The organism is Phycisphaerales bacterium, from assembly GCA_020852515.1.
Lineage (GTDB): Bacteria > Planctomycetota > Phycisphaerae > Phycisphaerales > UBA5793 > UBA5793.
The window spans coordinates 1-57,671 of record JADZAS010000009.1; the positions used below are offsets into that span (position 1 = coordinate 1).

Here is a 57,671-nt window from a genome sequence, read left to right on the forward strand (position 1 = left end):
GACAACCCGTTGAGGGCCGGCTCCGCGGCCCACAGAAAAGCCCGGGCAAGGCACCCGGGCGATGTGCTGCGCTAGATGGTCTGGCGGTTTCGTGTCGCATCTGGCGGTTTCGGTCGCGCCGCTACGCAACGGAAACCGGCGGCAACACGAACGAGAAAGTCGTGCCTCGGCCAAGCGAGGATGTGACGGCCAACTGCGAGCCGGCTGCGCGGATGATGCCGTGTACGAGCGAGAGACCAAGGCCAGTGGAGATGCCGCGCGTCTTGGTGGTAAAGAAGGGGTCGAGGCAGCGCTTCAACACTTCCGGCGGCATTCCGGGTCCGTTGTCGCTGACGCCGATGCGCACGCCCTCACCGGACTCCTCGGCTTGAGCCCACAGGCGCACCAGCCCGTCGTCGCGCCCGCGCAGCACTTCGCCGGCGTTCTGAATGAGGTTGAACGCGACCTGCGCGAGCCGGTGCGGTGCAATTCGAACGGCTGGCAGGTTTGCCGGAATCTCGGTCTTGAGGTTGACGCCGCGCGGCAGTGAATTCCGCAGGATCGGCTCGATCTCGTCGAGCCATGCAGGCAACTTCACGAGTTCATCGCCGCTGCTGCGCGAAGGATCCAGCGAGACCAGGCGCAATCCGCTGGCCAGCCGCCGCAGGTATTGCACGCACATTGTCAGGTGGCGCACGCCTTCCTCGAGGTCCGGCGGCAGTTGGGCGGCCTTGATGGAGTTCGTCCACACGCTCAAGGGCAGGAGCAGGTTGCCCATGTCGTGGCCCAGCCCGGCGCAGAGGGTGCCTATCGACGCCATGCGCTCGGAGAGCCGCAACTCGCGCTGACTCCGCTCGAGTTCGCGCGTGCGCTCGGCGAGGCGTTCGGCGTGGATGCGCGCTTCCTCGGACTTGCGATGCAGTTCGACGAAGACGGACACCTTGGCCCGCAGCACCTCGGGAATAACCGGGGCGAAGATGTAATCGACAGCGCCGAGCGAATAGCCCCGCAGTGCGTCGATCTCGTTCATGTTGACGGCCGAGACGAAGATGATCGGCGTGGTCGCTGAGCGCACGCGCGAGCGGATCATGCGGGCGGTTTCGAAGCCGTCCATGTCGGGCATGTTGACGTCAAGAATGATGGTGGCAAAATCGCGCGAGAGCAGCTGGCGCAGCGCTTCCCGCCCCGACGAAGCCGCGATGACGTTCTCTCCGAGCGCCGCCAGCGCCGCCTCGAGCGCCAGCAGTTTGCTGGCGTTGTCATCCACGACGAGGATGTCAACCGCCTGCCGTGGAGGCGCTGCCTCCGGACCCGGCGGCGCGGCCGATCCCCACTTGCCGTTGCTTTCAGACACTGGATGCCTCCGTTTGCACTTCGGCGGCCTCGTCGCGCGGCAGCCAGGCGCAGAGGACCGAGAGCAACTGATCCGGCGCCACCGGCTTGGGCACGTAGTCCGACGCGCCCGCTTCAATGCACTTCTCGCGATCGCCTTTCATGGCGCGGGCGGTGAGCGCGATGATCGGCAGCACCTTGAACTTGTCCAGCGCGCGGATCTCGTGCATCGCCTGGAACCCGTCCATACCGGGCATCATGATATCCATGAGCACGATATCGATGTCCGGCTCCGCCTTGAGCATGTTGATCGCCGCCTGCCCGTTGTCGGCAAAGGCCACATCCATCTTATACCGCTCGAGAAGACTGGTCAGCGCAAAGATATTTCGCAGGTCGTCGTCAACCACCAGCACGCGCTTGCCCTCAAGCCGGGCGAGATCTTCGGCGCCGGCTTTGGCCTGCGCCTTGCGGACCGACGGGCTGATGAGAATCGGCGGATTGAGAATGTCGCCGATTTCTTCGCGCAGGCGCTCGGGGCGGTCCACGATGCGGAAAGTGGCAGAGGTTTCCTTGAGGCGCTCGCGGAACTCGGCGGTGAGCGGCCGATCGGCGACGTAGACGAGGATGAGTCCGTGGTCGCCGTCCGTTTCGCTCTGGAGGCGCGCCAGGAATTCATCGGCCGCCATGTCAGAGAGCTGCGGCGGGACGACGATGCAGTGCGCGCCGTCGCGGTTGATGCCGGCCAGTGCTTCGGCGCCGCTGGGATAGGTGGCGACGACGGCGTCCTTCACCTCAACCAGCGCCGCCAGCCTGCTGCACATTTCGGCGTCGGCGGCGACGACAATGCGCCGCTGCCCGCCGCCGGACTTGATCTGCCGAAGCAGGTGCCGCAGCGCCGGCGGATCGACGGGTTTGAGCCAATACGAGGTGGCGCCGAGTTCGAGGATGCGATCGTGCCCTTCAGTGACGCCGGAGATGACGTGCACGGGCGTGTCCTGCGTCTCCGCGTTGGATTTGAGCGCCGCGAGCACTTCCGTGCCGCTGATGTCGGGCAGGCGCAGATCAAGAGTGATCGCCGCCGGGCGGAAGCGGCGGGCCAGCGCCAGCGCCGCGTCGCCGCGCGATGCGACCACTGCCTTGAGCCCGGCGTCGTGCGCCATGTCAACAAGGATGCGCGCAAAGCCCGACTCGTTCTCGACGATGAGCAAAACCCGGTCCCGGGGCTCGATGGACTCAAGGTCATCGACGAGGTCCAGCGCAGCGCGGGGCGACGAGGCGTACGCGCCGGCAGCCTTCTCCGCCTCGGGCAGCAGGCGGGTCGGCAGCGATCGGTCGCGATCGCTCAGCGACGGATGCTGGTCGGGGATGTAGAGCGTGAAGTTCGATCCCGAGCCAGGCTCGCTCTGCAGCGTGAGTTCGCCGCCCAGCAGGCGGGCGATCTCGCGGCTGATCGACAGGCCGAGCCCCGTGCCGCCGTACTTGCGCGCCGTTGAACCGTCGGCCTGCTGGAAGGCCTCGAAAATCGATCGCTGTTTGTCCGGCGGGATGCCGATGCCGGTGTCCTCCACAGAGATGGCGATGACCGCATCCGCGGCGTCGAGCGTCGGGTGGTCCATGCTCCAGCCGGATTCGACCCTGCTGATCCGCAGCGACACCCGGCCGTGCTCGGTGAACTTGAACGCGTTCGAGAGCAGGTTCTTGATGACCTGACGGAGGCGCTTGGAGTCGGTGGCGAGGATCGGCGGCAGATCGTCGTCGATCTCGATCTCGAAGACCAGGCCCTTGCCGTCGGCCACGTGCCGGAACGTACGATCGACGAACTCGCGCAGGTCGGCGAAGAGCACCTCGTCGATTTCGATCGTAACCGTTCCCGATTCGATCTTGGACAGATCGAGGATGTCGTTGATCAGGCCCATCAGGTCGGTGCCCGCGGTGTGGATGGTGCGGGCGAACTTCACCTGCTTGACGCTGAGGTTGCCTTCGGGGTTTTCCGAAAGCTGGTGGGCCAGGATGAGAAGCGAATTGAGCGGCGTGCGCAACTCGTGCGACATGTTCGCAAGGAACTCGGACTTGTACTTCGACGTGAGCGCCAGCTGAGTCGCCTTCTCTTCGAGCGCCACCTTGGCCTGTTCGACTTCGCGGTTCTTGCGCTCGACTTCCGACTTCTGGTCGGCGAGCAGGCGGGCCTTTTCTTCAAGCTGCGCGTTGGTCTGCTGCAGTTCCTCCTGCCGGCTCTGCAGTTCGCTGGCCAGCGACTGGGACTGCTTGAGCAGTTCCTCGGTGCGCATGTTCGCTTCGATGGTGTTGATGACGATGCCGATCGACTCGGTCAACTGATCGAGGAACATCTCGTGCATGGCGTTGAAGTCGCGCAGCGACGCGAGTTCGATGACCGCCTTGACGTGACCCTCGAAGAGGACGGGAAGAACGATGACGCTCGCCGGCCGCGCCGAGCCCAGCGCAGAGCCGATGCGCAGGTAGGTGTCGGGCGTCTCGGTGAGCAGAATGCGCCTCCCCTCGAGCGCGCATTGCCCCACGAGCCCTTCGCCCAGCGCAATCTCCGGTTCTTCGCTGTCTTCGGCGCACGCGTAGCCGGCGAGCATCCTCAATCGAGGCTCTTCCTGCCCCGTGTCAATCAGGTAGAAGGCGCCCTGGTGCGCGCCCACCAGCGGGGCCAGTTCCGACAGGATCAGGCGCGACACCGGGATGAGGTCGCGCTGACCCTGCAGCATGCGCGTGAAGCGGGCCAGGTTCGTCTTGAGCCAGTCCTGGTCGGAGTTCTTCTGCGTGGTCTCACGCAGATTGTCGATCATTTCATTGATGTTGTCCTTGAGGGCCGCCACCTCGCCGCGGGCTTCGACGCGGATCGACCGCGTGAGGTCGCCCTTGGTCACCGCGGTGGCCACTTCGGCAATAGCGCGAACCTGCGTCGTCAGGTTTTCGGCCAACTGGTTCACGTTGTCGGTCAGCGCCTTCCAGAAGCCCGCAGCGCCCGGCACGCTCGCCTGGCCGCCGAGTTTGCCTTCCACACCCACTTCGCGGGCCACGCTGGTGACCTGGTCGGCAAAGGTGGCCAGCGTGTCGATCATGCCGTTGATCGTGTCGGCCAATGCGGCGATCTCGCCCTTGGCCTCGAGCTGCAACTTCTGCCGCAGGTTGCCGTTGGCCACGCCGGTGACGACGCGCGCGATGCCGCGCACCTGGGCGGTGAGGTTCGACGCCATGAGGTTGACGTTGTCGGTGAGGTCCTTCCACGTGCCGGCGACGCCCTTCACCTGGGCCTGTCCGCCGAGCTTACCTTCGGTGCCCACTTCACGGGCCACGCGGCTCACTTCATTGGCGAACGCGTTCAACTGGTCCACCATCGTGTTGATGGTGTCTTTGAGTTCGAGGATCTCGCCCTTGACATCGACGGTGATCTTCTTGGTGAGGTTGCCGTTGGCCACGGCGGTAGTCACGGCGGCGATGTTGCGCACCTGGCTGGTCAGGTTCGACGCCATGAGATTCACGTTGTCGGTGAGGTCCTTCCACGTGCCGGCGACGCCGAATACGTTGGCCTGACCGCCAAGGCGGCCTTCGGTGCCCACTTCGCGGGCCACGCGGGTCACTTCCGACGCGAACGACCTCAACTGCTCGACCATCGTGTTGATGGTTTCCTTGAGTTCGAGCATTTCGCCGCGCACGTCCACGGTGATCTTCTTTGAAAGGTCGCCCTTGGCGACAGCGGTGGTCACTTCGGCGATGTTGCGCACCTGGCTGGTCAGGTTGGACGCCATGGAATTGACGTTGTCGGTGAGGTCCTTCCACGTGCCGCTCACGCCCTTGACGTCGGCCTGGCCGCCGAGCTTGCCTTCGGTGCCCACCTCGCGGGCCACGCGGGTCACTTCCGAGGCGAACGAACTCAACTGGTCCACCATGGTGTTGATGGTGTTCTTGAGGTCGAGGATCTCGCCCTTGACGTCCACCGTGATCTTCTTGGAGAGATCGCCCCTGGCCACGGCGGTGGTCACATCGGCAATGTTGCGCACCTGGGCGGTGAGGTTGCCGGCCATCAGGTTGACGTTGTCGGTGAGGTCCTTCCACGTGCCGGCAACGCCCTTCACGTCGGCCTGTCCGCCGAGTTTCCCTTCCGTGCCCACTTCGCGGGCCACGCGGGTCACTTCCGACGCGAACGACCCCAGCTGATCCACCATCGTGTTAATGGTGTTTTTCAGTTCGAGGATCTCGCCCTGCACGTCCACGGTGATCTTGCGCGACAGGTCGCCGTTGGCGATGGCGGTAGATACTTCGGCGATGTTGCGCACCTGGGCCGTGAGGTTGCCGGCCATCAGGTTCACGTTGTCGGTGAGGTCCTTCCACGTGCCGGCGACGCCCTTTACATCGGCCTGTCCGCCGAGTTTGCCTTCGGTGCCCACTTCGCGAGCCACGCGGGTTACTTCCGATGCGAACGAACTCAACTGGTCCACCATGGTGTTAATGGTGTTTTTCAGATTGAGAATCTCTCCCTGCACATCGACGGTGATCTTGCGCGACAGGTCGCCGTTGGCCACGGCGGCGACCACCTGGTCGATGTTGCGCACCTGGGCGGTGAGGTTGCCTGCCATGAGGTTGACGTTGTCGGTCAGATCTTTCCACGTGCCCGCGACGCCCTTCACCTGGGCCTGTCCGCCGAGTTTCCCTTCGGTGCCCACTTCGCGGGCCACGCGGGTCACTTCCGACGCGAACGAGCTCAACTGGTCCACCATGGTGTTGATGGTGTTCTTGAGGTCGAGGATCTCGCCCTTCACATCGACGGTGATCTTGCGCGACAGATCGCCCTTGGCCACGGCGGTGGTGACGTCGGCGATGTTGCGCACCTGGTCGGTGAGATTGCCGGCCATGAGGTTGACGTTGTCGGTCAGGTCCTTCCACGTGCCGGCGACGCCCTTCACGTCGGCCTGTCCGCCGAGTTTGCCCTCGGTGCCCACTTCGCGGGCCACGCGCGTCACTTCCGACGCGAACGAACTCAACTGATCCACCATCGTGTTAATGGTGTTCTTGAGGTCGAGGATCTCGCCCTTCACATCCACCGTGATCTTCTTGGAGAGGTCACCCTTGGCCACGGCGGTGGTCACCTCGGCGATGTTGCGCACCTGAGCCGTGAGGTTGCCGGCCATGAGGTTGACGTTGTCGGTGAGGTCTTTCCAGGTGCCGGCGACGCCGGGGATGTCCGCCTGCCCGCCGAGTTTGCCGTCGGTTCCCACTTCGCGGGCCACGCGAATGACTTCCGACGCAAACGCGTTCAGCTGGTCCACCATGCTGTCTACGGTGCGCGCAGCGCGGAGGAACTGGCCCTGCAAGGGTCGGCCCTCCACGTCCAGCGCCACGGACTGCGTCAGATCGCCGTTGGCCACGGCCCCGATGACGCGCGACATTTCCATCGTCGGGCGCACGAGGTCGTCGATGAGCGCATTGACGGAGTGTTCGAGGGTGGCCCACGAACCCGACACGGCGCCGAGCGATACGCGATGGCTCACCTTTCCTTCGATGCCGACCACGAGGCTGATGCGCTCAAGTTCGGCAGTGAGGCGAGCGTTCTGCTCGATCACGTCGTTGAGCGTGTCGGCGATCTTGCCGGCCGTGCCGTGCCAGTGCACGGGCAGACGGACGGAGAAGTCGCCTTTCTTGAGCGAGACGAGGCATTCGAGCAGGGCTTCGGTGTCGATCGTGTCGCTGGTCGCTTTGGAAGGCATGGGTGACCTCGTCATGGTGGTCCCGAGATATCGCCGGCCGGGGCGTCGTCGCCACATTGCGATGCGCCGGCAGGCGGCGTGAGCAGGTGAATGAACAGGTCTGCGGGCTCTTCGCCGAATCGAGTGTGCCGCTGACAGATCGCCTCGACTTCCGGCGAGAGTGCAAAGGCGCCGTCGGCGACGGAGCGAATGCCGTCAACCAGCGCCTCTTCCCCGTCGCTCTTGGAGATGTAGCCCCAGGCGCCGGCGCGGATGCTCCGCTCGAACAGTTCCGGGCTCACGTGCCCGCTGAAGACGATGATGCGCGCCGCGCAGCCGGCGCGGCTCAGCGCCGCAGCCGCCTCGAGCGGATCGCCGCCGGGCAAATCGAGATCGAGCAGAATGATGTCAGGATGCGCGCGCAGCGCCGTCGAGATGAGATCGTCGGTGGTGTCGATATTGCCGATCCACTCAAACCCGCCTGAGGACCGAAGTTTGGCGATGATTGCTTCGGCCACGAGGGCATTGTCATCGACGCACAAAACTCGCACGGGTAAGGTTGCACTCATCGCGCAGCAGTCTACACCATTTCCCCGGAGCATGAGTAAGCGAAAACCTTAAGCGAACGCCGCCTCGCCGGCCGAAACCTTCCGAATCGCGGCCAGCACGGCATCGGGCGAGCCAAGTTTGTCCACCAGACCCCACGCTCCGCTTTCCATCGCCGCCTGGGCCGTTTGCGCGTCGTGGTATGCCGAGTGGATGATCACCCGGCAGCCGGGTTTGCGCCGGCTCAGTTCCGCCACAGCATCGAGCGGATCGCGGCCAGGCATCGACAGATCAACGAGCATGACCGACACTCCTTCAGGCGCCCGGGCGAGCAGTTCATCGGCGCTGTCGAGCGACTCGACCACAGCCATGTCGGGCTGCTGGTTGATCAGCATCTCCCACGTGGAGCGCAGGCGAGGCTCATCATCCACCAGCACCACGCGCACACGCTCCTCCATGCCACAACCTCCGCTCGCGCCCCGCCACCGGCGCCCTGGATAGCCAGATCATACTCGGCTTTCGGGCGCGGGGTGGGCGTTGACGCGCGGTCGGCGAAGGTCAGGCCGGCCGGGGCCCACTGCCCATGCTGCTGATTGCAGCCCCTCGACGGCTGAAGCCGCCTTCACCAGGACATAGCACGGTCCAGTCGGACGACGTTACTGGGCAGGCACGACTCCAGGTCCAGAAGTTGCAGATATGTTCCGCAGACTTCGCGCGTCCCCAGTCCGTCAAGCACGCGTCCGCCATTGGGGCCCGAATTCGTCTGATAGACGACCCTCGCGCCCGAGAAACCGAGGCCGAGCCATGTTCCGGCGCAGGGCAGGTTGCCGGGAACGTAGAAAAAGCCGCGATCGCTCGCATGAAGCAGCGCGACCCGGCCGTTTGGAGTGGCCCGCTCCCAGCGCACGGTGATGCGGAACTGTCCTACTGAGCACTCGGCCTCGACGGAAAGCACCGGTCCGCAGCGGCCGTGGCGGTCATAGATACACGCATTACCGAGGCGTGCGACGACCGGCACACCCGAACCACCGATGACGAGAGTGTCCGGGGTCAGTACGACCGGTCGACCAAAGTCATTGCCGTACGGAGTGTCAATGTCGCGCATCCGGTCTTCGAACAGCCACTCATCGTTGGTCAGACGATAGCGGAAAGCGCGACCGGCGCCGGCATGGCTGTCGTCCGGTTCTCCCACCACAATGAGGTCGCCGTCCAGGGCGACGTCTGCCGCGAACTCGTTTCCGGATGCAGGGTCGGGGGATTCGATTTTGGCGTGTTCGGTCCAAGTCTCTCCGACACGTTTGAACACGTACGCCGCACCTGCTGCCGAGTTGTGTTTCGCAGCGTCGAGTATTGCCCACTCGCCGCCGATTCTTGCGTGCCGGCCCGCGAGGTCAGAGAACGCTCCGTCGGATGCAGCCAGCAGCGCCTCGTAAACCCACTGCCCATTGTCGAGACGGTACACGAACGCGGCTCCCGTATTGATGTCGTTGGCGTCGTAGCCGAACGCTCCGATGAGCAGGCGATCGCCGGACTTGCTCAATGATGAGCCGAACGCGTCGACTATTTGAGGATTGGGCAGGAGGATCGTCTGCACATGCTCCCACTGTGCCCCATTGAAGTGATAGGTCTGAACCGCGCCTTCGCCGCGCTCAATCGGATTCGCTCCCGAGAATCCGAGGTAGGCGTCGTCGCCATCCAGTAGCACCTGCATCGAGAGCCCCTCATTGGGTCGCGGCGTGGGATTGGCGAGAATACCTTGGAACTGCCATCGCGAGCCGTTGAGCGCATAGACGGCCGCGGCGCCGGCGCCGTCAGCGCCGAGATCGGCTCCCTGGATCGCAATCAGCACTCGATTCCCGCTCACGCTTACGGACCGGCCAAACTGGTCCTGCTCTCGCGGCATCGGATTCATGATGATCGAATGTTCGCTCCATTGGGCACCGTCGCGATGGTACATGTAGACGACGCCCGTGTTGACAGCATTGCCGTCTGTGAAGGGAGCGCCGACCGCCATCCATGATCCATCGACTGCGATTGATTCGCCGAAGCCGTCACTTTGAACCGACTGGGAGCCGTAGACCACCCCGAAATTCTCCAGACATTGTGCTTGGACGGCTGTCTGAGCGCCAATGGCCAGCACAACAGCTGCCGGTGCCGCGAGCCTGTTCAGTCGATGCGTCATGACTTGTCCTCCTTCAGTCAACGAAATGTCGTGATGAGCGGCTGGCTCAGTGCGCAGCCGGTGGGTTCGATCATCTGAATGATGAATATCCGCCCGCGCGCCGCCGGGGGCACCATCAGTTGCAGTGTCACCACGCCGTCCTGGTCGGCGACGGTCGAGCCGGCAGTGCTGGATTGGCGCATTTCGACGATGGCGGTAGGGCAGCCGGCTGGATGGCTGTAGCCCAGTTGCGTGCCGTACAGCAGCCGCACCTGCGCGCCGGGCGTGGCGCCGGTGGCAACGATGGTATTCATCTGGCCTGCAATGCCCGGCGTCGGCGGACTGAGATGCAGCGGCGTCGGCACGAGTACGACTGCTCGTTCGGTCTCGTCGCGCTTCGCGGCTCCCGCGATGTACCCGGAGTCATTGATGGCGCGAGCCGAAGTGATTTCCCACCCGCTGCTGGGAGTGATGAAGTCGTTGAGGTCATAAGGCTGGCGGTCAATCCAGATGCACGGCCGCAAGCCGTTGCCCGGGGGATCGGCGTTGCCGACGATCACGCCGTTGTTGTTGATGTCCAGTGCGTAACTCCGCTTGCCGCCCAACGAAGGCAGCGGCGACATCGTTCCGCCTGTGAAGTCACCTTCGAACAGAAACGCTTCATTATCGCTTGAGCCGACCACCTGGTCGTGGTCGTTCATGGCCTCTGCGAAACTGTCTCGCGCGCCCGGGAGCATGCCCAGCGACGCCATGAGACCGTTCTCCCAGATGATCGCGTGGTGCCAGCCGTTGGCGTCGGTCGCCCAGCCGCAGACGCGGCCGAAGGAATCGACGTCGGCAGCGCCGCTCTCGAAGCCGCCCGGCAGCGTGCCGATGTCAATCATCTGTTGGTCGCGCAGTACAAATCCATGTTCAAGCCTGTCTGAGGTTTCCGCCCAGCCCACAACGACGTCGTTGCGATTGACTCCCAGCGCCTGAGATCGCGCGCCTCCAAGTGTGCCGATGCTGTACACCTGTTGATTGACCCAGACGGCGGCCAGTGGCGTGGAGGAGTTGAAATTGGACCAGCCGACAATGGTCCCGTGATCATTCATGGCGGCGGCGGCGGCGTCTTCGCGCGAATCGATCCGCGGCAGTTCGCTCAACACGCCGAGATTCCAGAGGACGGGCGCGTTCACGCCGGTGCCGGACTCGCCGACCGCCTGTCCGAAAGAGTTGATGTCGTAGGTAACCGTGAAGTCGCGGCGGCTTGGATACAGCGTGCCGACATCGATGACGCGGTATGACGACTGCGCTGCCGCAAGAGCCGTCGTTCCGAGGACGCAGCACGTGGCCGCCAGCATTCGAAACCGAACTTTCATGTCGTTCTCTCCTTCGCGATTGGGAGACATCTGGCCTACTCCGGCCCGAAGGTGAAGAAGGTGAGGTTGCTCACTTCGCAGTTTGCCGGGTCCACGAGTTGCAGCAGCACGGGAATGTCGAAGGCCTGGGTTGGCACGTAAATGCCGATGCGCGCCACTCCGTCGGCGTCGGTCATCGCACTGCCGATGATGCGGGGCCCGGCCAGTTCAATGACGCTCCCGCTGCAACCCGGCAGACCCGTTGCGCCGAGCGAGCGGCTCAGGAGCAGGTGCACGGTGCTCATCGGCGCCGCGCCGACGACGTGGAAGCGATTGCTGCGGCCCACCAGGCCCGGGTTGGGCTCACTGACCAGCAACCGATCCATGAACGAAGGCGCCCAGGCGGCGCCGCACATCACATTTAGACGCTGCACCGGGGTAGTCAGCGGGTCGAGAAAGACGCCCGCAACCAGGTCGTACACGTAGATCGGTTCATTGCGATCCGACACAAAGTAGGCGCGCCCGTCTCCAGCCGCGAGACCATCCAGATCCAAAATGTGCTGTTGCGGGTAGATCGTGAGGAACTCCAGTTCCAGTTCAACGGGATCGATGCGGTACAGAGCACCACCCTCGGCGCCAGTGCCGTCGGCCAGCCCGAGCAGCGACTTCGTCAGGCCGTCGTAATCGATGCCCCCGAAGTGAAAGTCAGGGTTGAGCGGCATGACGAGCGCCGCTTCGCGCGTCGTCAGATCGATCTGATAGAGGGCTGACTGCGGCGCTTCAGCGATGCCGTACAGGATGCCGGCGTCGCTGTCCCACGCCAGGCCGAGCATGGATATCGGCTCCCCGTCAAACTCGATGACGCCGAGATACGAAGGACGCAGCGTTTCGGCGGAAACGGAAAACAACCCCTCGTCGCTGCAGTAGTAGATCAGGCCAAGATCGTTATCCGCCGTCATGCCCCAGGCGCCGCCCGCGCCATAGAGCCAGGGAGAGAGCACCTGGAACGACCGATCGTTTTCGACGTCGATGAGGTACTGCGGTCCGTCGAAGCGGTCCGTGGCGAACATCAATTGTGCACTTACCGGGCCGGCTGCGGTCAGCGCCAACATCGCGAGCACGTGTCGGGCCCATTGTTCAATCTTCGTCATGTGTTGGAGTCCCTTCGTTCAGTGTGCGCCGCGGTTCATTCGATGGTTCGAGTCACAACACCAGTGGTCTTGCCTTGCTGGGCGCCCTGGAAGAGCACGCGCGCACCGCTCGTGCCTGGCGGTACGTTGAGCGTCCACATGATGTCGCCCTGTTCGTCAGTCCGACCTCGCGCCGCGAGCCGCGGGCGATGCAACTGGAGTTCCACGCCCAGCGGCGGGATGTACGTCAAACCGAAGCCGCTGGTGCCGTAGGCCAGGAATACGGGGGCGACTGGTGTGCCTCCGGTGATTTGCACATCCACGGGTTGTCCGGAGATCAGCGATCCGACCTCGAGCGAGGGATCGGGAATGAGCACGTAGCCCTCCCTGCGGCCCTCGCGCCGGCCGAGGCCGACGATCCAGCCGCGATTGTTGATGTCATTGGCGGACTGGAGCACCCAGCCCGTCCCCAAGACGTATTGGTTGAGATCAATCACTTGTCCGTCGCGCCACATCACCGCGCGTTCGCCCAGCTCGTTGGAACTGGCGGTTCCGACGATGACGCCGACGTCGTTTATGGCTGCCGGACGGGTCCAGGCGTCGCCGCCAAGGCGGGGCAGTTCGGCGATCTCCCTTTGATCCCAGATGCACGGCGCCGTGGTGGAGTTGTCGGCGGAGTAGCCGACGATCACGCCGTGCTTGTTGATCGAGACGGCCATGGAAGTCAGGTGATCTTCGAGCACTCCCAGATCGGTCATCATGCCATCCGCCCAGATGTATGCGTGCTCGAAGCCGCCGGCGGTGTCGGCTTGTCCCACGACCTGTGAGTGCTCATTGATGTCGAGAGCGATGGAATCGGCGCCGCCGAGCGCGCCAAGGTCGGTGAAGATGCCGTCCTCCCAGAGGAAAGCGGTCGTGCGGCCGAAACTTCCCTCCGTCGCTTCTCCGACGATCTGGTCCAGATCATTGATCGCGGCCGCCTGCGACTTTGCGTAGCCGGGCAGTGTTCCAAGCGAGATCTGCTGTCCGTCCTCCCACATCGCTGCCAGAAACTCGGAATTTCGTCCGACGGCGTGCCCCAGGTGATTGATGTCTACCGCGCTGGCGTTCCCGAGAACGTGCAATTGGCCGTCTTCCCAGAGGACGGCCAGGTCGGGCCCGCCGCCGCCATAGCCCCGACTGTAGCCGACGACCTGCCCTGCGTTGTTCAATCCATAGGCGTCGCTGTCGAGATCCTGCATGCTGATGCTGTAGATCTGGTAGTGTTGTGCCATCGCCTGAACGTTGGTGACGGCCGCGGCAACGGCGCACGCGGCTACGCGGAGCATTCTGCGCCTGCACTTGACTCTCTGTTTCACTTCCGCACCGGCCTTTCTGCCCCTCGGCTTCACTCAAGGAGAGTCAATCCACTTGGACTGGATCGCTGACCGAGCACGTCAGGATATTGAGCAGTTGCATGTATCCGCCGCACACCCTCTGGCTAACCTGCGTGGTCACCGACCGATTGCCCTGTACACCCGCGTCCCCCATGTACGCCAGCTGGAGATTTCTCGGATCAAGGTCCAGCGACACACCCTCGCATGGGCCGCCCGGAGGCAGGCTTGACTGCCCGGTCTGCGGCGAGAAGAAGATCGCCACCATTCCGCCCGGAGTGGCGTTTGTCCAAGAGAGGCGAAGCGCGCCTGCATACGGGCATGGGGAAATGATTTCCAGCGTCGGGCGGCAGTCGGCTACATCAATGACGTGCACCTGCCCGCCGTACTGATCGCCGAAGATGTGGTCGCGCCAGTTCACCCAGGCATCGGTGTCGGTCAGCGCAATCGCGTCGGCAAACTGATCACCCACTTCGGATCGCGACGCGATCAGCCGCGGGCCCTGCACCCACGCACCATCCATCCGGCGGAAGAGGTACGCTGCGCCGCTGCCCGAGTTGACGGTTTCGCTGGGGGCGGCGATGAGCGCCGTATCGCCGCGCACGGCGATTCGCGCACCGAAGCGCCGGCTGGTTCCCTGCAGGTCGAAGATCGAGAAGGAACTGGACTCGGTTTCGTTCCAGACACCCAACTCGCGCCGGTAGACGTAGACGCGCCCGGGCCCACTCGATTGTCGGCCGCCGATCAGCGCTTCGTCGCCGTCGAGGCACACGCCGCGTCCGAACGCGCCGCTTGATTCAGGATCGCTCGGGAGCAGGTGGGCGGTCTCCACCCACTCGTCATTGACCTTTTCGAACACCCACGCTGCCCCGTAGCCACTTGCCGCTTCGGATGCACCGGCGAGTACGGTGCCGTTCTGCACTGACAAGGCCATGCCAAGACGGTCGTTCGTTCCGGTGGCGGCGCCGTTGACTTGGGCCACCTGCGTCCAGACGCCATCGATGCGCTCGAAGATGTAGACGAGGCCCTCGCTGTTCTGAGCCCCGGTGGCGCTGATGGCCGCCACGTCGCCATCGAGGGCCACGGCGTAGCCGAAGTACTCGCGCCCACCGGGCTCTTCGACTGAAAACGTATCGACGAGCGTCCAGGTCGAGTCGATGAGTTCGTAGACGTAGGCGGCTCCGCGATGGAGGTCCTGGCCTTCGTGCATGGGAGCGCCGATCAGCAGCGTGTTGCCCTGCATGGCGACGCTGTGGCCGAACTCATCGCCGCCGAAGCGATTGCGATCGGGGCAGTCGATCTTCTGCCGCTGGCGCCACTTGTCCTGCTCAAAGTGCATGATGAAGACCGAGCCGGTCTTGAACTGCGGGACGGCATACGGGGCCTGAAAGCCGCGATTGTCGTTGTAGTCCTGATTGGCCCCAATGGCGGCCCACGGCCCGTCCACGGCGATCGCATTGCCAAACGTCGCGACCGGATCGCCCACGGGGGCGAGGTACTGGTCGCCGGTGCACTGGGCGCGGGCTGATCCAGCGGCTAGGACGGTCCAACCGCATGTCAGCGTCAGCATCGCGATTTTTCTCATTCCAAACTCCTTCTTCGTCCATCGAGCCAGCCGCCGGGGCGAGCGGGCGATGGGCTCCATCCGACTAAACGATGCCAGGCGGTTGGATGGCTCACTTCAGCCGCTGGGTTGCGGCACGATCAGTTTTCCCGCTTCGGCGCCTGATGGGCTTCGAACATTGAACGGACCCGAGTGGCATCTTCGGGACGGCGGGCTTCATCGTAGAGTTGCTCCATCACGTTGATGAGTCGGAATCGGTACTCAGCTTCAGCGTCGGTCAGGCCACTCCAGTCAGACAGGTACGCCTCACCTTCTTGAATCGCGATCACCAACTGGCCAGAATCCGCAAGCGCGACAACCCGTTGCAGCTTCGCCTCAAGCGCTAGCACGTGATATGGGTCAAGGGCCCGTTCAATGTGCTCAAGGAGCGGGTTGAGCAAATCCAATTGCGCCTCGAATTTCTCCTGGGCTCCCATTACGCTCGCCAAACGGATGCGGGATCGCAGCGTCTTGACATGATCCTCACCGAGGACTTCAGTGCGTCGAGACACGACCTCCTCGAATTCCCTTTCCGCTTCCGTGTAGCGGTGTTGCTTCATGTGCACTTCGGCCAGGCCGGCTAGGGCGGAGAGCGTGTACGGAGCGTCTGCTCCAAAGCGTGCACTCACACCGGCGTAGGTCGATTCGGCGACCGCTGCACTCTCCTCCAATTGCCCCAATTCGAGCAGCAATTCGGCTTCGTTGATGCCTGACAGGAGTGCGAACGGACTCTCCTCTCCCTCAAGTCGCCGAAAGGTCGATTGGCTGGCCCGAATCATGTCAAGGGCCTCCGCGAGTCGTCCAAGTCGCCGATAGATCAAGGCAATGTTCTGCTGGCAGCCCGCAACATTGTGCCCGACTTCCCCCTGTGCGAGCTTCGCGAACTTCAGCGCTTGCTGAAACGAATCGAGTGCCGCTTCAGTCTGGCCGAGATCGATCTGAACGAGTCCCTTGCCGTTCCACCAATAGAATCTGAGTTGATCGCTTGGCAGTGTCGATACATCCGACTCAGTCTGATTCAGTAGTCCGAGCGCGTCTGATGTGCGGCCGAGTTCATACAGCATGATTGCTTTGTCAAGCATCGCCACGACCATGCCGCGTCGGTCGTTCGCACGGCGAAAACCCTCGATGGCGACGTCGATGCGTGAGAGCCCTTCGTCGAAGCGCCCTTGCGTCACATCGATCGCCGCGATATGCGAAACGGAGAGCATCGCTTCCGGCGAGCTACCATGTCCTGCTGTTTCATACAACTGGACGCTCCGTGACAAATGGGTCTTCGCCTCGTCCAGTTCTTGAAGAGCCTCTAAAACAAGGCCAATGAGAGAGTGCAGGCCTGCAGCAGTCAGTGGCTCCACTCCAAATTTGTCCTCCACGTCGTCGTACGAATCCCTGAGCAGATCAACGACTCTAAGCCCGGCACGATTACTGCGTGTCGGATCAGCTGAGTTCACCAGATCAAGCACGAACTCGTTGATAGACTTCGCCCGGTGCGTCTGTGCGGCACTCGCCTCACGCGCTGCCTGGAGCCGGGCCATCAGTGCACCCGTCACGCCCACTGCAGTCAGAACGATCAGCACCATCGCCAGAATCGCCGCGACGCCAACGCGATGGCGGCGGGCCAGCAGGCGCAACTGATACGCCGCGATCGCGGGCCGCGCCGTGACCGGCTCGTGCGACAGAAATCGCCGCAGGTCGGCCGCGAGCTCCGAGGCCGATGCGAATCGCTCTGCCGGGGCCTTGGCCAAAGCCTTGAGCAGCACCGCTTCGAGGTCGACGGGAAACCTGCCGTCAACCTCGCGCGGCCGCCTTGGCTGCTCGTTCTGAATGATCGCCGCGGCGCTGCTGATCGTCGCCTCGCGGACCTCGTACGGCAATGCGTCGCACAGCGCTTCGTAGAACACGACACCCAGAGAGTAGACGTCGCTGCGCGCATCCACCTCCGACCCGCTGGTGCACTGCTCCGGACTCATGTACTGCACCGTGCCGGCGCGCGTTGTTCCGATCGCTTCCGTATTGTCGAGCCGCTCGTGATCGAGCGTCCGAGCGATTCCGAAGTCGATGATGCGCACCTGCCCGGCGCCATCCACGAGAATGTTGGCCGGCTTGAGATCGCAATGCACCACGCCGTTCAGGTGGCCGTGGTGCACTGCCTCGCATACCGCGATCATCACTTCCAGCGCTGCGCGGCGGTCGAGTTCGCTCTCGCGCAGATACGTCGACAGGGTCCGCGCGTCGGGCACGTACTCCATCGCAAAGTACGGCAGGCTCGGACCGCCTGCAGTCTCCGCGTGCACGCCCGCTTCGATGATCTGCGCGATGCCGGGGTGACGCAGCCGGCCGAGGCACTCGACCTCGTAGCGGAAGCGCTCGACTGCGACGTGATCTTCCAGAGAGCAGCGCATCACCTTCAGTGCGACGGTTCGCGACGGAGACTCCTGCTGGGCCTTGTAGACCACTCCCATTCCGCCTTGGGCGATGATCTCGATGAGTTGATAGCGGCCGATGACCGACCCGAGGAGACTCTCGGGGTCGAGCAGGGTCAGCAGTGATGGATCAGAACTGAAGGCCGGACTTTCCAGAAACGAGCCGGCCTGATCGTCTGCCTGCAAGAGCGACTCGATGCGCTGCCGCAGCGTCGCGTCGCCGCCGCAGGCTCGCTCAAGATACTCCTCTCGCGCAGCGCTGCTCATCTCGCGCGCGGCTTCGAAGATCCCTCGCTCGCGGCGCACGGTATCCGCGTTCATGCGCTCCTCATTCCGACGCGCCGCCCGAGAAGGCGCCGTCAGCGGCGGTCCAGCTCCTCGTACAGCCAAGCCTTGGCGAACGCCCAGTCTCGCTTGGCCGTTGCCGCCGACACGCCCGCGCTCCGCGCCGCTTCCTGAATCGTAAGTCCGGCAAAGTAGCGCAGCATCACGATCTGGTACAGGCGGTCATCAACCTCTTTGAGCCGCGTCAGCGCCTCGTCGACCATCAACAGTTCAGTCGTGCCGTCTTCGGAGCACGCATGGTTGTCCTGCAGGTCAATACGAATTCGCCCGCCGCCATGGCGCACCGCTTGTCGCTTTCGGGCTCGATCGATGAGAATGTGCCGCATCGCCTGGGCCGCGGCTCGGAAGAAATGGCCCTCATCGGTCCAGGATCCGCCATCGCTGACGCCCAGTCGCAGGTAGGTTTCGTGCAAGAGGTCGGTGGCCTCGAGCGTCTCTCCCCGATTCTGCCGGGACAGCAGTTGCCGTGCGAGTTGTCGGAGGGGGTCGTACAGATGCGCCGCAAGGACTTGCCCGTCCGGGGCCGCACAAGCATCGGGCATGAGCTCGTCCTGTTCTGGTGTTCGTTCCAAGCCGCTCCCTCTGCCACAATGACGTGCACTCCACCCCTTTATGACACAAAAACGGTCGGCCGTGAGCCATCCGGCAGTAATCTGACGTATATTAGCAGAGACCGGCACGAATCTGGTGGTCCGAATCTCCCGCCACCGAAAAGTTAGGGCCGGTGAAGGAGACGCCATGCACCGAGCGATCCGTGTCCTGATTCTCGCTGTGCTCGGGGCTGCCGCATCGGTCGTTTCGGGCCAGACGGTCTACTTTGTCAATGCATCCGCCCCGCCGGGCGGCGACGGCCTGAGTTGGGCCACCGCCTTTCAACACCCTCAGCAGGGCTTGGATGCCTTTCCGGTGGGATCTGCCGAAATCTGGGTGGCCGCAGGCACCTATTACCCCACGACGCGCATCTCGCCTCCCGATCCACGCACCGCCACGTTCGTCATGCGCAACAGGCGCTCGCTCTACGGCGGATTCGCCGGGAACGAGACCAGCCGCGTCCAGCGCGACCCCGCCGCCAACCCGACGATCTTCAGCGGTGATATCGGCGAACTTGAAGATCCCTCCGATAACGCGTTCCACGTCGTCTATGCGGTTGGCGATGACCACACCACGATCCTCGACGGCGTGATCGTCCGCGATGGCGACGCCGGTGCAACCATCCAGGTCGGCGCCGGTCTCTGGGGCGACGGCACTTCGATGCAGATTCGCAACTGCATCTTCGAGGACAATCGGGCCCAGTACCAGGGCGCCGCGGTCTATTTCCGAGGATCGGGTAACCCCGTTGTCGCCGACACGTTGTTTCGAGACAACATCGCCGCCGACTGGGGCGGCGCGGTGAGCTGCAAGTCCGCCCGCGCGCTGTTTATTCGTTGCACGTTTCAGGACAACGTCGGCGGTCCCGGCGGCGGAGCGTTGCGCCTCGACGGCGGAAATTTCGAACTCGTCGACTGCGCGTTCATCGGCAACGAGGCTCTCGTGGGTGCGGGCCTCTCGACCGATCGCGTGCGGCACCTCGTCATGAGCGGGTGCACCTTTGAGCGCAATATTGGCTGGGCAGGTAACGCCGCCGCGAGTCTGCACCTTTTCCAGCAGAGCACCATCGAGTACTGTACGTTTGTCGAGAATGTGGCGCTTGCCGGCGACGGCGGGGCGCTGACGGTTGATGCTGAGGAGCCCGTCTGGATTCAGAACTGCACGTTTGAGCGAAACGAGGCGGCGCGCGATGGCGGGGCCATCTACGGCCGGCTTTCGGGTGGTGGCATCTTCGGCTGCCTCATCGTCGACAACACTGCGGGCGGCAGTGGCGGCGGCATCTACATCAACCCGTGGGCTGCATCGCCGATACTGGCGTGCACGTTCTACGGCAATTCCGCGGGCGCTCTCGGCGGCGGTTGTTTCAACGCCGGGCCTCGTTTCGACGCCCAGTCGCTCGACTGCATCTACTGGGCCAACACCGACTCGACTGGCAGCGGTGAAGACGCGCAGCTCGCCGGTGCGTACGGCCAGCCGTTCGCCAACTCCTGTACGATCCAAGGCTGGTCGGGCTCCTGGAGCGGGTCGTACAACAACGGCTTCGATCCGCTCTTCGTCGACGCGACGTCGGGCGATTTCGCCCTCAGCCCCGGTTCGCCCTGCATCGACTCCGGAGACAGCAACACGCTGCCGCCTGAGCCGCTGATTGACGCACGCCGCCAGCCACGATATGTCGATGACCCTGCGACCCCCGATACCGGCTTCGGGCCGCCTCCACTGATCGATCGCGGCGCGATTGAGTTTCAAGCGACAGCACGGCCGCTTGTCCTGTCCGTGTCGGGCAGTTGCCCGCAAGGCAGCGCGATGCTCATCACCTGCGCCGGCGCCACGCCGCATAGCCAAGTGGCAATCCTCTTTGCCGCGTCGGCGGGCGAGACATACATCCCGCAGGGCTATCCGTGCCAGGGCATCATGCTCGGACTCAGCGATCAGCGGCTTACCGTCGTGCTGGCCGAGCGCAGTGACGATCAGGGAAGCCTGGCCCGGCTCATCTTCGTACCGCGCGAAGCGTGCATTGGATCGCTCCAGGCGCTTGACTTGCGTTACTGCCGCACGAGCAACGTCGTGCCGCTGGATTGAGCGTTGGCAACCTGGCACCGGTTCGATGAAGTTGCAGCAGGCTCATCGCGGCGGCGCCTGCATCGACGCGATGATGGCGTGCATCTGCTTGGCGATGTTTTGCCAGCCTGATCGGTCGTTGGGCGCCGACGCAAAGGTCTGGGGCGGCCCGATCTTCAGCGTGATCTTGGCAGGCTTCGGGAATCGGTGGCCGGGCGGCAAGGCCGCAAACGCGCCGTCGATGCGGCAGGGCACGACGGGCACGGGCGTGCCGGCAACGAGCATGCCTAACCCCGCCCGAAACGGCCCCATCTCGCCGGTGCGGGTTCGCGTGCCTTCGGGAAAGAGAATGTAGCTGCAGCCGCCGCTGATCAGCCTGGCTCGCAGATCGCCGGCCGCGTGGCGGCCGCAGTGACGCCGCCACATCGGCAGCGCGTTGAGCATCATGGAACTGAAAGAGCGCCGCAGTGTGGTCTCAAAGAAGGTGTCGTGGGCGGCGATGGGAAACGTGCATTGGCGCAGTCGCATCGGCAGTGCCGCCGCCATCACCAGCGTATCCAGGTGACTGCTGTGATTGGCGATCAGGACAAATGGCGGACGTGCGGGCAAGGCGCACCGGTTCTCGACGCGGAGCCGGTGCCAGAACCGTGTGTACGTGCACGCACCAAGCCACCACGCGTGCCGCAGCATGCTGCTGGCGAGACCGCCTTCGCGTCTGACGCTTTCGAGCCGCGCGCTGAGCGGCAGGCCGAAATCCTGCGCGCGGTCGTAGCGCCACTCATCCACCGAAGTTCCCCGACATGATCCGCGTCGGCTGGTCAATCCCGATGCCACGGAAGTAGCCGATGTAATGAAACATCGCCGGCGCGACGAGAACGAGGCTGTCAAAGCGATCCAGCACTCCGCCGTGACCGGGGATCAGAACGCCCATGTCCTTGATTCCAAGATCGCGCTTCACGCTGGAGATCATCAGGTCGCCGAACTGCCCGACCGTGCTCAGCAGCAGTCCCATGACGACCAGGTGCAGCGGCGAATCGAGCACGGTTCCCGTGAACACGAATCGGCCGATGAACGCGTACAACGCCGTCGTGAGCACCATCGCCCCGATGCAGCCTTCGAAGGTCTTATTCGGGCTGGTCACCGGCGCCAGCGGCGTCCGTCCGAAGAGGCGACCGGTCGTGTAGGCGAAGATGTCGTTGGCTTCGACACAGAGTACGATGAGGATGATGAGCGGTCGGAACCGCGAATCGTTGGCGAAGTAGCCGAGATGCCCGAAGCAGACGCCGAAAAGCAGAAAAGCGAGCACGCCAAGCGCGACGCGCTGAATGTAGCCTCGAGGCTCATCGGGCACGAGGGCAATGACCGCAATGAGCACAATCGTGAGCGACGGCAGGGCCACGAAGAGATGGTACCAGTGATCGTAACTCGCAAACGTCACCGCCAGGATGCCGAGCACCACGGTGGCACTGATTGAGCGATGCCGAAACGCGCCCGTCGCCCGGGCAAACTCCCGGTAGCACAGCAGGCTGAGCAGGCACACGGCCAGGATCGTGCAGCCGGGGCCGAGCAGCAGCGGAATGAGAATCGCCGGGACGATGACCAGCCACGATCGGTACCGGCTGCGAATATCGCCGCGGATGGCCTCGCTCAGATTCGCGATGCGTCCCAGCGCGGCGACGCCCAGCGGCGTGAGCAAGAGCGCCACACCCAGCCCAAGCAGCACGTTCATCGTTACCGGGTCCGACAGCGCATCAGAGAGACTGAAGAACTTGTCCATCGCTGCACTCATGACGACTGGCGGTTCCGGAGGCGAGTCGAAATGATCAGCAGCCGGCGACAAGCGGTGATCAGGCCACCGACAATGACCGCCGCCAGCGCTGCACCCCAAACGCCCAGGCCGCTTGAGGCGTGGATAGGTTGCCAGTCCGCCGGCGCCAGACCGCAGTAGGCGCTGGCGAGGGTCAGCAGAAACATCCGCTGCGGCTTGGCCATCGGGCCGGCGAACACCTGCCCGGCGCCTGCGGCAGCGCCCATCGCTCGCAGGTAAGCCACAAAGAGAGCGATGGTCGCGGCAAGATAGCCCAGCGCCGGCACGCCGCCAATCGCGTAACCACCCGCGATGAGAATCGCTGAATCGGAGACGCGGTCGGGAACGTCGTTGTACAGCTCGCCGATGGGTGAAGCGCGTTGCCCGGCCATGGCCACCATCCCATCAAGCATGTTCGCCAGCAGGCGCAATTGGATCATTCCGGCAGCGCCGATCCAGCAGGCGCGGACCCACAGACCGTCAGCCTCGGCCGTCGCCGCCAGCAATGCCGCAGCGCCCACCGCAAAGCCCACGCTGGCCACCGAAATGACGTTCGGCGACACACGATATTCCGCGAGTCGAGCGGCCATGCGCTGGAACAGCTGGTACTCCCTGCTGTGCAGCGGCCTGCGATTTGCGCTTGGGGGTTCTTGCGACGACAACGCCGGAGTCTCCATGGCGGGCAGCGCTCGCCAAACGTGATCATACGGTAGACCGTGACACGCGATCGGAGGGGCAGGCCCACTACCATCGATGGGAGACGTATTCACAGGGAGGCCGAACGTGACGCAGCGGCCGGCGGCCATCATGGGCGGGCGCGCCGAAGTCGTGCAGGTCGCCGCCGAGACTTGTGACACTCCGGCGCGTGCGCCAGGCGAGTTCACCGTCGCAGTCTCGGATGGCGCGCCACTCTTTTATCGTTTCTGGCCATCGCGCGCGCCAAGTTGCAAATCACTGATCCTGGTGCATCGGGGCCACGAGCACTCCGGCCGGTTCCAGGAGTTCGTTGATGCGCTGAACCTGGGTGACATCAACGTCATTGCGTGGGATGCGCGAGGTCACGGCCGCTCGCCGGGACGGCGGGGGCGCGCGGCGAGTTTTGGCGCCGTGGTCAAGGACCTCGATTGCTTTACGCGCGCGGTCAGCGAGCGGCACGGATTGCCGCTCGAGCAGGCGGTCGTGCTCGGCCACAGCGTCGGGGGCGTCACCGTCGCCGCATGGGTGCACGACTATGCGCCGCCGGTCCGCGCGATGATTCTCGTCACGCCCGCGTTCCGGGTCCGGCTCTATGTTCCACTGGCCATTCCCGGGCTGCGCCTGCTGTCGTGCGTTCGACGCGAGTCATCCATCAAGAGTTACGTCAAGGCGAAGATGCTCACGCATGATCCGACCGCCGCGGCCGACTACGAGCGCGATCCGCTCATCTCGCGCGATATTGCGGTGAACGTCCTTCTCGGGCTGCACGACACGTCGACCCGACTGCTGGCTGACGCGGCCGCAATCCGCACCCCGTGCCTCGTTCTTACCGCCGGCAGCGATTGGGTGGTGAGTTCTCGCGCGCCACAGCGATTCTTCGGCCGGCTGGGTTCATCGGCAAAGCGCATGGAGCGCTACGAAGGAATGTTCCACTCCATTCTCCACGAGCGCGGCCGCGAGCGCCCGATCGCTGACATTCGAGAGTTCGTCCTTGATTCGTTTGAACGGAGCGGTGCCGCGGGGCAACTTCCGGATGTCGATCGGTCGCCTCCGCCTTGGTGGAAACGTCCGTACTGGTGGTCGGCCCGGCTGTTTCTCAGGAGCATCGGACGACTCAGCAGGGGAATCAGCATCGGGTGGGAGCGCGGCTTTGACTCCGGTCAATCGCTCGACCACGTGTATCGGAATCGGGCCGACGGCATAACTCCGCTGGGCCGCCTGATCGACCGTGTCTATCTCGATGCCCCGGGCTGGCGCGGCATTCGTTCGCGCAAGGCGAATCTCGAACGGCTCATGGCGCGGGCCATTGCACTCGTTCACGAATCCGACCAATGTGCACATGTGCTCGACGTCGCGGCGGGTCCGGGTCGGTATGTCATGGACACCATCCTGCAGCAGCGGGGCGCGCCTGTGACGGCGACGCTTCGCGACCGCGACCTGGCCGGCCTCGAGGCTGGTCGAGCGCTCGCCGATCAGCTGAACCTCTCCGATCGCGTGACCTTCGAACCGGGCGATGCCTTCGATGCGGACCGCATCGCGGCGACTTCGCCCCGGCCGACGATCGGCATCGTTTCCGGGTTGTTCGAACTGTTCCCGGACAACGAGTGCATCCGTCAGTGTCTCGACGGGTTGAGCCGGGCCATTGCGCCGGGCGGGTACCTGATCTATACGAACCAACCATGGCATCCTCAACTGGAACTCATCGCGCGCGTTCTCACGAACCGCGAAGGCAAGCCATGGGTCATGCGCTGTCGGAGCCAAGCGGAAATGGATCGACTCGCGGCAGAGGCGGGCTTTTACAAAATCGCGATGGAGATCGACGAAGCCGGAATCTTCACCGTATCGCTAGCGCGGCGTCAAGCCGCTGCGAACGCGCCAGTGAACGAGCCGTCACATCAAGCAGTCGCTGCGCCTGTTCGTTGAATTCGACATTCGGCCGCGATGCAGCGATGAGATCGATCGATTCCTGCGCCGTTACGGCAAGATCACGATCGAGCAGGATCGCCGCCGCCACCGTCGCGCTTCGGGCGTACCCCAGGCCGCAGTGGATGTAGAGCGTTCCGTCCGCTGCGAACCGGCGCCCGATCGCCACGGCCTGGCGCAACTGTTCCTGCGTGGGCAGCGTCAGGTCGAGAATCTGAATGTTGAAATACTCGACGCGTTGAAACGCTGGCGGCGCGGAGTGTTCGGCGGTGAGATCGAGCACGGCCGTGATCCTGCGTCCAATCAGGGCCTCGGCTGCGCGGTTGGAGCATCGCCCGCCGATCACCAGGCCAGGTGCGAGCGCGGTGCCACTTCGGTGCGACTCGCGCGCCGAGAAGATCACGCGTGTAACCCAGAGGCCCGCGAGGTAGGGTGCCAGAACGACGCGCGCTTCGGGTCGAAGGCGGCCGCGGACCTTTCTGAAGATTCGCGGTCCGACGCCGGCATAGCCGGCCCCGACGACGGCCATCGAAACGCCCGGCCATACCAACACGAGGCCCGCTGGGCTCAGCAGCGCCGCCGCCGCGAACATCCCGACTGCGCCGGCCGCGCACCAGGCGGCCACCTTTCGATTCGGACGGACTTCGCCGGCGCCGGGAAGTGCATCGTCATCATCGGCTGCGGGTGCGGCATAGAGCGTGCCGATCGCCAACGATGCTCCGGCGAGCGCATCGACGAGATAGTGCTGCCGCACGAACAGCACCGAGACGACGATCAGGACGAACCAGATGTTGACAACTGCAAGAAGCCAGCCGCCCGCGCGCCGGCGGTACAACTCCCAGAGCACGATGGCGTAGGCCACGTGCAGCGACGGGCACATGTTGAACGGACGATCGAACGACTTGAGCAGTTCAAACGACCATCCCGTAACACCCGTGAGGTCCGGCCGCACATCGGCCAACTGCAGCGGCAAGAGCAGAAAGCAGACACCGGCGATCGCCGTGATCGCCAGGATTCGCACGCCGTGGATCTTCAGTTCCCGTCGCGTTCGACAGAGAAAGGGCGCGAGCAGGAACAGGGCGTCGATCGACATGTACGGCACGATGAACGGCTGAATGAAGGGCAGTCGCTGTTCCCACTCGAAGCGCAGAATCCCGACATCGACGCGCGTTGAGGTGTACCAGTTCGTGCCTGCATAGATCACGAGAAACGCCAGCGCCAGGCCGCACGTCCAGGCGAGGCGAAGCGTCAAGGGCGCTGGTTTATCGCGTAGCTTCATGCCGTCCTCGAAGCGGCCTCGTTTCCGCGGCGCGGGGAGGCAGGCGGTCCATCGTGGCTGCGGTTGCCTGCGGTGACCAAGTGCAAGCAACAGGCCGGCCACACCGGCCGGCCCGTCGCAATCATATCAGCCTTACCGCCGACGGAAGTTCAGTTTTCGTACACGACCAGCCGCTGCTCGCCCTCAAGTTGGCGTTCGCGGGTGAGATCCTGTGTGACTTCGAGCGTGCCGAGGTAGGCACCCGCCTCGCTGCGCACGGCGAAGTAGCGGATGTGGATGAAGCGTCCGCGGAGGTTGATCCAGAACTCCGCGACGTTCTGCCGGCCGGCCTTGAAGTCCTGCAGGATCTGCTCGACGAGGTGCACGCTCTTGGGTGGATGGCACTGCTGCACGCGTCGGCCGACCACCGCCTTGGCCCGCACGAAAATTCTCCCGGCGCCTTCGCTGAAGAATCGCACCCGGTCATCGGCGTCAACAAAGGTGAGATCGACGGGCATGCTGTTGAAGATGCCTATCAGCTGCTCGACCGTGAGCGCCCCCGTTGGGAACATGACGGCCGCCGCCGCGGGCGGGGCCGGTGCGGCAGCCGGAGTCAGCGGCAGCGATACGCCCCCGTCGCCACGGCGCTCTCCAAGAGTCGCGGCTTCCTTCGCGCGCGGCCGGGTGGCTCCAAGCAGAGCCGAGGCCGAAGGGCGAAATTCACGCCCGGGATCGACGATGCACCAGCCGAACTGAGGCGACTGAGCCCAGATCTCCACCCACTCCGATTCGTCAAGCGTCTTGATCGCCATGGGCAGCAGGATGTGATTCTCTTTGAAGACCATGTCGATCACCGCGGGCAACGCGCGCTCGGCCGCGGCGGCGACGGCCCGGCGCCAGGCGACCGCATCATCAGGAGGAGCGCTGAGCGCGACGTCAAGGTCGCGCAGCAGCGCCCGAATCTCGTCGTCCTTGGCCCACATGACCTTGGAGGGGCCGGTCATGCCGTGCCGTTCAAGACAGGTGAAGAGCAACTGCTCCTTGCGCAGGTAGTGCTTGTCCACATCCAGAATCTGATTGAGCGTGGATCGCAGTTGCAGAACCTCCTGCTCCGCCGGCGGCATGCCGCTATTGAGTACTTCCGACACCCGCGTCTGCAGCGCGGTGCATTGCCCTTCGAGCGCCGCATTCTCGCTCTGAAAGGTCTCAACGGGATGACCCGGCGGAAAGGCGGTCGTCGCCGCCGACGGCATCGACTGGCGCACCGCCGCGGCGTGGTCGTCGCAGGTCGCGACGAGTTGCTCGACCGGCACGCCTTCGCGCAGCAGTTCATCTTCCGCCTGCGCCACCTGGCACGCATCGCACCCGGTGAGCAGGTGCGTCAGGCTCTGTCGCGACTGCTGCGAGCCGCCGCTCTCGGTCACGTCGCGCAGCGCGGTCTTGAGGCGGTTGACACGGTCGGCGGGATGTTCGAGAAGTTCGCTCACTTCATGCTCCTTTCGGAGTTGCAATTGCAGGTTGCCCGCAGGTCAGCGCCTCTGCCGGGTGCAGACCGCAGGATGAGCACGCGTCGTCCTCTTCTTCTGGACGGTATGACGGCGGGTTGGGGGCGATGATTTCGCGCGACGCGGGAACGCCGGCGTCGGTGCGCAGGACGGCCGCCCAGGCGCGAAGCAGATCGCCGATCCCCACCAGCGTCGTGACAAGATCCCGCGGCGGCGTCGAGTTCTGCGAGTCGCTGTGCCGTTCGATGCGGCGCTGCACGCAGCGCGCGAACGTCGGCATCCACCAGCCGGCATGATCACGCACGAAAGAATCGAGCGCCTCGCGGCAGATCTGCGCGTGTTCAGCTTCACCGGCCGCAAGGGCGATGCGCATCTTCTCATGCAGCAGTGCGACGAATTCGAGTTCGGTGGCGACGTGATCCGGCCGTTCCGGGCGATCCCCTCCGGGCTGCACGCCAAACGCTCGGTAGAACCCACCCACATCAGCCATCTGGCTGGCGCGATACGTGGGGTCTTCCCAGTGGCAGTAGTCTGTCTCGTAAGGGGGGCAGTCCTTCGACACCACCAGCCCGAACACGCTATCGAACACCTCGGCCTGCTCCGACTTGGGCGCACCAAGCCAGTCGATCAGCGGCTCAATCGCAGCGCGCTGCGGCGTGAGTTCGCCCAAGCTGAGTTCCGACATCTCCAGCTCCGCCGCACTCTTGACGATCCCTCGCCACGCGCCGCGAAGCGCTTCGAGTTCCTCTGGCGATGCGATCGGGCCCTCCGCCGCTCGAGTCATCGGATCGCGCCAGGCGTGGGAGAGCGCCACGCCGAACATCGCGCGGGCGGCGAGGTCATCTGTCGTCAGGCTCTGGGTGGCGGCGGTCATGACGACTCCTTTCAGATGCTGTTGACGTGCAGTTCGGCCGGACGTTCAAACGTCGGCTCCTCAACCGTCACGCGCACGCACTCGACGTTGAACTTGTTGTACCCGATCACGGTGTCGTTGTAGATTTCCTGCGTCCGGCTCGTGCCGTCGGGCATCGTCACTTCGATCTCGGCGACCTTGGGTCCCTTGACGACTTCGTAGCGGAAGATGATCTGCTGCGTCGTGCGGAACAACTGCATGACCGCGAGCAGGTCGCGATCCGGGCACGAATACTGTTCGATCGCGTGTTCGACGCCAGGCCCGAACATCTGCTTGAGATAGGCTCGAGGCACCCAGCGCGGCGGAATGTAGTAGCCGTTGGGCTCCGTGCCGAACTGCGGGTACAGCGGCAACGCCACCTGCCGCTCGCGGATCATGTAGTACAGCGGGTTCCAGCGGTCCTCGACCCAGCGGCCTTCATCGTCGATGGCCACCAGCCCCTGCATTCGAATGCGGCCAGGGCACACGGTCATGCAGCGCGTCTCGAGCGGCTCGCCGTTGGGTGACAACTCAGGATCTTTGCCTTCCACGCGCGGATAGCAGCCCACGCACTTCTCGCTCGTGCGCGTCGTGGTGCGGTACATGGCCTTCTTGTAGGGGCAGGCTTCGACGCATTTGCGGTATCCGTTGCAGCGGTTCTGGTCGATGAGCACGATGCCGTCTTCAGGCCGCTTGTAGATCGCGCCGCGCGGGCAGGCGGCCAGGCATCCGGGATAGGTGCAGTGGTTGCACAGGCGCTGGAGGTAGAAGAACCAGACCTTGTGGCTGGGCAGTTGCGCCGAGCCACCGAACTGCTTGCCGCCGCTGAACAGATCGCCCACCGCCGTCTCCTCGTGGATGTTGGGCGCCGTCGTCCACTCCTCCTGCGTGGGGAGGTATCCGAGCACGCGCTTGGCGCCTTCGGCTTCGCTGTAGTACTTTTCGGCCGCCTCGAAGATCGTTTTGCCGTTGAACTGGCCGTAAGGCGACTCATGGCCAACGTCGCCTCCACCAGCCCAGCGCTGGCCATCGGGGTTCGTCTTATTGAGCATGTCGAGAATCTTCACGTCCCAGTTGTGCGGATATCCGCCGAAGGGCTTGGTCTCGACGTTGTTCCAGTACATGTACTCCTGCCCGCGCGAGAATGTCCATGTGCTCTTGCAGGCCATCGTGCACGTCTGGCACGCGATGCAGCGATTGATGTTGAAGACGAACGCGAACTGCGATCGCGGGTGCGCTTCTTCGTAGGGATAGGTCATCTCTCGACCGAGTTGCCAGTTGTAGACGCGCGGCATGATGTGCTCCTGATGCAGGTCGTTCAGTGATGACGCGATGCGCTGACCGTCAAAGTTGCCGGCCGGACGTCATTGTTCGATTCGCGGGTTGCGTGCCGGTGTGAGCCGACGCGCGCATGGATCCGATCGAGGATGGCGTCGAGCCGGCTTCCCAGTGTCAGGCGCATTCCGTAGAGCGCCTGATATTCCGGGTCGGTGGTCATGGCGCGGAGTGTCTCAAGCGGCGTGCCAACCAGGAGCAACTCCTCGAAGAGGCACACCGCCATGAACTCCACGTCGCCGGGCGTCATCGATCCGTCGAGGATCATCGGGTGCTCGGGCTCGATCGGCCGGTCCGCCGGATGCGACGATTCGCAGACGCTCTCAGTATCCATAGCCGTCCTCCGGTGTTCCGATGCCGGTCAGTTCACCGGCGAGATAGGCGAGATTGGCCTCGCTTTGCCCAAGCGGCCCGAAGCCGCTTTGCGCGTTGGTCCAGACACCCTGGCCGTCGAGCCCGCCGGCCTCGGCCTTGGTGATGCGAATGAGCGTTTCCTTGGGCACGGTGTTGACCGCGTGGTTATCGACGTCGGCGCCGAAGACGAATCCCATGCCTCCGGTCTTCTTGTGAAACAACGTGTCGGTCTGGTGCATGGGCGGCAGCCAGCCACGCGTGATCGACTGGTGCGAGCCATAGCGATACGACGACTGGTACCCCGTGCCCTCCGCCAGCGCCCGGCCGTCGCTGCGGCTCTCGTGCGCGCGGACGGTGCGTTCGGATGCGATCCAGCCCGTGTGCTTCATGATGGTGAAGTGATACGGCAGCGCGGGATTGAACTTCACGCGCACCATGCACCGGTAGGCGCGGTGCCTGAATGATCCCGAGTCTTCCTGCCAGCCGCGGTAGGGGCGATCGGCCGGATTCGCATCGACGTAGACGTAGTCGCCGTCGTTCAAACCGAGGTCTTGGCCCGCCTGCGGATTCATCTGGATCTGCCGGTCGCCCACGCCCGGCGCTCGCTTGTCGCGCCGGTAGGGGTCGGAGAAGCTCGTGGACCAGATCCAGTTCCAGTCGACGGTGGACCACGATGAGTGTGTCGAATGCCGGCTCTTGGGCGTCGAGCAGAAGAAGTGGAACCCGCCGCTCCACAGCGGATTGACCGTCTGCTTCACCTTCGACCAGGGCATCATCACGTTGCGCACCTGCCGCAGGTCGGCGTCCATGGCGTCGATGGGAATGCCGTAGTCGAGCGGGCGGATGTACGGGCTCGTCGAGACGATCACGTTGGGCATGTACGGCGTTGCTTCGACCGACTCGCGGTGCACGATCAGGTTCTCGCCGCACGCGATCGCTTCATCGAGATCGCAGTACGCCGCGACGCGGCCGCAATCGGTGTAGAAGGGCAGGCTGTCGTGCACCTGCTCGTAGAAAGCCACGCGAGGATACGTGCGGAACAGGAACATCGCCACGCCCGGCTCGCCGCCGTAGTCGCCGCGCATGATCCGGTCCAGCTGGTACGGCCCGTCTTTCGCAACCGTGGTGATGCACGAGTCGAGCACGCGCTGAATGTACACGCGGTTCTTCTTCTCGAGCACATACTTCCACATGTCGCCGAAACGCCGGTCGCCGGTCAGCCGGCTCAGTGATTCAGCGACGAGCGCGAAGACGATGGCGTCATCGCGACTGTCGTGCACCGGCTTGATTCCATCGCCGCCCCAGACCTGGATGAACGGGTTCGAGCACGAGCCGCCCAGTTCAAGATCTTCGAACTCCGCCCATGAATTGACGGGAAAGACGATGTCAGAGTATTCCGCTGAGCCGGTCCACTCGATCTGCTGGTCGACGATCAGATCGACCTTGGGCAGCGTGTTGACGATGATGTCGTAGATCCACTTGGCCTGGTTGAGGAAGTTGGCGTTGTTGTACCAGAACGCCTTGGTCGGCGTGGGGAGGTGCGTGTCTCCGGTGAAGCGCTTCTCGCCCTGCGGCGTCTTTACCTTGAGAATCTCTTCGCCGCATGCCCAGTAAGACGGCTCTTCGTGATGCATGCAGTGGCGCAGGTTCTGGCCGCCGAGCGTGGCCGCCTCGTCGAGCACCGGATTGAACGGATCCTCATAGGTGTACACGCCCACGCCGGGCTTTCCGCGGCCGCCCTGGAGCAGGGCGCCTTTGTAGTTGCCCGCCCAGGCGAACACACCGGCGCCGTGCATGCCGATGTTGCCCGTGATGGCCATGAGCACGAAGCAGGCGCGGTTGTGCAGCGTCGCATGGAAGTAGTGATTGATGCCCTCGCCGAAGTGGATCGCGGCCGGCTTGATTGTCGCCAGGTCCTTGGCCAGCCGTTCGATGAGCGATGCATCTGCACCGGTGATCTCCGCCACCGTCTGCACGTCGTAGTCCTTGAGGTGACGGCGGTACATCTCGAAGATCGGCATGACTTCAACCGTCTCGCCGCTGACCAGTTTTACGTTGAACGTTCCGCGCAGCGCCGGCTTGAAGGCGAGGTTGTCGCCGACTTCATCGCGCGAAACTGCAACCACTTTGCCCGCAGCAGAGTCCCACATGCAGAAGTCGCCGATCTGCTCGCGCTGCTCGGTTGTGAGCCCGTGCAGGCGGAACGACGGGCCAGTGCTGATGTCTTTGTTGGAGTAGCCGGCGAACACGTCCTGTGGGCGCAGCCTCTTGAGCGTGTCGGTCCGCACGAGCAGGGGCATGTCGGTGAAGCGCCGGGTGAAATCGGCGTCGTACCAGTCGTTGTCGATGATGATCCGGATCAGCCCGAGCACCAGCGACAGATCGCTCAGGCCCGGGCGCACGCCGATCCAGTAGTCGCTCTTGGCGCTGGGCGCCGCGTAGTCGGGCGCAACGTTAACAATCTTGGCGCCTCGCTCCATCGCTTCGATGAACCAGTGCGACTCGGCCATCTTGTTTTCGACAAGGTTCTTGCCGATCATCAGGATCATCTTTGAAAAGCGCAGGTCGCTGAAGTCCATGTCCGACGTCTGCAGCCCCGTGGCGAACGGCGTGCCTGGCGCCTGGTCGCCGCGCCAGGTGTACTCGTTCCACGCGCGGGCGCCCAGCGCGTCTTCCGGTTTGACGCCGCGCACGTGATGATCGAGCAGGCCGAGCATGTTGCCGAAGCGGTAGATTCCGAACTTGCCGATCAAGCCGTGGATCGGCAAGTTGGAACCCATTTTGATGGTTGTCGTTCCGGCGCCGTGCCAGTGGTGCAGCAGATCTTCGTCGTAGCCGTCGGCGAGCAGCCGCCGCCGGCCGGCATCGCCGCTGTAGGTCCCGGCGACGGCGCGAAGGCCCATGGCGCAGTATCGCGCGGCCTCATCCCAGGAGAGGCGCACGAAGTCGTCGTTGCCGCGATCGTCGAACTTGTATTTCGTCCGCAGCGCGGGCGTATCGGAGAGGCTCGGAAAGCCGTCGTCTGCCCACTGTTTCCAGCCCTTGCGAATCGCGGGCCCCTTGGCGCGATACGGCCCGTAGACGCGGCGCTGGAAAGTAAAGCCCTTCGGGCAGCCGCGCGGGTGCCACGCCGGACTCGTCTTGTTGCCGTAGCAGTCGCCGTAGCGATCCACGTCGTAGTTCTGCTCCGATCGGATGAGAACGCCGTTGCGCACGAACGCTTTCATGCGGCACATGTGCGTGTCGTTGGGCGCGCAGACCCAGGTGAACGTGCGGTCGTAGCCATACTGGTCGCGATACATCCGCTCCCAGCCGCGCTGCGGGTAGAACAGCAGCGGGTTCTCCACGCCGACGACGGGAATGAGGCTGCCCAGCGCGCTGGGCCAGGCAAACGCCGCCACCGACGAAGCGCCGAAAAGGCCGATGAACCGGCGGCGAGAGAGATCCCTGCCGCCGTGCCCGCTGTTATGTTCCTGCTGTCCGTCTTCGTTCGATTCGAGGTTCTCGCTGCTCATGGTCCGACCTTCCGCAGTTTGAAAGTGCGTCACAGTGTTGCCGACGTTTGCCGTTCAGCGCGGCATCTCCAGCCAGTGCCATCCCGAGATCAGTTTCGTTCCGTTTCGATCGAGCGCAGCGCCGTCCCACGCCGCAAATGCGATGGGCACGCGCTGCATCGCCGCGAAGTCCACATCGCCCTCGTGATGCGCCGGCAACTCGCGCACGAAAACGACGCGCCAGGCGCCATCGCGCCAGCGGCCCACGCCATCCACGTTCTGATCGTCGGGCGGCGCGATCGTCGTCGAGCCGAAGCCCGCCGCGTTCATGCACAGCACCGGACGATTCATGAGCGCCGGATCCGACTGAGGATTGCCGGCGCCCCACGCGGTGATGTACGTCGGATCGTGCTCCGTGAGCGGCCCGGTCACCGGATCGCCCGACTTGAATGGGTACATGTCCACAGGATCGCCCATTTCGCTCAGCGCAATATCGCGCCGCTGATTCGCATCCGCATCCATCTGCCGGCTGGCCTTCCACTGCCAGATGTTCACCAGCGTCTGCGCCTGGCCGTCCTGCTGGCCCATCGTGAGCATGGGCGCCTCAGAGGTGAGGCTGAACATGATTCCGACGGCATCCGTCGCGCTGTCGAGCGTCTCGGGTCCATCCACGGTCGAGTCGGCCCATTCAACGCAGAAAGCGATGCGATCATCCGTCTTGGCCGTGCGCACTGCGAGCGAGCGCGTCGCGTGCCGGCGCTGCCAGAGCGGTTGTAGTGAAGCAGTGACCGGCTCGACGGCGCTCCACCCGGAATCGAAAGGATCAGCCATCATGGCGGTCGACGCGGTTGCAGCCGGCGCGATGACCGCGCCCGATGGCACGCCCGATTGTTCGCGCGACTCGATAAGACTTTCAAGGTAGGCGACCATCGCCCAGACCATGTCCGTCGATGGATCGAGACCTTCAACCTTGATCCCCGCGTTCATCGCCGCTTCGAAACTGGGCATCGGCGTGCCGGGAACCCCGACGAGGATCGTGCGATAGAGGTCTTCGCTCGTGCGACCGGCTTTGAAGACTCCGGTGGTGAAGTCGGCGGGCGGCAGGGGATAGCCGTTCGAATCGATTAACCCTTGAGCCGACGGGCCGTCGCCGCGCCCGGTTTCGCCGTGACACGGTGCGCAGCCCATCGTAACGAACACGTTGTGGCCCTGCTTGATCAGGTCCTGAGTGAACTCAGGCTTTGGAGGAATGGTCACGGGTTCGACCGGACCCTGCGGCCACGGAGCCGTGTTCAGCGAGAGAACGTAATCGATCAGCGACGCGATCTGCGCATCACTGAGCACGCTGTCAAACGCCGGCATCGCGGTGCGCGCGATGCCGTTGCGAATGCTGCGCTCGAGGTCGGTCCTTGTGGGAGGCGCATCGTTGAATGTTGATTTGAACCGGTAGATTCCTGAGGTGAAATCGCGCGGCTTGGGGAAGAGCAGATACGAAGCGGGCCCGTCGCCCTGGCCGCCCGGGCCGTGGCACGTCGCGCAGTTGGCGAGGTAGATCTGCTGCGCTTCCGTTGCGGGAGGTTGCGCCGCCTGTTCGCCTGCCGGCGCGACCGAGGCGATGGGCGGCGCAGGGGAGCCTGAAGTCGGCGCTGCGCCTCCGCTCAGAGCCGCGGTCGCCGCGCCGACGCCGATCACCGCAATCCAGGCGGCGGGCCACGCGCATTGCGGAGGCCAAAGGGATGTGGATATCCGATTTATCTGGTTGCCGCCGTCGTCTCGCTTGGTTGAATCGTTCATGGCAATACCTGTTGAGGAGGAGGGGGGCGTGCGCCGTCAGTTCTTGTCGATTCGTAAATCGACGCGACCGGCGCCGCTGAGCGCCAGGCACGTCGCTGAAGATCCGTTGGGCTGAGTGAGCAGATCGGCAACCGTGACCGCGGAAAAACTCTCTTCGATGCGCGCCATGGCTTCGTCAATTTGACGATGCATCGGGCACAGATCGGTGCCGTGTGACTCGTACCCAAGCGGACAGGTGGAAATGCGCTCCACGGGGTCGATAGCGTTGATGACTTCAAGGACGGTCAGTTGTGCCGGATCGCGCTCAAGGGTGAAGCCGCCGAGCGTGCCGCGCTGGGCCGAGAGAATGCCCGCCTTCGCCAGGCTCTGAAGCACCTTAATGAGGTAACCGGGCGGCGCCTTCGTCCCCTCGGCGATTTCTCGGACCTTGCGCGTCTGCCCGCGCTGCCGCGCCAGCCAGACCGCAGCCCGCAGGCCGTACTCCGCGGCGTCGGATAGTAGTTTCACGCCAATCCTCCACATTTGACGGCTGCGGGCGCTTTTTCGTCACCCAAGAGTAGACGGCGGACGAATTGAAGTCAACAATGCATTGATGCACTAAATCTCTTTATCTTCGGCTCAAAGCCCCGCCCCGCTCAACCTCAACTGCCAAGGAGAACCCAAAGTGACCTCCCAGATCGACACCCAAACCACTGTCGGACAACTGGTTACGCAGCGTCCCGCCCGCTCTCGCTTCTTCGAGAGCCTCGGCATCGACTACTGCTGTGGCGGCAAAATGCCCCTCGAAGAGGCCTGCCGCAAAAAAGGACTCGACCCGCACACCGTGGCCGTGCTGCTCGCCTCCGCCGACGCCCGCGCCGCCGAGCACGACCGCGTGGTGGTCAATCCCGACGCCATGGCCTTGGCCGAGCTGGCCGATCACATCGAGCAGACGCACCACGCCTACCTCCGCGTCGAACTTCCGCGCCTCGACCAGATGACCGAGAAGGTCTTCCGGGTGCACGGCGAGCATGAGCCGCGCCTGGCGGATGTCCGCCGCGCGTTCACAGCGCTCAACGCCGAACTGACACAGCACATGATGAAGGAAGAGCGCATTCTCTTTCCCATCATCCGTCAACTCGAGCAGCCCAATGGCCAGCGCGAGTTCCACTGCGGCTCGGTCGCCAATCCGATCCGTCAGATGGAGGCGGAGCACCAGCACGCGGGCGATGCGCTGGCCATCATGCGCGAAGCGACCGACGGTTACCAGCCGCCCGAGTGGGCGTGCAACACCTACCGCGCCATGCTCGACGGCCTGGCCCAACTCGAACGTGACATGCATCAGCACGTCCACAAGGAGAACAACATTCTCTTCCCCAAGGCGATCGAACTCGAAGCCGCCCGCTGAACCGGCCGCCGCACCGGCGGTCGTTCAGGCCATTTGTGGTCGCAGGCCGTACTTCTTGATCTTGTTGTACACGGTCACGCGATCGATCGCGAGAATCCGCGCCGCCTGCGTGATGTTCCAGTCGGTGCGCTTGAGAATTTCGGCGATGTGGCGGCGCTCGACCTCCTCGAGCGCTGCCGCGCCGTTGGCGGCGCTGCCGATGCCCCGGCCGGCTCGCAGGGGGAAGTCCTCCGCGCGGATCGCCGGTGGACTGCCCACCACCATCGCCCGCTCAATGGCGTTGGACAGTTCGCGCACGTTGCCCGGCCAGTCGTATTCCATCAGCAGTTTCATGGCCTCCGGACTGATCTCGGTAATGCGCTTGTCCATCTGCTGCGCGTAGCGGTGCAGGAAGTGGTTCGCCAGCAGGGGGATGTCCGACGTTCGTGAGCGAAGCGGCGGCGCCTCAATCGAGAACACGTTGACGCGGTAGTAGAAGTCCTCCCGGAAGCGGCCGTCGCGCACCGCCTGCTCGAGATCTTCGTTGGTGGCGCAGATGACGCGGAAATCGACCTTGATCGACTCCATGCCGCCGACCCGGTGGAACTCCTTGGTTTCAAGAGCGCGGAGGAGTTCGACCTGCATCTTGGGGCTGATGGCGCCGACCTCATCGAGAAACAGCGTCCCTCCGTGCGCCATTTCGATCTTGCCGCGCCGCTTTCGATCGGCGCCGGTAAAGGCGCCTTTCTCGTGGCCGAAGAGTTCGCTCTCGAGCAGGTTCTCCGCGATGGCGCCGCAATTGACCGGAACGATCGGCAGGTAGCGCCGCCGGCTGTTGGCGTGGATGGCGCGGGCGATGAGTTCCTTGCCCGTGCCGCTTTCGCCCTGGATGAGCACCGTCACGTCCGTCGGCGCCACGTGTTGCACCAGTTCCATCACTCTTCGGATCGCCGGACTCTCGCCGACGATCGTGTCCACCGCCACCAGTTCGTCGATGGTTTCGCGCAGGTGCAGGTTCTCCTCCTCGAGGCGGCGCTGCTCGATGGCGCGGCGGACGAGATGGCTCAGTTCATCCGGATCGATCGGCTTGGTCACGTAGTCGAACGCGCCCTGCTTGAGCGCTCCAACCGCCGTCTCGACGGTCGCAAACGCGGTGATCATGATCACCGCCGTCTTCGGGCTGCACTCGTGAATGCGGCGTTGCAGTTCCATGCCGTCCATGCCGGGCATCTTGATATCAACCACGGCGACATCGACAGGACCGCCGCGCAGCGCATCGAGCGCCAACGCGGCATTCTCCACCGCCCGGACCTCATAGCCATCCTTGCGGAACCAGCTCTGCAGTGAATCGCGGATCGAAAACTCGTCGTCCACCACGAGGATTTTCTGCTTCTCTGCTGACATGTGTGCTGCATCCTCTCTGGCGCGCTTACCTTCGCACGGTCATCGATCCTGCCTCATCACGCGGCTCGCACGCGTCCGGTGCGTCTGCGGGAGATCTGCCCGGCGCGCGAGGCAGGCGGATGTGAAACGCGGTGCCCTCGCCCGGCACCGAAGAAACGTCAATCTGCCCGCCGTGCCGATTGACGATGCCGTAGACGACGGCAAGACCCAGCCCCACCCCGCCCTCGGCTGTCCCCTTGGTCGAAAAGAACGGCTCGAAGATGTGAGGCAGGACCTCGGGCGGAATGCCCGTACCCGTGTCGCGGATCTGGATCTCGATGGATTCCGCATCACCGCGCAGCTGCACACTCAGAAGATTGTGCTCCGAGGCCGGATCGTGCATCGCCTCGACCGCATTGACGAGCAGCGCCACGAGCGCCTGCTCGATCTGGCCCGGGTCGGCCACCATCATCGCATCGCCGTGGAGCAACTCGGTGGTCAGCTTCACGTTGCGGATCTCCAGGTGATGGCGAATGAGCATCAGGCTGCGCTCGACGACTTCGTTGATGTTTATGCGCGCCATCTCCGCGCCCGTTCGCCGTGCGAAAGTGAGCAGGTTGTGCACGATGGCGCCGCATCGGCTGCACTCCTTGTCCACGACGCTCAGATAGCGATCGAGTTCGGCGCGCATCGCGGGTTCAATGGACAGGTCCGCCAGTTCGCGCTTGATGAGCCTCGCGTACGTCAGGATCCCGCCGAGCGGGTTGTTGAGTTCGTGCGCGACCGTTGCCGAGAGTTTGCCCAGCGACGCCATTTTCTCCATGTGCAGCACCTGCCGCTGGGCGCCCTTGAGTTCCGCAGTCTTCTCCTGCACGCGCTGTTCAAGCGTCTCGGACCATTCGGTCACCTGCTCACGCGCGTGGCGCAGTTCCGTCACCATGCGGTTGAACGCGTCCGCAAGGCGCGCCAGTTCGTGTTCGCCGGCGATGTCGATGTGCGTTTCAAGATCACCGGCCGCGATGCGCTGCGTGCCTTCGTACAGCTGCTGCGTCGGACGATGAATCACCCGGCGTACGAACAGCGCCGCCACCAGTCCGCTGATGAGTATCAGGCCGATGGTGGTCGTGAGCAACTGGCGCCTCGAAGTGCGGATCGCCGCCTCGATTGGCGCCATGGACATCTCGACGTCCAGCACGCCCAGCACGCGGCGGTCGGGTGGGTGAAAGTGGCACTCGGCCGCGGAGCAGGCGGGCTCATTCTCGATGACGATCAGGTGCCGCAGCACCTCCGGCCCGCCGGGCTCCTGCGCGAGGCTGCTCCGCGCCAGCACGGCGTCGTCGCGCGTCACGCCATTGCCATGACAGCTCTGGCACGTGTCCGAGTCGAGCGCGATCGCCCGGCCCGACTCGGCCGGCCGCGCGGAAAGGACGATGACGCCCGCCTTGTCGTACACGCGGATGGCCGCCACCTCGGGCGCCTGCGCCAGCCGCTCAATGTTGGCCTGCACCTGGTCGAGGCGATTGAGCAGCATGCCGTCGTGCGTGGCGCGCTTGATGAGATCGCTCGAGCGGACGACCTCGTCGTGCACGAGGTTGAGAAAGTGCTCCTTGGTCGCCTGGAAACTCAGAATCGCATGCAGCGCAAGGATGAGACCAACGGCGATCGACAGCGGCGCCAGCAGTCTGACCTCGAGCGACCCGAGCAGAGCGGAAATGCGCCTCCTCATACGGTCGTCCTTCCGAGCAGGCAGGCACAGCGGCCCGCTAAACAACTCTAACTGAAAGTCAACTCCAAACCGCCTAAAGGCGCGCTCAGGAACCCCACAATGCGTTGAGATTCTCAGCGCCCGAAGGTGGATTGAGGTGATTCCGCTAGAGCGGCAGTAGGGCGTTTCGGCCGGCCCGGGCGGCTTTGGGTGGATTCGTCGGCCCTCAGTACCCGTGGCACCGAATCTGCACGAAGCCTGGCGGAGACAGCCTCAGCGCCGCAGCGCCAGCAGGGAAAGCAACCTGCCGCACATGGCGAGCCGGCCCGGCAACAGGCAGGGGGACCGCCCCGTGCTCACGCAACTCATCCAGGATCGCACTGCTGCATCTACCTGCGTGTGGATGGACGCCGGATTACTGACTTACAAACTCTGCGATCGCAACTTCGACTGCGAGCATTGCCCGCTTGATGCCGCGCTGCGCGGCGCTCCGGTCGCTCCCACCTTCGAGCGAGCCGATTTGTCCTTGCGCACGTCGGAGCACGGTTGCGCGCCGCGCGACCGAGTCCATTGTGCCGGTCACACCTGGCTGAAGCGGTTGGCGGGGGGTGGCGTCGTCCGCCTGGGCATCGATCGCTTTGCCGCTTCGCTGCTGCCCACGCCCACCGGCGTGCGCTGCCTCGCTCCGCCTCGCTTCATCCCTCGATGTCAGCCGGTATGCGAGATCGTGTCCAAGAGCGGCGGCCTGGTACTGGCCAGCCCGATCGCGGGGCACCTGGCCCGCTGGAATGATGCACTGACGATGGATCCATCACTGCTGATCGCCGATCCGTACGACGACGGCTGGATTGCCGAACTCTGGCCACTGGATGACAGCGACCTGCCCGAGCCGGATTCGCCGAGCAGCGCGGAGCAGCAGGAACGGCTGGATCTTCGGCGCTTCATTCGGCGCGTGGGCCAGGAACTGCTTCTCGGATCGACCCCGCCGGCCGGCTTGGACTCAAACGGTTGCGCTGGGACCGATCTCCGCTCCCTCATGGACGGCGAGCGGTTCATGCACGTGCTCGCGGAATTCATCCATTGAGCGCGCTGAATTACTCAAGACCGGTGTTGCAGAATTCATCAGCGCCCTCGCAGCGCTTCATCGTCCGCCGTGTGCAACCAGAGCCTGAAAGCCTCGAATTCAAGCGATTGCATCGGTTCACAGAATCTCTGCCGCGTGGCTCGCCGGTTGCATGACAACGTTTGGGTAGCCGGCTGCCGGCTCCTCGATTGGAGGTCGCCATGGAAAGCATCATGAACAGATCAGTGCTCAAAGAGATCGCAGTGGACGGCGGGATTTGCCTGCTGGCGGTGGCGGCGTTGCCGATCCTCGCGCTGCTGGGCATCGCCCTGCGCGGGGCGGTGCTGCTGGCCATCATCCTCGCTGCGGCGTTGTGCGTCTTGATCTACCCCATCAGCGCGCGCTTCAGAGAGTGGTTCAAGATCGAAGCGGAGATCGAGTACCGCCATCGCGGCCTCAGACTGGCTCGCGATGTGCTGCTCTATCCCGCCCACAGCTGGGCCCGGTGGGGAACGAAAGCGGTAACCGTCGGCGCGGATGATCTGCTCCTTTCACTGATCGGTCCGGTCGAGGCCGTTGAACTGCCCGCCACCGGCACGCACGTCGAGCAGGGCGAGGCGCTGTTTCGAGTCAGCCGCGGCGAACGGAGCGTGGATGTCCTCTCGCCGCTGTCGGGATCGGTCTGCGCGTCCAACCAGGTGCTCGCGCTCTATCCCGAACTGATGAACGAACTGCCGTTCAGCGAAGGCTGGGCGGTGCGAGTGAAGCCCGAAAGTGAAGATCATGACCGCCGCGCGCTTCTGCCGCCGCCGCGGGCCCGCGCCTGGTTCCGCAGCGAGGTCGATCGGGCGATTGACTCGGCCGGGCCGCAGCCGCCGGCCGGAGGGAGACTGCATCGCTGCATCGACACCGCCGCCTGGGAGCGACTCTCACACATGTTCAAACAGCGCCGGGCGGCGTCGCTGCGGCCGTGGCAAGTGACCAACTGATGTGCTGCAATCAGCGGCGCGATGACGCGCCGCTCGCCGAAGGAGGCACGTTCCATGTTCGCGCTGCCAGCCAACAAAGCGAGTCGCAGTGACATCGAGGCGCGCGGCCACGTGAAAGCGTCCGTCCGCAATGCAACTTTCGCGCGCGAAGCGCTGAGCCGGCGCGACTTCGTCAAGATCTCCGGCGTGTGCGCCGCCGGCCTGGCCACGGCCAGCGCTGCCCGCGCCTCAGAGAAGCAAACGCTCGACGCCGATCGAAAGGGCGTGCTCGTCGATCTCACCGTCTGCGTCGGCTGCCGCCGCTGCGAATGGGCGTGCAACAACGCCAACGAGCTGCCTCACGGCGAACTGAGCGACTGCGACGATCAGAGCGTCTTTGACTCCCGCCGGCGACCGACGTCGATCCACCTGACCGTCGTCAACCGCGTGCCCGGCCGCGATGGCGCGGCGCCGACTTTCATCAAGACCCAGTGCATGCACTGCGAGCATCCGGCGTGCGTCTCGGCGTGCCTCGTCGGCGCCATGCGCAAGACCGCAGCGGGGTCGGTCATCTACGACGCGAGCCGGTGCATTGGATGCCGCTACTGCATGGTCGCGTGTCCCTACCAGTTCGCCGCATACGAGTACGAGAAAGCGCTCACACCGCAGGTCAAGAAGTGCCAGCTCTGCCAGTCGCGCACCAGCCGCGGCGAACTGCCCGCGTGCGTGGCGATGTGCCCCGTCGAAGCGCTCACCTACGGCCGGCGCGATGAACTCCTCAAACTCGCCCACGAACGCATCGACTGCAATCCCGATCGCTACGTCAATCACGTCTACGGCGAGCACGAAGGCGGCGGGACATCGTGGCTCTATCTTGCCGATCGGCCGTTTACCGAACTCGGCTTCCCGGAACTCGGACCCGACAGCCCCGCCCAACTCACCGAGACCATTCAACACGGCATCTTTAAAGGCTTCGCCGCACCCATCATGCTCTTCGGCCTGCTCGGCGCCATCGGCAAACTGTCGCACGCCAGGGCCGCACACACGCATGCGGTGCAAACCGAAAAGGTGACGCCATGACTCGCCAGCACTCCATCGACGCGTCCCGGCCGCGCTTCTTCACGCCCGGCGTGTGGGTCGTCGTCGCCATCGCTCTGATCGGCGCGGCCGCACTGCTCGCCCGGTTCATCTTCGGCCTGGGCCGCGTGACCAATCTCGACAACGGCTATCCGTGGGGCATCTGGATCGCCATCGACGTCGCGTGCGGCGTCGCGCTGGCCGCCGGCGGATTCACGACCGCCTTCGTCGCGCATCTCACCAACCGCGAGGAATTCCATCCCCTCGTGCGCCCCGCGCTGCTTACGGCCATGATCGGCTACACGTTTGTCGCCCTGGGCGTGATGACCGACCTCGGCCGCTTCTGGGCCATGTGGCACGTCATGCTTCCCTGGATGTGGCAGGGCAACTCCGTGCTCTTCGAAGTGGCCATCTGCGTCATGACCTATGTCACCGTGCTCTACATTGAGTTTCTGCCCATCGTGTGCGAGCGCTTCATCGGGCGCGTGCGCCTGCCGGGCGCGCTGCGCGTGCTCAACGGCCCCATCGACCGGTTGCTCCGCGCGCTCGACGCCGCGCTGGGCCGCGTCATGAGCGTGTTCATCATCCTCGGCGTCGTGCTGTCATGCATGCATCAGTCATCGCTGGGCACGCTGATGGTGATTTCCGGCGCCAAACTCCACCCGCTCTGGCAGACGCCGATGCTGCCGATGTTCTTCCTGCTCTCGGCCTTTGCCGTGGGATTCTCCATGGTGATCTTCGAGTCGCTGCTCGCCTCAAATTCGCTGCGCTTCAAACCCGAAACGGACCTGCTGGCGCGGCTGGCGCGGTTCATCCCCATCCTTCTGGGCATCTACACCATCGCCAAGGTCATCGACCTGCTCAATCGCGGCGCCGGCTTCCACCTGCTCGATGGTTCGCGCGCGAGCGTGCTCTTCATTATCGAATTCGGCCTCGGTGTGGTGGCGCCGTTCATCATTCTCATGGTCGACCGCTGGCGTCACTCGGCGCGCGGCTTGTTTGCCGCGGCATCGCTGGTGATCGCAGGCGTCGTCATGAATCGCCTCGACGTCTTCCTGCTCGCCTACACGCCCACGATCGAGACCCGGCCGTACTTCCCGGCCCCCGCCGAGTTTGCCGTCACGGCCGGGTTCATCGCCATGATCGTGCTCATCTACCGCTTCATCGTGCTGAACTTCCCGGTCATCGAGCGCCTCGAGGAGGTGCGGGCATGAAACGCATCCTTACATCCGCTGTCATGCTCACGTTCGTTTCCGGTCTCGCGCTGCTTCTCGGGGCCGACCGGATCACCCCGTCGATGCACCACTGGCAAGATGCGCCGCTGCCTGGATGCCGCAACTGCCACGACGAAGCCGGCCGGCCGCCGGCCGACTCGCACCAGCCCGTCGCGTTCGCGCATGACGTTGCCCCACGGCCGGCCGCGTCGCCCCGGGGCGGCGTTCCCGACGTGGTCGTCATCGCCCAACTCGCCGAGCACTACAGCCCGGTGCTCTTCGACCATCGCGTCCACGCCGACATGTCGCAGCTCAACGGCGGCTGCTCGAACTGCCATCACAACTCCGCGGCCGATGGGCAGGTCGCCGCCTGCCGCGAATGCCACTCGCCGCTGCGCGGTGGCGGCACGCTGACGCAGCCGAGCCTCAAAGGCGCCTACCACCGCCAGTGCCTCGGCTGCCACCGCGACTGGAGCCATGAGAACGGCTGCGGCTACTGCCATCGCGAGCAGTCGCCGCGCACCGACGTGGCGCATGTCATCGATCCCACCGACATCCTCATGACGCCGCACCCACGCGTGCAGCCCAGCGGTTCGTACATCTATCAGACGAGCAGCCCGTCAGGCTCGCTGGTGAGCTTCTCCCACGACGGCCATGCCCAGGCCTACGGGCTCAAGTGCGTGGACTGCCACCAGGGCGGCTCGTGCGCCGGCTGCCACGATGGACAGGCGCCCGCGAGCCAGGCGGCCGGCGAAATGACCTCCTGCCAGGCGTGCCACGCGACCAACGACTGCAACTTCTGCCACGCCGACTCCGCCCGGCCGGCGTTCGAGCATTCCGCCTCCACCGGCTGGAGTCTCGAGCCGCAGCACACCGGCGTTGCGTGTGTCTCATGCCACGGGCGCGTCGAGGCGTTCCTGACGCCCTCGACCAGTTGCCGTGCCTGCCACGGCGATCTCAGCCCGGCCAACTTCGATCATCGCATCACCGGCGTGCCGCTGCAGGGCAGCCACGCGCTGCTCGAATGCTCGCGCTGCCACACCGGCAGCCGCGCCGACAGCCCCGCGACGTGCAACGGCTGTCACGCCGACAAGAACTATCCGCAGAACTCGCCGGGCGTGCGGTAGGTGTTGCCCGTCAAGTCCCTCGCCCCGCTGCCGCGCGCGTTCACATGGCGCTGGCGGCTTGGACACCGACAACGTGCGACCTCATCGGCACGCTCGTGGGACTGGTGCGCGGGGCCGGTTCACCACAGTGAGGCGCGAAGGCTCGCCAAGATGATCACGAAGTAGCGACATCGCACTTGAACTCAAAGTGCTGAATCTGGCGCGCCCTGACACCTTGCGACAACGGAATCCAGTACCCTGCGAAACAGAGACTTGCAGAGACTTTTGGCCCGAATCGGCGCTTTTGGCGACCCGGGCTGCGCCCATCGGTTATGACCTCGGCGCGGGCAAAGACACAGCCCGACATCGACGCCTTCTCCAAGTCGCTTGCCAAACAATGGCCTGCAAACGCAAACGTCGTCGAGGTTTCTCGGCGGCGTCTCCAGAAAACCACAGGGCCGGCTGCGTTTGCAACCGGCCAGGGCGAGGTTTCCCAACTCCCATCAAATGGACATGGGACCCGAATAGTGGGGGCGCGACAGCGTTCGAGCCGCAACGCGCACTGGGGAGCGACTCCGTAGCGATGCTCGCCATCCGCAAGTTGCTGCGCAGCGACGGTCTCATCCGCGCGGCGTCGGTGCGACTCTCGGGCGCACTGACTGCCGACCAACAATCGGTGCCGGACCGGACGCCCAGGCGCCCTGCCGAGCCTCTGCACTGGCCGGCATCGCGGCGCTGCTCTGGTTGACATCAAGCAGCCGCCAAGCGCTGCAGGGCCAGTCGAACACGGCCACAGGGCGTTCGGTCTTCATGTCTTGGTTGACAAGCGGGCCCTTGTCGGCCGACGTCCGTACTTCATTCGTTGCGGCCGTGCTCGAGCAAGAGATTGAGCAGTGCCGGCATTTCAATCAGTGCGACACGGATTCCCGCGTCGGAGAAGCCGTAAGGCAGGACGAGATGATCACGATGCACCATGCTGCCGCAGGAGTACAGGACGTTTGGCACGTACCCATCGCGTTCGTCTTCAGTGGGAACCATGATCGGGTTCGGCAGATGGGCAATGACACGACTGGGGTCCTTCAGATCGAGAAGACTCGCGCCGATGGCGTATCGTCGCATCGGACCTACGCCATGCGTGAGCGCCAGCCAGCCGGCTTCCGTCTCAATTGGCGAGCCGCAGTTCCCGATCTGGATCAGCTCCCACGGTCGCGTTGGCGCCTGAAGTACCTGCGTTTCGTTCCAGAATCGTACGTTATTGGAGCGCATCAAGTAGTTATTCTCGCGGTCTGACCGCGCGAGCATCACGTATTTGCCGTCGATGCGGCGCGGAAAAAGAGCCATTCCCTTGTTGCGAGCATAAGCGCCGTTGAGTGTAGAGACGCGGAATGAGACAAAGTCCGATGTCTCAATGAGCTGCGGCAGGACCTCCAGCCCGTCAAACGCGGTGTAGGTTGCGTAGTAGCGGATCGACCCGCTGTCGTCCACGAATCGCACAAACCTGGCGTCCTCCATCCCTTGGGATTCTTTGGGCCCGGCGGGAAACAGGACGCGCTCGGACAACGGCGACTCGGGCGGATAGAGCGCCAGGTAGTTTGACGACGCAAGCAGGTGGATGATCTTGCTCGTTTGAGACATGACCGGCGGTGGAGCCAGCCGTGTGTTGTCGAGCAACTTCAGGCCACGCTCCAATTCATCAAACGAAAATGGATCCGGCAGATGACCAAGAACGATCGCCGAAACCTCATCGCGCGCCCCCAGCTCCACGAGTTTGGCACTGAACAGGTGCTTGTCATAGAGCGGCCTTTCGCGCCGACCGGTAATCGCGTAGTTGCTGACCTGATCAAAAGTCAGGTTGCAGCGATCGTCGATCACGCCGGTGCGGAATCCAATCGATGAAATGTGGCCCTCGCCGACCGCGCGCACGCTCATGATGAACCGCTGATGACCTGGAACAAGGCCGCTTTGATCGGGAGCCGGCACCATGGAGGGATTGAACAGCGCCGCCGCCTCGATCGAATACTCCAGCGTGAAATACGCCCCGATGAGCAGGCGCCGGTCAGCGGAAAGCGCTACGTCCGACTCGAGATGATGGGACACCAGATCGAAATGCTGAGCCAATGTCTGCGCAATATCGCGATGGCGGTATCCAAATCCACTAAGTACCGCGCCCAGAAGTCCTGCAACTTCCGTTTCGGGAATCGCCATAATCCGATCCAATACGACTTTGACGCGCGACCGGCCGCCCGAAGCGTACACCTCCTCACCGGGCAGGTGAGGTTTGGCGATGACTCGGCGCGGATCCGGCAAAAGCCTGTGGCTGGTCCTGGTCACTTCGAGGTGTTGGGTCATTATGGGTGCCGCCCGGGTATGCTGTTGTGACCGGCGCCTTCGGTGCGATGGTCCTGATGGAGAATGTCTGGCTTCGCTTTGCCCATCATCCGTGCGCCGAGGCGTTTGCTCGCCTGCGGCGTCTGACCTCGACCGAACCGTTCTGATTCTCGATGGACTCGAGTCTGGCAGACTCGGCCGCTTCGCCTGCCCCTTCGGGGTCGAGTCCACCCGGCCCTCCGATGTCGAGCATGGTCAGAAGCGCCATGAGATACGACACCGTACTCTCTGCACCCTGATTCTGACTCGCTTCGTGCGTGCCAAGGCCGTCACGGCAACCGCCGGTCGAAAAGTCATACAGCCGGATGCCAAGTCGGTTGGCCCCGAGGAACCAGTCAAACGACTGGTGCATTCGCCGCAAGTAGCGTCGTTCGCCCGTGGCCAGATACGCGCCGCCGAAGGCCAGTACAAATGCCGCGGCGTCGATGGGCTGCTCATCGGCTTCCGGCGCCTGCTCGCTTCCGCTCCGCGAATGCCACCCTCGATTGCCGACGAGCGTCAGGTGTTCACCTGCAAAGCAGACTTCGTCCAGAAAGCCAAGTGACTCGGTCGCCACTTCGAGGTGCTCGTGCTTGCCGGAAACGCGAAACGTGGTGAAGAGCGCCAGGGGAATGATGGCGTTGTCGTAGGTCAGCTTCGGCTCGAACCACTTCCAGTCATCATCGGCCTCTTGCTGATAACGTTGACACAACTTGTCCGCGAGGGAATCGAGCATGGTGCGGACATGTCCATTCTCGGGCTCGACGCGGAGAATCGCATCCAATCCCATGATGGCCAGCGCCTGCCCGCGGGGCCCGAAGCCCGGCACCGGTGTGACGCCTCGGTCAAACATCTCGTGAGCCAGCCGTCGAGCGCCATCGTCGGGCGCCATGAGTACCGCCGCGCCGAGCGCCCACAAAGCGCGTCCGATGCAGTCTTGCGAGCCGACCTCGGATTCGACCACACGGTTGTAATCGACAAAGTTGTGGAATCCACCGTCCTCGCGCTGGCAGTAGTGCAGAAACCCCAGGTAGACAGGAATCAGTCGCTTGGCAGCTGGTGATCCTGTTACGCGATGGGCAAGCAGGGCAACGAGCAATGCCCGGGCATTGTCGTCGACACAATAACCAGTGCGCCTGGCGGGAATCGAGAACGTTGCGTGCTGGATGATTCCAGTGTCATCCGTCAGCCGCAGCAAGTGGTCGAGGCAAGGCTCGGGTAGACTGGAGTCGCGCATCGCAACTGAATCGAGGTGATTCAGCGACGGCAGAGCGGTATCGCGCAGCACCTGCTCGCCCAGTGTCGCATACGCCTCGCCCACGCGCGACCAGATCATCGAGCGCGTGTAGTCATATGCTGCTTCCCTCAGGCTTCTCAAATCCGAATCGTTCGAAAGCAGTGCGTCGACTGTCTGGGCAAGCGCGATCGAATCGTCAAACGGAAAGAGGCGGCCGCGGCCCTCGGCCAGCAATTCCTGGGCATGCCAGAACGGCGTGCAAACAACTGCAGCGCCAGCGCCCATCGCATACGCTAGCGCACCGCTGGTGATCTGGGCTTCGTTCCGGTACGAGGCGATGTAGATGTCGGCGGCCTGCAGGTACCCGCAGAGTTCTTCCAGGCTCACGAACTGATTTCGAAACACGACGTGCTCAGCCACGCCGAGCGCGTGGGCCTCACGTTCCAGTGCGTGCCGGTATTCCTCACCCTGACGCCGCTTGATCTCTGGATGTGTGGCGCCAACCACAAAGTAGAGCAGGTTTGGAAAGCGTTCCACCAACCGCGGCAGAGCCCGGATGACCGTTTCGACGCCCTTGTTCGGGCTGAGCAGGCCAAACGTGAGCAGAAGGCGCCGGCCGGCAGCACCGACGTGCTCTTTGTGCCCTTCCGTATCATCGCGAGGGAGATCTGGAATGCCATGCGGAATCACCGCCACCTTGTCGGCGGGTACATCGTACGACTGGGTGAGCAGGCGCGCACCCAATTGGCTCATGACGACGAGTCGCCCGCAGCGCCGGGCGATCTCTTCGACGATGCCCCGCTGCATGTTGGATGGCGACTTCAGTACTGTGTGAAGCGTCGCGATCGCCGGGACCCGGATGCGTGAGAGAAAGTCAAGAATATGAACGCCGTCGTCACCTCCAAAGATGCCGTACTCATGCTGAATCGACACCAGCTGGATGTTGCTGTAGTTCACAAATGCCGCCGCGCTCGCGTAATCGCCTTTAACGCCGCGTCGGATTTCGCACCGCACGCACTCCGGGTACGTCTGAGGAGCTGCCGGATCGGTCATCGCCAGGATTGCGGTTCCGACACTCGGGTTGGCGCGGGCGACGGCTCGCGAGAGATCGCTCGTAAACGTTGCAATCCCGCAGAGCCGTGGTGGAAAGGTGCTGAGAAACGCTGTAGTGCGTGTGCGCATAGTAAAGACCGTCGATTCAGATAAGCAAGCGGTGACAAGAGCGCCGCGGCAATTGGCGAGACCCCAGCAGTCTTGCTGAACCAACGGGAAAGGCCGCGAAAAGAGGCGAGGTTCCGGCAAGCGAACGTCCGATTCTCGATGACAGCGCGCGCCTCACACACCGCACGAGTAATCTGGATACCGTGTCTGCGGCGCAACACCGCGCGCCACTGATGCCACGGAGCATCATGCCGGACGCACTGCGTTGCGACGGTATCAAAGCCGGCCACGGCCGTGGACGGACGACGTGTCGATTGTGTCAGCGTCTGCACTACATGGGTTGGTAACTGAACTTCTGTCCTCCGATCGAGGCTTCGTACATCAGACCCGCCTCATCCATCGTAAAGACGGCAACGCCGTCTTTGTATTGGGCATTGGCCCCGGCCCCGGACTTGAGAGCCACCGCAGTGGCTTGTGCATCGAAGCGGAAGTGGCCTTCCTTAAAGCTGGTCACGGCGTCGCGAGTCTGAAAGACGATGATCTCGGTATAGGACTGTCCGCCAAGTTGGAATCCGATCGAGGCTTGCGAGAGGTCGCAGTACCCGACGGGATAGCCCCCTTCGTAGAGAACTCCCTTGCCGTAGGCGCCGCCGACCCCCACGGCGCCCTTGCCGACTGCCGGGAATACTGCATAGCCCGCCGCCGAGTTCAGCGTGGTCGCCAGGCTGGGATCGGACTTCCTCGCCTTGGCCACAGCGACGTTCGCGTCGCTTACGATGTCCGCCTTGCCTTCCGTGGTCTTGGGTGCGGTGGCACACCCGCCAACGAGAGGTAAACCCATGAGGGCAATCAATACATATGTCAGTGTAACAAGCGAGCGCTTCATGATGAGCATCCTTTCGTAGTAGAGCTCTGGCGGGTATCAGCCCGAGGCCATTGGACCGGCTGGGCCAGCGAGAGCAAGACCAAAGTGCACGTGCAGCGGCCCACTGTGTCCTGTGTCGCCGATTGCGCTGCGTGCGTAAAAGCGCCTTATCGTGTTCCCAGGCGACCACCCATCCCCACCAAAACCAGACCTGTAATGGCCGCCGCCGCGCCGCCAACCATGTACCACACTGTGGCGTCGGTGAAGTGACCGGTAAAGAAATTGCTCCACCGGTCAGCAAATGAGTCTGAGGCATTGACTCCGATCACAAAGAGCACAATGCCCGCCACCAGCAGAATGATGCCGACGATTCGTTGAGTACTCACAATAAGCTCCTTTCTCCAGGGCCAGGACGCTCAAAGCGCGGCTTGTACGTCGCCGTGCCAGCACGCGTCATGCATCTGCTCCCGAGCGGCGCCAGTGCGTGCGGTGGGCGCGTGCAGAACCCAGCTCCGTACGGGTGCGAATGGGCGCATGAGCAAAGAGGGCAAGCACCGCTTTGCGCTCCCCGAACTTGCAGAGTGCCCTTGCGTCTGAAGCCGCACTGGGCAAAGCCTCCCTCTGGGCGAGCTTTGCGGCGCACTCTTGCTGGAACAGTTCGTCCACGAGCGCGCCGACAATCTTCATTTCTGCAGCGCGACAGATCTGCCGAACGCGCTTCGGAGTGATCGGCGTGCCGCTTTGGGCCTCGAGGATCTCCGCAATCTGCCGATACGTGTGGATGGCGGACATCGCCGCCTCATGCGTGGTCGTCGGCTGCGTGGCGGTAGCCAGCATCTTAGAATGCACGTGCATCACATCCCTCCCTTATATGTCGCCGGAGTGTCACGGCGCGAGGGTCCGCGAATAGAGTTAAACAGCAGACCACTCTTACGTCGAGCGCCCCAAGGCTCAGAACCCGCTGGGGATGTAACCCATCAACAGCAGGATCAACAGAATCAGCAGGAGCAGTCCCAGACCCCCGCTCGGGAAGTAGCCCCAACTCCGACTGTGGCCCCAGACGGGCAACACGCCCACCAGCAGAAGCACGACGACGATCAGTATGATGAGTCCCATGACAGTTTCCTTTCAAACAGAGGCCTGGATTCCTTCTCACTGGCGCCGGCCGTGCCCCTCCGCACGGCCGGCGCCAGCCCTTCTCCCAATCAATGCGTCAGCCGAGCAGAGCTATGGCCCGTTCGGCCCGAATCGTTGCACCGCGAGGCGAGCGCCTTGCCCGTCGTGACAGAAGCGGGCAAGGCGCCGGCGGCTGACGCCGCCACAGGCTTCGAATTGGCGAGGGGATCGAAATCCGAAACCTCGCCAGCTTCCTGCTTGCCTGCCGACTCGCAATGCTGGGTGGATTCAAACAAGTCGTTGATCAGACGCGCATCGGCGCGCGGACGCCGGCCGTTGAGCACTTCGCTCGGATCGGACGGTACTTCAGATATCTGGTAATTGTGAACCATTTAGTTTCCCCTGTCACGTGATATCAACGAGCGGCGCCTTGGTAAGTTTGAAGTCAGACGTTCCTGTTTCCAGGAACGCCCAACGAGGGGGGGATGCTGGCCCCGGCCATTCAGAAGTTCGCGCGATCACTGACGGCGATTCGATGCCGTCTGGTCGTACGAATTTCCTGGCGCGGGGGTGAGTCTCTGGGAGCGGATGCGGGACACTCCGGAACAATGCAAACATCGGTCGCACTTGCCGTCGCGAAGACTTGCTTTGCGAGCGCAACATGCCGGGGCATCCTGGCGTGGGCCGCTACGAGGACGCTTCCACTTCTGATTGCCGCGTCGTAGCGATCGGACTGGAGCTCGGAAAGGCCCAGGTTGACCAGGGCGCTGCTGATGCTGTCGGCGGCTCCGAAGGCAATGGCCCGCAGCGACGTCATGGTCGGTCCGGCGGCGATGAACGCGCCAAGACGGGGAATGACCAGCAGATCGATGTCGGCGAGCAAGCCCAGCGTCTCGCCCACATCTACGATGGCGCCGGCGTCGATCGCGGCGTGTTGGAAGGCGCCGGCGTTGGCTTCGTCTGCGAAGTTACGACCGCCATGTCCATTTCCATGGAGAAGCACAGAGACGTCGTTGTCGATGAAGCCTCCCTCCTTGAGCCGAGCGACAACCTCATTGGCAATCTGAACAGACGAGACGAGACCGAAGATTGAAGTGGCCACTCGCGGTTTTCCTAGCCCAATGAGTTCGCGGAGTGACTGATCTTGAAAGATGGTTGCCATGATGCTTCTGGATGCCCCCTCGTTTGATTTGCTGATCGCCTCATCGCCGTATGTGAAATACCGGCCGCACGTTGGACTGGAGCGAGCAGATCTCGCCATCGGGTTCCCCTTCGACTGCCGCGTATCAAGTTGCTCACCTCGCGTCTCTCCTGTCCTACTCGTTGTTGTCTCAATCGCCGCTGGTGCCAAAAACAAAAACCGACTCAGTGCAGCACATGAAGTGCGGAACTGAGTCGGTCTACTTTTCGACTGGCCGGTTGCTCGCTCAACCTGCCATTCGCTTAGTCATCCGACGACTGGAGGCGGCAATGTTGCTCGCCTACTTCTACCATAGGAGTATACCTCATAGGGCTGCGATGTCCAGTGTGGAATTGAGTCCCGGCCCACAAATGTCGCGATCAGGAAAACGACCCCGCCCAAACCGTACTGAACCGCCGTATTTAAAGGTCGGCTCCCCCGCATGAAGTCAGGCGGGGGAGCCGTATCGAAAGAACAGACCTTGGGATCGCTACGGAATCATGGCCGCTGCGCGTACTGGTCTGTGATGAGCAGGACTTCAACCTTGCCATCGCGTCGCATCAGAGTGTCGCCAAACGTTCCGATCGTGATTCTCGAGGCGGGAACGCCCGCGGCGATGAGGGCCGTGCGAACGGCGGCGCCTCGGCGCGTCACCAGCGCGGCATTGGCTTCTCCGGCGTTGCCGGATGGGACGGAAGCGTCAATCCCGGCCTGCAGGGACTGATTCTGCTTCATGGCCTCAGCGATGTGAGTGATCTTGCTCGCATCGGCCGGATGAATGACGCTTTTCCCGGAGTCGAACCAGAAGTCGCGGCAGTGCATCCAGGAATCCACCACCGTGTCGGCATTGATGGGAGCCATCTCAGAGTCAATGGGCACGTCGCTGTGCACGAAGACGTCGACCCGGCCGTTGCGACGGAGCGCCGCATTGCTGAAATCCCCGGATCGGATGCTCGCATCGGGAACACCTGCAGTGACCAGTGCAGCCCGGATCGATTCGCCCCGACGGCGAGACAGATCCGCCTGGCGTTGGTCGTCTCGTCCCAGAGCCAGGCCGTTGTCGATGCCGATTTGAATCTGCGGATGTCGTAGAGCGGTTTCGGCGATCTCACTCACCCGGCCCGCGTCGGCGCGATGAATGGCGGTCTGGCCTTCTTCGAACCAGAACTCCCGGAACAGGGTCATGCGATCGTCCATGATCGCCTGCGAATCCCAGTCGCGGGCTGGTTGTTCCCGCACCTGCTCATCCGTTCGCAGCGGCTCGGTCCGGGCGGTCCATTCCCGCGCCTGCGGATCTGTCTTGAGAAGCAATTCAACGCGACCGTCCTGCCGGAGGCCGATGTCGCCGTACGAATCGATGCTGATTCGATCCGCGGGCACGCCCGACTGAATGAGCGCGCTGCGAACTGCAGCGGCACGGTTGCTGCTCAACTCGATGTCCCGAGGCGACGTAGCGCGCGGGTTAGTCGAGGCATCGATTCCGACCTGAAGAGAAGGGTTGCTCCGCAGGTAGGACGCGATTTCGGCGGTCATGCTTCGGTCGGCATCTCGAATGACGGAACTGTCGGCATTGAATTGGAAGTTCCGATAGGAGGTCCAGCGCTCGACGACGCCAACGGGTCCTTGGGGTCCTGTGGGACCGATGGGGCCTGGAGCGCCTACCGCGCCGGATGCGCCAGCCTGCCCAGCGGTGCCGGCTGTGGTTCGTCCCTGGGCGCCGACTTGTCCTGCCTCACCCTGCTCGCCGGAGGCGCCGATCTGGCCGGCACGGCCTGCGGGTCCAACGAGATCGGGTCCTCGTGCGCCCGTCGGGCCGGTCGGTCCGACTGGGCCTTGCTGTCCGGCGACTCCGGCGGCGCCGGCGTGTCCATCGGCACTGGCGCCGCGAACACCCGTCTGCCCGATCGCGCCTGGCGCACCGGCGGGGCCAGTGGCTCCCGTTGCTCCGGTCGGACCGACAACCAGCCCGCCAGCCGGCCCTTGCGCGCCGGCGGGACCTCGGTCTCCGACGGGTCCGGTGGGACCGACGGCGCCCTGGGCACCGGCCACGGCGTAGCCATCTGGGCCGATCTGCCCCACAGGTCCCTGCTGACCTTGGATACCTGTCGCGCCCTCCGCGCCGCGGGGCCCGACAAATTCGATCAGCGGATCCGCCGCCACTTCCCGCGCGGGAGTGCCGCGCTGGGCGTAGCTCGTCGTGGACATGTCGTTCGCTGTGTTGTCCGGGTGACCGCAGTTGCACCCCGCTGCAAAGAGCGCAGCGCCTGTAAGAATTATTCGTTTCATCGTGTTCTCGTACTTTCTGCTTTTGGTAGTATCGGCCATCATCAGGTGGGCGGCAAACGCGGCCACACCACTCATCTTCAACATCTGAATCTATGGGGATCATCGACGTTGCCCGCCAGCCTGGGCGGAGTGAATCAATGACATAGATCAGAAGCATCCCGACTTGATTTCCTCCTTGTGAGACTCTTAAGGCGCTCGATCGACGCCAACTCCTGTCGCTTGAAATCCCGCCGGCACGCCTGCATGGCCGGTCGATCCTCGGCGTTGGCGATGAACTCGCCTTAGCGCCACAGTGCATCCAGCCTCCGGCTGAGTTCGTGGATGAGATCGTGGTCGTGATCGGCGCAGCCCTGGCTTCCGCCGATATGGGCCCATTTCTCGACCGGCTCCACGCTCTCGTTGCCGCGCTGGCTCAGAATGTTGGTGGCATGGTGCGTCCTTTCGCAGTGACATGGCGTTCAGGATCGGGCATGATTGCCTCAGATGGCGCCATGCATGAAGGACCATCCGAGCGGCAACTGACTTCGAACGAAAAAAAAAGCCGACTTGGCCCGGCGCTGAAAACGCGCGGAGTCAAGTCGGCTTACTTTTCTACAGGCCTGTCGCCCTGGCGACCTGCCGTTGGTCTAGTCATCCGAGAGTGGAGTCAATGGCTGTTGCCACCTGCTCCACGGATCAATCAAGCGTACTCCGTGAATCAGAGGAAGCCAGAGAATTCTGGAAACATGGTTCCGCCGGGCATAATCTCTGCCTCGTGATCCGCGAATCCGGACCGGGATCCATCGTGAACCGTGACCGATGCGCGCAGGCCGGCGTATCCGAGCGTTTTTCTACCCGCGGGGAAGAGTGATGAAGACTCAAGGAGAGATTGAGGCCGCCGTCAGCGAGCGCATCAGTCGCTTCGAGCAGGAGTTCATTGGGCGGGGCCCACAGGAGGTTCGCACCTATCTGCTCGACCGATTGGTCGTCATCCGACTGCAGGGCGTCCTGACCGCCGCCGAGAAGCAGCTGGTGAAGTCACTTGCGTCCGACAAGGGGCGGGATCTGCTTAAGCACGTGCGTACGCACCTGGTGGAAATTGCCCGTCCGGAGATGGAGCAACTGATTGAGTCGTGCACCGGCGCGAAGGTTGTCAGCATGCATCACGACATCAGCACCGTGACAGGTGAAGAGGTGTTTCTGTTCGTGTTGGACAGCATGCCGAGGCTGCGCGAAGTGAAGGCCAGGTGAACAGCGACCCCGCCACGCCGTTCACGCATCGCCAGGAGCGCTGTTGCGGCCGCTTCAGCTGTCATCCGCATCCCTGACCCTGTACGGCGGCGCCTGGCTCAGGGAGAAGACCACCACCTCCTCGCCGGTGACGCTGCTGATGTCGTGATGCATGCTGACGACCTTGGCGCCCGTGATGACCTGAATCATCGAGGAGATCTGCTTCTGAGCGGTTTCGATCAGCAGCGTTCTCACCTGCTTGAGCAGATCCCGCCCCTGCCCAACGGAACGCGTTTCGACCATGCGCTGTTCCGCCGCAGTCAAGACGCCCTGAAGGCGGACGACCAGCAGGTCCCCGATGAGGTGCGCGTGGACATCGCTTGGACCTCTTCCAATGTACTCCTGCTCGAACTGGCACATCCCGCGGCACACAGCGCCCTCGATCTCGCCCCGCGTCCTGTGCGATGCGCGCTCCGCGTCGGTCGCCCCGGAGTGGGCTCCTCGTGAATGCCGGGTCGCGCGATCCCTCGATTCCCCGGCGCACAGCACCGTCACAACCAGCCTCTCCAGGGACTGGCGCTCGAATGGCTTTTGCATCTGCGGGGCGTCGGCCAGGTCGGCGCGAAGTTGTCCCGCATCGTAACCGGACATGATGATGAATGGAATGTCGCGCTCGCGAAGGATGTCAACCACCGGATAGGCGTATTGGCCGTGGAGATTG

General features: G+C 63.8%; 44 protein-coding genes (1 of these 44 running past the window's edge). 10 read left to right on the forward strand and 34 right to left on the reverse strand.

The genetic code is table 11. From position 1 onward, the window contains the following. Positions 1 to 121 precede the first annotated feature (121 nt). The 11 genes from IT430_04020 to IT430_04070 all read right to left on the reverse strand — a co-directional run bounded on the left by IT430_04020 (position 122) and on the right by IT430_04070 (position 18,485). Positions 122 to 1,333: a response regulator gene (locus IT430_04020; protein ID MCC6907086.1), complete on the reverse strand. Its 1,212-nt coding sequence runs from the start codon at positions 1,331 to 1,333 to the stop codon at positions 122 to 124. Continuing rightward, positions 1,326 to 7,043 carry a HAMP domain-containing protein gene (locus tag IT430_04025; GenBank protein ID MCC6907087.1) on the reverse strand — a complete coding sequence of 1,906 codons (5,718 nt, stop codon included), beginning with the start codon at positions 7,041 to 7,043 and terminating at the stop codon, positions 1,326 to 1,328. The genes IT430_04020 and IT430_04025 overlap by 8 nt, the downstream gene beginning before the upstream one ends. An 11-nt stretch (positions 7,044 to 7,054) precedes the next feature. After that, a complete protein-coding gene (locus tag IT430_04030) occupies positions 7,055 to 7,540 on the reverse strand; it encodes a response regulator transcription factor (GenBank protein MCC6907088.1) in 486 nt (161 codons plus the stop codon). Positions 7,541 to 7,639: 99 nt separating this feature from the next. After that, entirely contained in the window at positions 7,640 to 8,026 is a 387-nt protein-coding gene (locus tag IT430_04035; protein ID MCC6907089.1) for a response regulator transcription factor, read from the reverse strand. A gap of 164 nt (positions 8,027 to 8,190) precedes the next feature. Next, positions 8,191 to 9,750 (reverse strand): hypothetical protein, encoded by a 1,560-nt coding sequence (locus IT430_04040; GenBank protein ID MCC6907090.1) that lies wholly within the window; start codon positions 9,748 to 9,750, stop codon positions 8,191 to 8,193. Between the two features lie 17 nt (positions 9,751 to 9,767). Next, the gene (locus IT430_04045) at positions 9,768 to 11,090 is read right to left on the reverse strand and encodes a hypothetical protein (protein ID MCC6907091.1); all 1,323 of its coding nucleotides are present in this window, start codon (positions 11,088 to 11,090) and stop codon (positions 9,768 to 9,770) included. A gap of 35 nt (positions 11,091 to 11,125) precedes the next feature. Beyond that, positions 11,126 to 12,220, reverse strand: a complete 1,095-nt coding sequence (locus IT430_04050) for a hypothetical protein (GenBank protein MCC6907092.1) — start codon at positions 12,218 to 12,220, stop codon at positions 11,126 to 11,128. A 35-nt stretch (positions 12,221 to 12,255) separates the two neighbouring features. Next, positions 12,256 to 13,527: a hypothetical protein gene (locus IT430_04055; GenBank protein MCC6907093.1), complete on the reverse strand. Its 1,272-nt coding sequence runs from the start codon at positions 13,525 to 13,527 to the stop codon at positions 12,256 to 12,258. A gap of 73 nt (positions 13,528 to 13,600) precedes the next feature. Then, a complete protein-coding gene (locus tag IT430_04060; GenBank protein ID MCC6907094.1) occupies positions 13,601 to 15,157 on the reverse strand; it encodes a hypothetical protein in 1,557 nt (518 codons plus the stop codon). 119 nt (positions 15,158 to 15,276) lie between these two features. Continuing rightward, positions 15,277 to 17,919 carry a serine/threonine protein kinase gene (locus tag IT430_04065; GenBank protein MCC6907095.1) on the reverse strand — a complete coding sequence of 881 codons (2,643 nt, stop codon included), beginning with the start codon at positions 17,917 to 17,919 and terminating at the stop codon, positions 15,277 to 15,279. 38 nt (positions 17,920 to 17,957) lie between these two features. Beyond that, the gene (locus IT430_04070; GenBank protein ID MCC6907096.1) at positions 17,958 to 18,485 is read right to left on the reverse strand and encodes a sigma-70 family RNA polymerase sigma factor; all 528 of its coding nucleotides are present in this window, start codon (positions 18,483 to 18,485) and stop codon (positions 17,958 to 17,960) included. A gap of 196 nt (positions 18,486 to 18,681) precedes the next feature. Between IT430_04070 and IT430_04075 the strand changes: the two genes are divergently transcribed. Then, on the forward strand, positions 18,682 to 20,610 hold the full coding sequence (locus IT430_04075) for a right-handed parallel beta-helix repeat-containing protein (GenBank protein MCC6907097.1): 1,929 nt from the start codon (positions 18,682 to 18,684) through the stop codon (positions 20,608 to 20,610). 42 nt (positions 20,611 to 20,652) lie between these two features. Here the strand turns inward: IT430_04075 and IT430_04080 are convergent, their stop codons facing one another. The 3 genes from IT430_04080 to IT430_04090 are packed head-to-tail and all read right to left on the reverse strand — an operon-like array spanning position 20,653 to position 22,959. Beyond that, complete coding sequence (locus IT430_04080; GenBank protein MCC6907098.1) at positions 20,653 to 21,375, reverse strand: 1-acyl-sn-glycerol-3-phosphate acyltransferase; 723 nt, start codon at positions 21,373 to 21,375, stop codon at positions 20,653 to 20,655. Next, entirely contained in the window at positions 21,368 to 22,366 is a 999-nt protein-coding gene (locus IT430_04085; protein ID MCC6907099.1) for a phosphatidate cytidylyltransferase, read from the reverse strand. The genes IT430_04080 and IT430_04085 overlap by 8 nt, the downstream gene beginning before the upstream one ends. A gap of 8 nt (positions 22,367 to 22,374) precedes the next feature. After that, on the reverse strand, positions 22,375 to 22,959 hold the full coding sequence (locus IT430_04090) for a hypothetical protein (protein MCC6907100.1): 585 nt from the start codon (positions 22,957 to 22,959) through the stop codon (positions 22,375 to 22,377). 220 nt (positions 22,960 to 23,179) lie between these two features. Here IT430_04090 and IT430_04095 point away from each other — a divergent pair, with 220 nt between their 5' ends. Then, the gene (locus IT430_04095) at positions 23,180 to 25,015 is read left to right on the forward strand and encodes a bifunctional alpha/beta hydrolase/class I SAM-dependent methyltransferase (GenBank protein ID MCC6907101.1); all 1,836 of its coding nucleotides are present in this window, start codon (positions 23,180 to 23,182) and stop codon (positions 25,013 to 25,015) included. Here the strand turns inward: IT430_04095 and IT430_04100 are convergent. The 8 genes from IT430_04100 to IT430_04135 all read right to left on the reverse strand — a co-directional run bounded on the left by IT430_04100 (position 24,927) and on the right by IT430_04135 (position 36,154). Then, complete coding sequence (locus tag IT430_04100) at positions 24,927 to 26,294, reverse strand: phosphatase PAP2 family protein (GenBank protein MCC6907102.1); 1,368 nt, start codon at positions 26,292 to 26,294, stop codon at positions 24,927 to 24,929. The two genes, IT430_04095 and IT430_04100, sit on opposite strands and share 89 nt — an antisense overlap. Positions 26,295 to 26,443: 149 nt before the next feature. Then, entirely contained in the window at positions 26,444 to 27,760 is a 1,317-nt protein-coding gene (locus IT430_04105; GenBank protein ID MCC6907103.1) for a DUF438 domain-containing protein, read from the reverse strand. Between the two features lies 1 nt (position 27,761). Then, on the reverse strand, positions 27,762 to 28,652 hold the full coding sequence (locus IT430_04110; GenBank protein ID MCC6907104.1) for a molecular chaperone TorD family protein: 891 nt from the start codon (positions 28,650 to 28,652) through the stop codon (positions 27,762 to 27,764). An 11-nt stretch (positions 28,653 to 28,663) separates the two neighbouring features. Further along, positions 28,664 to 29,965 carry a hypothetical protein gene (locus tag IT430_04115; protein ID MCC6907105.1) on the reverse strand — a complete coding sequence of 434 codons (1,302 nt, stop codon included), beginning with the start codon at positions 29,963 to 29,965 and terminating at the stop codon, positions 28,664 to 28,666. Between the two features lie 23 nt (positions 29,966 to 29,988). Further along, positions 29,989 to 30,339: a hypothetical protein gene (locus IT430_04120; GenBank protein ID MCC6907106.1), complete on the reverse strand. Its 351-nt coding sequence runs from the start codon at positions 30,337 to 30,339 to the stop codon at positions 29,989 to 29,991. Beyond that, complete coding sequence (locus IT430_04125) at positions 30,329 to 33,874, reverse strand: molybdopterin-dependent oxidoreductase (protein MCC6907107.1); 3,546 nt, start codon at positions 33,872 to 33,874, stop codon at positions 30,329 to 30,331. The genes IT430_04120 and IT430_04125 overlap by 11 nt, the downstream gene beginning before the upstream one ends. A gap of 54 nt (positions 33,875 to 33,928) precedes the next feature. Beyond that, positions 33,929 to 35,647 carry a c-type cytochrome gene (locus tag IT430_04130; protein ID MCC6907108.1) on the reverse strand — a complete coding sequence of 573 codons (1,719 nt, stop codon included), beginning with the start codon at positions 35,645 to 35,647 and terminating at the stop codon, positions 33,929 to 33,931. A gap of 36 nt (positions 35,648 to 35,683) precedes the next feature. Continuing rightward, on the reverse strand, positions 35,684 to 36,154 hold the full coding sequence (locus tag IT430_04135) for an Rrf2 family transcriptional regulator (protein MCC6907109.1): 471 nt from the start codon (positions 36,152 to 36,154) through the stop codon (positions 35,684 to 35,686). Between the two features lie 157 nt (positions 36,155 to 36,311). Here IT430_04135 and ric point away from each other — a divergent pair, with 157 nt between their 5' ends. Beyond that, positions 36,312 to 37,034: an iron-sulfur cluster repair di-iron protein gene (ric, locus tag IT430_04140; protein MCC6907110.1), complete on the forward strand. Its 723-nt coding sequence runs from the start codon at positions 36,312 to 36,314 to the stop codon at positions 37,032 to 37,034. Positions 37,035 to 37,058: 24 nt separating this feature from the next. Here ric and IT430_04145 read toward each other — a convergent pair whose 3' ends face one another. Continuing rightward, positions 37,059 to 38,417 carry a sigma-54-dependent Fis family transcriptional regulator gene (locus tag IT430_04145; GenBank protein MCC6907111.1) on the reverse strand — a complete coding sequence of 453 codons (1,359 nt, stop codon included), beginning with the start codon at positions 38,415 to 38,417 and terminating at the stop codon, positions 37,059 to 37,061. Between the two features lie 25 nt (positions 38,418 to 38,442). Beyond that, positions 38,443 to 40,122 (reverse strand): HAMP domain-containing protein, encoded by a 1,680-nt coding sequence (locus tag IT430_04150; protein ID MCC6907112.1) that lies wholly within the window; start codon positions 40,120 to 40,122, stop codon positions 38,443 to 38,445. Positions 40,123 to 40,336: 214 nt separating this feature from the next. Between IT430_04150 and IT430_04155 the strand changes: the two genes are divergently transcribed. The 5 genes from IT430_04155 (at position 40,337) to IT430_04175 (ending at position 45,550) form a co-directional block, all read left to right on the forward strand. Continuing rightward, a complete protein-coding gene (locus IT430_04155) occupies positions 40,337 to 41,185 on the forward strand; it encodes a hypothetical protein (GenBank protein ID MCC6907113.1) in 849 nt (282 codons plus the stop codon). Positions 41,186 to 41,397: 212 nt separating this feature from the next. Then, positions 41,398 to 42,153, forward strand: coding sequence for a hypothetical protein (locus IT430_04160; GenBank protein MCC6907114.1), 756 nt, complete (start codon positions 41,398 to 41,400; stop codon positions 42,151 to 42,153). Between the two features lie 54 nt (positions 42,154 to 42,207). Beyond that, the gene (locus IT430_04165) at positions 42,208 to 43,212 is read left to right on the forward strand and encodes a 4Fe-4S dicluster domain-containing protein (protein MCC6907115.1); all 1,005 of its coding nucleotides are present in this window, start codon (positions 42,208 to 42,210) and stop codon (positions 43,210 to 43,212) included. Continuing rightward, positions 43,209 to 44,423, forward strand: coding sequence for a Ni/Fe-hydrogenase cytochrome b subunit (gene hybB, locus IT430_04170; GenBank protein ID MCC6907116.1), 1,215 nt, complete (start codon positions 43,209 to 43,211; stop codon positions 44,421 to 44,423). Before IT430_04165 ends, hybB begins: the two co-directional genes overlap by 4 nt. Further along, complete coding sequence (locus tag IT430_04175; GenBank protein ID MCC6907117.1) at positions 44,420 to 45,550, forward strand: cytochrome c3 family protein; 1,131 nt, start codon at positions 44,420 to 44,422, stop codon at positions 45,548 to 45,550. Before hybB ends, IT430_04175 begins: the two co-directional genes overlap by 4 nt. A gap of 834 nt (positions 45,551 to 46,384) precedes the next feature. Here the strand turns inward: IT430_04175 and IT430_04180 are convergent. The 9 genes from IT430_04180 to IT430_04220 all read right to left on the reverse strand — a co-directional run bounded on the left by IT430_04180 (position 46,385) and on the right by IT430_04220 (position 55,741). Beyond that, a complete protein-coding gene (locus IT430_04180; GenBank protein ID MCC6907118.1) occupies positions 46,385 to 47,878 on the reverse strand; it encodes a glycoside hydrolase family 130 protein in 1,494 nt (497 codons plus the stop codon). An 85-nt stretch (positions 47,879 to 47,963) separates the two neighbouring features. Beyond that, complete coding sequence (locus IT430_04185) at positions 47,964 to 50,315, reverse strand: glycosyltransferase (GenBank protein ID MCC6907119.1); 2,352 nt, start codon at positions 50,313 to 50,315, stop codon at positions 47,964 to 47,966. A 310-nt stretch (positions 50,316 to 50,625) separates the two neighbouring features. Continuing rightward, the gene (locus IT430_04190) at positions 50,626 to 51,180 is read right to left on the reverse strand and encodes a hypothetical protein (protein MCC6907120.1); all 555 of its coding nucleotides are present in this window, start codon (positions 51,178 to 51,180) and stop codon (positions 50,626 to 50,628) included. Positions 51,181 to 51,326: 146 nt separating this feature from the next. Further along, positions 51,327 to 51,545, reverse strand: a complete 219-nt coding sequence (locus tag IT430_04195; GenBank protein ID MCC6907121.1) for a DUF3185 family protein — start codon at positions 51,543 to 51,545, stop codon at positions 51,327 to 51,329. Between the two features lie 67 nt (positions 51,546 to 51,612). Next, entirely contained in the window at positions 51,613 to 51,951 is a 339-nt protein-coding gene (locus IT430_04200) for a hypothetical protein (protein MCC6907122.1), read from the reverse strand. Positions 51,952 to 52,110: 159 nt separating this feature from the next. Further along, positions 52,111 to 52,275 carry a DUF3309 domain-containing protein gene (locus IT430_04205; protein MCC6907123.1) on the reverse strand — a complete coding sequence of 55 codons (165 nt, stop codon included), beginning with the start codon at positions 52,273 to 52,275 and terminating at the stop codon, positions 52,111 to 52,113. Positions 52,276 to 52,364: 89 nt separating this feature from the next. Continuing rightward, entirely contained in the window at positions 52,365 to 52,667 is a 303-nt protein-coding gene (locus IT430_04210) for a hypothetical protein (GenBank protein MCC6907124.1), read from the reverse strand. Between the two features lie 110 nt (positions 52,668 to 52,777). Continuing rightward, positions 52,778 to 53,377 (reverse strand): hypothetical protein, encoded by a 600-nt coding sequence (locus IT430_04215; protein MCC6907125.1) that lies wholly within the window; start codon positions 53,375 to 53,377, stop codon positions 52,778 to 52,780. Positions 53,378 to 53,953: 576 nt separating this feature from the next. Beyond that, positions 53,954 to 55,741 (reverse strand): OmpA family protein, encoded by a 1,788-nt coding sequence (locus IT430_04220; GenBank protein MCC6907126.1) that lies wholly within the window; start codon positions 55,739 to 55,741, stop codon positions 53,954 to 53,956. Between the two features lie 317 nt (positions 55,742 to 56,058). On the opposite strand from IT430_04220, the gene IT430_04225 reads away from it, so the two are divergent. Together IT430_04225 and IT430_04230 are read left to right on the forward strand one after the other, a co-directional pair. Beyond that, a complete protein-coding gene (locus IT430_04225) occupies positions 56,059 to 56,499 on the forward strand; it encodes a hypothetical protein (protein ID MCC6907127.1) in 441 nt (146 codons plus the stop codon). Between the two features lie 88 nt (positions 56,500 to 56,587). Next, complete coding sequence (locus tag IT430_04230) at positions 56,588 to 56,971, forward strand: DUF2294 domain-containing protein (GenBank protein MCC6907128.1); 384 nt, start codon at positions 56,588 to 56,590, stop codon at positions 56,969 to 56,971. Positions 56,972 to 57,025: 54 nt separating this feature from the next. Here the strand turns inward: IT430_04230 and IT430_04235 are convergent, their stop codons facing one another. After that, positions 57,026 to 57,671: the 3' portion of a DUF2294 family protein gene (locus IT430_04235; GenBank protein MCC6907129.1), read on the reverse strand. It continues 236 nt past the right edge of the window; 646 of the gene's 882 nt are visible here — the last part of the coding sequence; its start codon lies off the right edge, out of view; the stop codon is at positions 57,026 to 57,028.

What these genes read in the sequence shown, in the direction of transcription:
- IT430_04025 (MCC6907087.1), bottom strand. Translation starts at nt 7,043, where the DNA reads ATGCCTTCCAAAGCGACCAGCGACACGATCGACACCGAAGCCCTGCTC.
- IT430_04190 (MCC6907120.1), bottom strand. Translation starts at nt 51,180, where the DNA reads ATGAAGCGCTCGCTTGTTACACTGACATATGTATTGATTGCCCTCATG.
- IT430_04150 (MCC6907112.1), bottom strand. Translation starts at nt 40,122, where the DNA reads ATGAGGAGGCGCATTTCCGCTCTGCTCGGGTCGCTCGAGGTCAGACTG.
- IT430_04070 (MCC6907096.1), bottom strand. Translation starts at nt 18,485, where the DNA reads ATGCCCGATGCTTGTGCGGCCCCGGACGGGCAAGTCCTTGCGGCGCAT.
- hybB (MCC6907116.1), top strand. Translation starts at nt 43,209, where the DNA reads ATGACTCGCCAGCACTCCATCGACGCGTCCCGGCCGCGCTTCTTCACG.
- IT430_04185 (MCC6907119.1), bottom strand. Translation starts at nt 50,315, where the DNA reads ATGCGCACACGCACTACAGCGTTTCTCAGCACCTTTCCACCACGGCTC.
- IT430_04100 (MCC6907102.1), bottom strand. Translation starts at nt 26,294, where the DNA reads ATGAAGCTACGCGATAAACCAGCGCCCTTGACGCTTCGCCTCGCCTGG.
- IT430_04220 (MCC6907126.1), bottom strand. Translation starts at nt 55,741, where the DNA reads ATGAAACGAATAATTCTTACAGGCGCTGCGCTCTTTGCAGCGGGGTGC.
- IT430_04210 (MCC6907124.1), bottom strand. Translation starts at nt 52,667, where the DNA reads ATGGTTCACAATTACCAGATATCTGAAGTACCGTCCGATCCGAGCGAA.
- IT430_04065 (MCC6907095.1), bottom strand. Translation starts at nt 17,919, where the DNA reads ATGAACGCGGATACCGTGCGCCGCGAGCGAGGGATCTTCGAAGCCGCG.
- IT430_04045 (MCC6907091.1), bottom strand. Translation starts at nt 11,090, where the DNA reads ATGAAAGTTCGGTTTCGAATGCTGGCGGCCACGTGCTGCGTCCTCGGA.
- IT430_04205 (MCC6907123.1), bottom strand. Translation starts at nt 52,275, where the DNA reads ATGGGACTCATCATACTGATCGTCGTCGTGCTTCTGCTGGTGGGCGTG.
- IT430_04050 (MCC6907092.1), bottom strand. Translation starts at nt 12,220, where the DNA reads ATGACGAAGATTGAACAATGGGCCCGACACGTGCTCGCGATGTTGGCG.
- IT430_04055 (MCC6907093.1), bottom strand. Translation starts at nt 13,527, where the DNA reads ATGCTCCGCGTAGCCGCGTGCGCCGTTGCCGCGGCCGTCACCAACGTT.
- IT430_04115 (MCC6907105.1), bottom strand. Translation starts at nt 29,965, where the DNA reads ATGCCGCGCGTCTACAACTGGCAACTCGGTCGAGAGATGACCTATCCC.
- IT430_04130 (MCC6907108.1), bottom strand. Translation starts at nt 35,647, where the DNA reads ATGAACGATTCAACCAAGCGAGACGACGGCGGCAACCAGATAAATCGG.
- IT430_04160 (MCC6907114.1), top strand. Translation starts at nt 41,398, where the DNA reads ATGAACAGATCAGTGCTCAAAGAGATCGCAGTGGACGGCGGGATTTGC.
- IT430_04165 (MCC6907115.1), top strand. Translation starts at nt 42,208, where the DNA reads ATGTTCGCGCTGCCAGCCAACAAAGCGAGTCGCAGTGACATCGAGGCG.
- IT430_04110 (MCC6907104.1), bottom strand. Translation starts at nt 28,652, where the DNA reads ATGACCGCCGCCACCCAGAGCCTGACGACAGATGACCTCGCCGCCCGC.
- IT430_04060 (MCC6907094.1), bottom strand. Translation starts at nt 15,157, where the DNA reads ATGAGAAAAATCGCGATGCTGACGCTGACATGCGGTTGGACCGTCCTA.
- IT430_04180 (MCC6907118.1), bottom strand. Translation starts at nt 47,878, where the DNA reads ATGACCCAACACCTCGAAGTGACCAGGACCAGCCACAGGCTTTTGCCG.
- IT430_04145 (MCC6907111.1), bottom strand. Translation starts at nt 38,417, where the DNA reads ATGTCAGCAGAGAAGCAGAAAATCCTCGTGGTGGACGACGAGTTTTCG.
- IT430_04175 (MCC6907117.1), top strand. Translation starts at nt 44,420, where the DNA reads ATGAAACGCATCCTTACATCCGCTGTCATGCTCACGTTCGTTTCCGGT.
- IT430_04040 (MCC6907090.1), bottom strand. Translation starts at nt 9,750, where the DNA reads ATGACGCATCGACTGAACAGGCTCGCGGCACCGGCAGCTGTTGTGCTG.
- IT430_04200 (MCC6907122.1), bottom strand. Translation starts at nt 51,951, where the DNA reads ATGTCCGCCATCCACACGTATCGGCAGATTGCGGAGATCCTCGAGGCC.
- IT430_04120 (MCC6907106.1), bottom strand. Translation starts at nt 30,339, where the DNA reads ATGGATACTGAGAGCGTCTGCGAATCGTCGCATCCGGCGGACCGGCCG.
- IT430_04125 (MCC6907107.1), bottom strand. Translation starts at nt 33,874, where the DNA reads ATGAGCAGCGAGAACCTCGAATCGAACGAAGACGGACAGCAGGAACAT.
- IT430_04085 (MCC6907099.1), bottom strand. Translation starts at nt 22,366, where the DNA reads ATGGACAAGTTCTTCAGTCTCTCTGATGCGCTGTCGGACCCGGTAACG.
- IT430_04035 (MCC6907089.1), bottom strand. Translation starts at nt 8,026, where the DNA reads ATGGAGGAGCGTGTGCGCGTGGTGCTGGTGGATGATGAGCCTCGCCTG.
- IT430_04075 (MCC6907097.1), top strand. Translation starts at nt 18,682, where the DNA reads ATGCACCGAGCGATCCGTGTCCTGATTCTCGCTGTGCTCGGGGCTGCC.